Raw genomic sequence first — 57671 nt, forward strand, 5'->3', positions numbered from 1 at the left:
CAGCGCGTGAGTGCCGACGACGATATCGACCGTGCCCTCGGCGATGCCCCTCTTCGTTTCCGCCAGCTCCTTGGCGCCGACCAGCCGCGAAGCTTGGGCAACGCGGATCGGCAGGCCGGAGAAACGCTGCGAAAAGGTCTTGAAGTGCTGGCGCGACAAGAGCGTCGTCGGTACCACCACCGCGACCTGGAACCCTTCCATCGCCGCGATGAAGGCGGCGCGAAGGGCGACCTCCGTCTTGCCGAAGCCGACATCTCCGCAGATCAGCCGATCCATCGGCTTTCCAGCGCCCAGATCGTCCATGACCGAATCGATCGCCGTCTGCTGGTCGTCGGTTTCCTCATAAGGAAAGCGCGCGGCGAACTCGCCATAGAGGCCATCCGCCGGCACTAGCGAAGGAGCAGCGCGCATCTGCCGCTCTGCGGCGATGCGGATCAGCTGCCCGGCCATGTCGAGCAGCCGCCGCTTCAGCCGCGCCTTGCGCGACTGCCAGGCGCCGCCGCCAAGCTTGTCCAATGTCGCTTCGGCTGTGTCAGAGCCATAGCGCGACAGAAGTTCGATGTTCTCGACCGGCAGGAACAGCCGGTCGTCCCCGGCATAATGGATTTCGAGGCAATCATGCGGCGCACCGACCGCCTCGATGGTGCGCAGCCCGATGAAGCGGCCAATGCCATGGTCGGTATGGACGACGATGTCGCCGGAGGACAACGCCGAGGCCTCGGCGATGAAGTCGGAAGGACGCTTCTTGCGCTTCGAGCGGCGGATAAGCCGGTCGCCCAGAATGTCCTGCTCGGCAACGACGATCAGTTTCTCGGTCTCGAAGCCGGATTCGAGCGGCAGCACGGCAAGTGCCGCCTGCCCCGGTTCGAGCTTTTCCGCCTCGGCCAGCGTGGCGACCGGCTTGAGATTGCCGAGATGATGTTCCGCCAGGATTTGGCCGAGCCGGTCGAGCGAACCTTCGGTCCAGCCGGCGATGATGACGCGGCGGCGGGCGGCGCGCTCATCGGCAATGTGTTTTACGACGACATCGAAGACGTTGATGTTGGGGTCGGCGCGCTCCTCGACAAAGCTGCGGCCATGCCGCGCGCCGGCATGGAAGACTTTTTTCGCTCCGGTGTCGGGCGCGTCGAACGGCGTGAAGTCGATCGCTTCGCGCGGCCCAAGTGAGGCGGTGAGGTTTTCGGGCGACAGATAAAGCAGGTCCGGCGGCACCGGCTTGTAGGGCACGGCGTCCTTCAGCGCGCCGTCCGCTTGCTTCCTGCGCGCCTCATAATGATCGAGGATCAGCGTATGGCGCTCGGTCAGCGCCTCATGCGCCAGATGGTCGAACACGACAGGCGTATCCGGCAGATAGTCGAACACCGTCTCCAGCCGCTCGTAGAAGAACGGCAGCCAATGCTCCATGCCGGCGAAACGCCGTCCCTCGCTGACCGCCGCATAGAGCCCGTCGTCGCGCGAGGGCGCGCCAAAGGCTTCGATGTAGCTGCGGCGGAAACGGCTGATGGTTTCCGGCGTCAGTGCCACTTCACTCATCGCCTGCAGCGCCATCGACTTGCGCTGGCCGGTGGTGCGCTGCGTGGCGGCGTCGAAGACGCGGATCGATTCCAGCGTGTCGCCGAAGAAATCGAGCCGCAGCGCTTCGCTCCAGCCGGGTGCGAACAAGTCGAGAATGCCGCCGCGCACCGCGAATTCGCCGACGCCGCGTACCGTCGGCACCCGTTCGAAGCCTGATATCTCCAGCCGCGATACCAGTGCGTTCATGTCGATCTGGTTGCCGGGTTTGGCGTGAAAGGTCTGCGCCTCGACGAGGCTTGCCGGCGGAATGCGCTGCAGCAGCGCATTGGCGGTGGTCAGAACGACGGCGCGGTGCGGTTTTTTCGCCAGCGCAATCATCGCGGTGAGCGCGTCGAGCCGCCGTGCAGCGGCATCCGAGCCGGGCGAGACACGGTCGTAGGGCAGACAATCCCAAGCCGGCAGTTCGAGCACCGGCAGGCCGGGTGCTGCGAATGAAAGCGCCTCGACGATCGAGGGCAGTCGCTGGCCGTCGCGCGCCACGAACAGCACCGGCCGGTCGGGCGCGATCTCATGCGCAGCCTGCACCAGCGCAAAGGCTTCATAGCCGTCGGCGACGCCGTCGACGATGAACTGGCCAGCACGGCCCTCGGGCAGACCGATAGTGGGAATCAGGCTCATGGAATCACGCGTTCAGAATGTCATCGCCTGGCGCGACGCCAGGATTTTTTGCAGGACGGCACAGTCGATATCGGGCGGGACGGGGCGTTCGCCTGTGACCACGGCCAGGAATTCGGTATCGGGAATGTCGAGGAGCCTCTCATATTGGTCGAGTTCGTCGCCGGTCAAGGCGCCGATCTCGACGTCGGCGAAACTTCCGAGAATGAGGTCCATTTCACGCATGCCGCGATGCCAGGATCGAAACAGAAGCTTGCGGCGGCGGACGTCGAGCCCCTCGCTGGATCGTCTTGTTCCTGTCATTGTCCCGCATCCTTGCCTGAAGCGGCGCATATAGCGTGGATAGACGGCGGTGTCAGCCTTTGCGCTGCGGCCGTCGCGACATAAGCTGACATCATGCGCCCTTCCCTCCTCGATCCGCTGTTTGTCCCGATCATCTCGCTTGCCGGCGTTGGGCCGAAGGTCGGTGCACTGATCGAGAAGGTGGTGCCGGCCGATCTTGGCGATCGAGCTGCGCGCGCCGGCGACCTTCTGTTCGTGCTGCCCCACACTGTGATCGATCGCCGCAACCGGCCGGGTATCGCCGGTTCGGCCGAAGGCGCGATCGTCACTCTCGATGTGCGCATCGACCGCCACCAGCCGCCGCCGCGCGGCAACAGATCGGTGCCGTACCGGGTCTACGCCCATGACGACACCGGAGAGATCGCGCTGACCTTCTTCCATGCGCACGCCGCCTATCTCGAGAAGGCGATGCCCGAAGGTGAGCATGTCGTCGTCTCCGGGCGCATGGAATGGTTCAACGGCAGACCGACCATGGTTCATCCCGACCACATCGCGCTGGCCAGCGACGCGGAAAACCTGCCGCTGGTCGAACCGGTTTATCCGCTCACTGCCGGGCTTTCGGGAAAAGTGCTGCGCCGGGCGATCGGCCAGGCACTCGCCCGTTTGCCGGTGCTGCCGGAATGGCAAGACGACGCATTTATGCGCCGCCAGAGCTTTCCTGCTTTCGGCGACGCGCTCGCCCGCATCCACAATCCCGCCGACCCGATCGACGTATCCGTCGACGGCGCAGCCTGGCGGCGTCTCGCCTATGACGAGTTTCTGGCAGGCCAGGTGTCGCTGGCGCTGGTACGGGCAAAAGTCCGCCGCCTGTCCGGCAGGCCGCTCATTGGCGACGGCCGCATCGTCGAAAAGCTGCGCAAAGCCCTGCCCTATTCACTGACTACCAGCCAGGAATTCCCCCTGGCCGAAATCAACGCCGATCTCGGTGACCCCGAACGCATGCTGCGCCTACTGCAGGGAGATGTCGGCTCGGGGAAGACGGTTGTCGCGCTGCTCGCCATGGGGCGCGCCGTCGAGGCGGGCGGCCAGGCGGCATTGATGGCGCCGACCGAAATCCTGGCGCGCCAGCATCTTGCGACGATTGCACCTTTGGCGGAACAAGCGGGCTTGCGCATTGCCATCCTCACCGGTCGCGAAAAGGGCCGCGAGCGCACCGAGACGCTGGCAGGCCTGGCCAGTGGCGAAATCGACATCGTCGTCGGCACCCACGCCCTGTTCCAGGAAACGGTGATATTCCACGACCTCGTCTTCGCCGTCATCGACGAACAGCACCGTTTTGGCGTCCACCAGCGGCTTGCCATCACCGCGAAGGGCGATGCGCCCGATATGCTGGTGATGACGGCGACGCCGATCCCGCGCACGCTGGTGCTGACCGCTTTCGGCGATATGGATGTTTCGAAGCTGACCGAAAAACCGGCCGGGCGCCAGCCGATCCGCACCGTCACCCTGCCGCTAGAACGGCTCGACGAACTGGTCGGGCGCATGCGCGACGCCGTCGCCGACGGCCAGAAGATCTACTGGATCTGTCCACTGGTCGAGGAGTCCGAAGAGATCAAGCTGATGTCGGCAGAGGATCGTTTTGCTTCGCTGAAGCCTTTGTTCGGCGAACAGATCGGCCTGGTGCACGGGCGCATGAAGGGCGCCGACAAGGACGAGGCGATGCGCGCCTTCAAGGCCGGGGAGACACGCATCCTGATCGCCACCACGGTCATCGAGGTCGGCGTCGATGTGCCGGATGCGACGATCATGGTCATCGAGCATGCCGAGCGTTTCGGCCTCTCCCAGCTGCACCAGTTGCGCGGCCGGGTCGGGCGCGGCGAAAAACCGTCCTCCTGCGTGCTGCTCTACAAGGACCCACTCGGCGAGACGGCAACGCGCCGGTTGTCGGTGATGCGCGAGACCGAGGACGGCTTCCGCATCGCCGAGGAGGATCTGAAGCTGCGCGGCGAAGGCGAGCTGCTGGGCACCCGCCAGTCCGGCACGCCGGGCTTCCAGGTGGCGCGCATCGAGGCGCATGCCGACCTGCTCGAAGCCGCCCGCGACGACGCACGGCTGATCCTGTCGCGCGATCCCGAGCTGCAATCCGAACGCGGCGCAGCCCTTCGCATGCTGCTTTATTTGTTCGGCCGCGACGAAGCGGTGCGGCTCTTGCGCGCCGGCTGAGGCCCGACACCCACCGGCGGATTGGCGATCTGAACGCCGATCTGCTTGCCGTTCAACGTCACCATTTTCGTCTTGACCTCCGGTGCGACCAGCCCGGCCGAGACGATCAGTTTGGCACCATCTTCGATGGTCATATCGAGCAGCACGACATCGGATTTCGGCACATACATCAGGAAACCGGTGGTCGGGTTGGGCGTGCACGGCATGAACACCGCTATCAGCGGGTTGCCTTCCTGGTCGAGCTTCTGGTTGATCTCGGTTTCCTTCTCGCTGGCGACGAAGACCAGCGACCAGACGCCTTTGCGCGGGTATTCGACCAGCCCGACCTGGCGGAACATGTCGCCCTTGTTCGACAGCACGGTTTCGAAGATCTGCTTCAGCGAGCCGTAGATGCCACGCACCAGCGGCATGCGGCCGAGCAGCCGCTCGCCGAAGTTGACGATGGCGCGGCCGACGATGTTGGCGGTCAGGAAACCGATCAGGGTGATCAGGACCAAAGCGACGATCAGTCCGAATCCCGGAACCGGCGCCGGCAGATAGCTATCGGGGTTGTAGCGCGCCGGAATATAGGGTTTCACCCAGGAATCGACCCAGCCGATGAATGACCAGGCGATGTAGGCGGTGATCGCCAGCGGCGCGCAGACGACAAAGCCTGTCAGGAAATAATTCCGCAGCCGGGTCATGCCTGAAGTTCTGGGAGCATCCGACATGGTTCACCGCAGCGCTGATTGCGGCGCACATTAGTTAACCGCGTTCGGCTTTGGAACTGCGAATTTTTTAAACCACGCTTACTCCACAGTCACTGATTTCGCCAGGTTGCGCGGCTGGTCGACGTCGGTACCCATGAATACCGCGGTGAAATAGGCAAGCATCTGGATCGGCAGCGCGTAGATGATCGGTGAGATGATTTCCGGCACATCCGGCAGCACGATCGTTTCCATCGTCTTCACCGTGGCGTGCGCGGCGCCCTTGCTGTCGGTGATCAGGATGATCTTGCCGCCGCGCGCCGCCACTTCCTGCATGTTCGATACGGTTTTTTCGAAGATGCGGTCATGCGGGGCAATGACGATGACAGGCATGTTCTCGTCGATCAGCGCGATCGGCCCATGCTTCAATTCGCCGGCGGCATAGCCCTCGGCGTGAATGTAGGAGATTTCCTTGAGCTTCAGCGCGCCTTCCATGGCCAGCGGGAAATTGGTATCGCGGCCGAGATAAAGCACGTTCTTGTAGTGGGCGAGGTCGCGCGCGACCTTTTCGATCTGCTCGTCGAGCTTCAGGACCTGATTGGCATAGCGCGGCGCTTCAGACAGCGCGCGCACCAGGGCCTTCTCCTGTTCATGCGAAATCGTTCCGCGCGCCACGCCGGCCCGCACGGCAAGCGAAGCCAGCACCGAAAGCTGACAGGTGAAGGCCTTGGTCGAGGCGACGCCGATCTCCGGCCCGGCTAGAGTCGGCAGGATGACGTCGGATTCGCGCGCCATCGTCGATTCGCGGACATTGACGACCGCGCCGATTTTCATGCCCGCTTTGCGGCAATAGCGCAGGGACGCCAGCGTGTCGGCGGTCTCGCCCGATTGCGAGATGAAGAACGCAGCGTCGGTCTTCGACAGCGGCATTTCACGGTAGCGGAATTCGGAAGCGACATCGATGTCGACCGGCAACCGCGCATAGCGTTCGAACCAGTATTTGGAGATCAGGCCGGCCAGATAGGCGGTGCCGCAGGCCGAAATCGCCAGCCGGTCGATTTTGGCGAAATCGAACGGCAGGTCGAGCGGCTTCGAGACACCGCTGACAAAATCCACGTAATGCGCCAGCGTGTGCGAAATCACTTCGGGCTGTTCATGGATTTCCTTCTCCATGAAATGGCGCCGATTGCCCTTGTCGACCATGAAACTGGTGCTGAGCGACTGCTGGCGCTTGCGGTCGACCTTGTTGCCGTCCATGTCGAAGATGGCGACCTCGTTGCGGCGCACAACCGCCCAGTCGCCGTCCTCCAGGTAGGTGATCGAATTGGTGAACGGGGCAAGCGCGATGGCGTCGGAGCCCAGAAACATCTCGCCCTCACCATGACCGACGGCCAGCGGCGGGCCGTTGCGCGCGCCGACGATCAAATCCTCGTCGCCCTTAAACATGATGGCCAGCGCAAAGGCGCCTTCCAGCCGCTTCAGTGCCTGGTGGGCGGCCTCGACCGGCTTCAGGCCCCTGGCCAGTTCGCGCGCCACCAGATGAGCGACGACCTCGGTGTCGGTCTGCGATGAAAACTTGTAGCCGTCGCGCATCAGCTCGTCGCGCAATTCGGCGAAATTCTCGATGATGCCGTTGTGGACGATGGCGACGCCGTCGGAAAAATGCGGATGCGCGTTGGTTTCGTTCGGCACGCCATGCGTTGCCCAGCGCGTGTGGCCGATGCCGATCGTGCCGTCGAGTGGTTCGTCCTTCAGCCGGCGCTCGAGATTGACCAGCTTGCCCTCGGCGCGGCGGCGCCCAAGCTTGCCATGCTCGATTGTGGCGACACCGGCGGAATCGTAGCCGCGATATTCGAGCCTTTTCAGCGCATCGACGATGAGTGGCGCGACCGGCGAGTGACCGACAATTCCGACAATACCGCACATAGACGTTTGCCCCCGATTCCGGCATGAAACCCAGCGCCATTAGAGACGGCCGGGCTGCCGCGAAAATCACATTGCGTTTCGTCCCGTATCAGCCGGAACTGCTCTTGCACACATGCACCATGCCAGAGCGCCCTTGCAATCCGGTTACCGCAATCGCTCGGTTTTTCCGTACGCGCATCCTACCGCGCGCAGCGGTTCCCGAAATCCGTCAAAGACATGATGCAGTCGTCGCGGCTAGGCTTTTTTCCGGGCCGCCGCGGCCGAAGCAAAACGCTCGCGCAATTCCTTGCCCTTACCGGCCAGCGTCCTCTGGCGGGCGCGGCCGAAGGCCAGCGCGTCGTCGGGGACGCTTTCGGTGATCACGCTTCCCGAAGCGATGTAGCCGCCCTTGCCGATTGCAACAGGCGCCACCAGCGAGGAGTTCGAGCCGATGAAAGCGCCCTCGCCGATGTCGGTGAAGAACTTCGAATAGCCGTCATAATTGCAGGTGATGGTTCCAGCGCCGATGTTGGCGCCGGCGCCAACACGGGCATCGCCTATATAGGTCAGGTGGTTGACCTTGGCGCCTTCCTCGATCGTCGCCCCTTTGACCTCGCAGAAATTGCCGACCTTGGCCTTCTGCTTGAGATCGGCACCCGGCCGCAGTCGCGCATACGGGCCGACATCGCAGTTCGAGGCGATGGTGGCGCCTTCAATATGGCTGAAAGCATGGATCTTGGCGCCCGTGGCGATCTTCACACCTGGTCCGAACCAGACATTGGGTTCGACGATAGTGTCGGCGCCGATCTCAGTGTCGTGGGAAAAGAACACGGTTTCGGGCGCGATCAGCGTGACGCCGGAGAGCATGGCCTCACGCCGCCGGCGCTGCTGCCAGATGCCTTCAGCTTCGGCGAGTTCGGCGCGGTTGTTGATGCCGAGCACGTTCTCGAAGCTGGCTTCCGTGGCAACCACATCAAAACCCAGCCCGCCGGCGATCTCGACGATGTCGGTGAGGTAATATTCGCCCTTGGCGTTGTTGCTGCCGACTTGATCAAGCAGCTGCAGCGCATGCTTGCCCGCAACCGCCATCAGCCCGCCATTGCAGAAGGTGATTTTCTTCTCCTCGTCGGTGCAGTCCTTCTCCTCGCGGATGGCGACGAGCTTGCCGCCTTTTTCGATCAGCCGGCCATAGCCGGAAGGATTTGACGTGCGGAAGCCGACCACAACGACGGCAGCACCTTCGGCCAGCTTCAAGCGCGCAGCAGTCAGCACCTCCGGTTCGATCAACGGCGTATCGCCGAACATCACCAGGATGTCGTCGTAACCCTTTGATATCGCGTCACGAGCAGCCAGAACGGCATGTCCGGTGCCGAGGCGTTTTTCCTGGACGAAGGTCTCCGCCTTCGGCGCGAACTTTTGCGTGGCCTTGCGCATCTCTTCCGCGCCATGGCCGATCACCAGTGCCTGATCGCCCGCTCCGGCGGCCTCGGCAGCTCTCACGACATGGGCGACCATCGGCAGGCCGGCGATTGTGTGCAGCACTTTCGGCACGGCGCTCTTCATGCGCGTGCCTTCGCCGGCGGCGAGGATGACGGACAGGCAGGTTCTCTGGCTCATGGAATGGCAACCATATGAAAAGGGTTGGGAATCAACGCATGTCTAGCATTGGCGCCATGCTGCACCAATGCGGTTAAATTCCGGTGAGACGGCAGAGCAGCTGACTCTTAATCAGCGGGTCCACGGCTCAGGAGCTCTACCCCAACTGCCCCAGCACAGGGAAATTTTCCAGCAGCCAATAGGACGCGGCCTGGACGCCGCCGGTCAGGAAAAAGACGCCGGCGACGACCAGCAGCGCGCCCATTGCCTTTTCGACACGGCCGAGATGGACGCGGAATTTGGAGAGGAAGCGCATGAAAGCGCCGGAAAACAGCGCCGCGATCAGGAACGGAATGCCGAGGCCGAGCGAATAGGCGGCAAGCAGAGCCGCGCCCTCGCCCACCGTCTCGCGGCCGCCGGCCAGCGTCAGGATCGGTCCCAGAACCGGTCCGATGCAGGGTGTCCAGCCGAAGGCGAAAGCCAGTCCCATGACGTAGGCGGCAACGATACTGGCCGGCTTGCCCTGCGACTGGAAACGCGCCTCGCGCGACAGCAGCGGGATGCGCAATATGCCGAGGAAATTCAACCCCATTAGGATGATCAGCACGCCCGCAGCCATCGCCAGCGGTTCCTGCCAGACGCGCAGCAACCGGCCGATGGTCGAGGCGCCGGCGCCCAACGCCACGAAGACGGTGGAGAAGCCGAGAACGAAGGCGATCGAGGCATAAAGCAGCGCTCTGCGCGCGTCGGCCTTGGCCGTTACGCCGGCATTGCCACGGAAATCATCGACCGACACACCGGCCATATAGCAGAGATAGGGCGGCACCAGCGGCAGCACGCAAGGCGACAGGAACGAGATCGCCCCCGCCCCGACCGCGCTGACATAGCCGATATCCAATGCCATTTCCCGAAACTCCAACCGTAGCGGCGCCGATATAGCGGCGCACGAGCTTGTCCGCCAATCACCATTGCGTGGCAAGTTGCCGCCCTGCATCGAGGAAGAAACGGCACACCAGGCGCGTTGATGCAACGAGGCCGCGACTTTCCGCGCGCTTCTCGATCATATCAGGGAGAACCTCATGAAATCGATCACAGTCGGGCTGACGCTGCTTTTGCTTGGCACCGCCGCCTCTTATGCCGCGGAAGCGTGGAAGGAAGCCGATATCGGCGGCACCAAGATCTACACCGATGCCAACGGCATGACCCTTTATACCTACGACAAGGACGAGACGGGCAAGTCGAACTGCTACGACAAATGCGCCACCAATTGGCCGCCGCTGAAAGCCGAGGCCGATGCCAAGGCCGAGGGCGAATGGACGATCGTCGACCGCACCGACGGCATCAAGATGTGGGCCTATGAGGGCAAGCCGCTCTACACGTTCATCAAGGACAAGAAGGCCGGCGATGTGACCGGCGATGGCGTCGGCGGCGTCTGGCACATAGCCAAGGCCGACTAAGCCCCGAACCTGCATCCCCGCCTGACCGGCGGGAAATCGCTGGCTGCGTGTATCCCCGCAGGCTTCCGGCGGCCAGCTTCTTGCACTGTCCTGCTGAGCATTCTAGCCCACTCGCGGCGCCAGTATCGCCCACCCGACCGAGCATCATGCCGGATGTCTCTCCGGCTGGGGCTGGCGCATGATCGATGTTTCTCTTATATCCGCGGAGGAATTTGTCCCGTACTCCCGGATTCATTGCCGGCTGTCCAACGATAGGCAGCCCGCTCCCTTATCCGAGATTGCGGATATCACATGACTCGCACTTGGGTTGTGCACTCAATGCAGGACTGCATTTTGGGCGCTTCCCCTTGACCGGATGCAAAAGCCCGGCCATGTGAGCGACAATTGTACGAGATTTCGTCGCGCGCAGCGGAATTCTTCTGCCGCACCACAGCTGATATGAGACCTCATGGACGTCGTCGTCGTCGAATCGCCGGCCAAAGCGAAGACAATCAACAAGTACCTCGGAAAGAACTATAAGGTCCTGGCCTCGTTCGGTCACGTCCGCGATCTGCCGGCCAAGGATGGCTCGGTGCGTCCGGACGAGGATTTTGCCATGTCCTGGGCTGTCGACACTGCCTCGGGCAAACGTCTTGCCGACATCGCCAAGGCGGTCAAGGATGCCGACGGGCTGATCCTCGCCACCGACCCGGATCGCGAGGGTGAAGCCATTTCCTGGCATGTTCTGGAAGTGTTGAAGCAGAAGCGCGCGCTGAAGGACAAGCCGGTCAGCCGCGTCGTCTTCAACGCCATCACCAAATCATCGGTGCTGGAAGCGATGGCCAATCCGCGCCAGATCGATGCGCCGCTGGTCGATGCCTATCTCGCCCGCCGTGCGCTCGACTATCTCGTCGGCTTCACCCTGTCGCCCGTCCTGTGGCGCAAGCTGCCGGGCGCCCGTTCCGCCGGCCGCGTCCAGTCGGTGGCATTGCGCCTCGTCTGCGACCGCGAATTGGAGATCGAGCGCTTCATTCGCGAGGAATACTGGCAGATATCAGCTCTCCTCGGCACGCCGCGCAAGGAAAATTTCGAGGCGCGGCTGACCGCCTTCGACCGCAAGAAGCTGCAAAAGCTCGACATTTCCAACAAGGCGCAGGCCGACGACATCAAGGCGATGCTGGAAGGCGCGACCTTCAAGGCGCTCTCGGTCGAAGCCAAGCCGACCAAGCGCAATCCGGGCCCGCCCTTCACCACCTCGACGCTGCAGCAGGCGGCCTCCTCGCGTCTCGGCTTTTCGGCCACCCGCACAATGCAGGTGGCGCAGCGGCTCTATGAAGGCATGGACATCGGCGGCGAGACCACCGGCCTGATCACCTATATGCGAACCGACGGCGTACAGATGGCGCCCGAGGCGATATCGGCCGCGCGCGATGCGATCGCCAAGGAGTTCGGCCCAAAATATCTGCCCGAGAAGCCGCGCCAATACACGACCAAGGCCAAGAACGCCCAGGAGGCGCACGAAGCAATCCGCCCGACCGATTTCATGCGCACGCCCGCTTCGGTCAGGCAATATCTCGATGCCGATCAGGCACGGCTCTACGAGATCGTGTGGAAACGCGCCATCGCCAGCCAGATGCAGCCGGCCGAGATCGAGCGCACTACGGCCGAGATCGAGGCGGTCAACGGCGCCCGCACCGCGGAGTTGCGCGCCATCGGTTCAGTCATTCGCTTCGACGGCTTCATTGCCGCCTACACTGACCAGAAGGACGAGGATTCGGAAGACGAGGAAGACCGCCGTCTGCCTGAGATCCGCGCCGGCGAACAGCTCGCCCGCGAGGCGATCAACGCCACCCAGCACACCACCGAGCCGCCACCGCGCTATTCGGAAGCCTCGCTGATCAAGAAGCTGGAAGAGCTCGGCATCGGCCGTCCCTCGACCTACACGGCGATCCTGAAGACGCTCGAGGACCGCGACTACGTCAGCATGGACAAGCGCAAGCTGTTGCCCCAGGCCAAGGGCCGGCTGCTGTCGGCCTTTCTCGAAAGCTTTTTCGAGCGCTATGTCGAATATGATTTCACCGCTTCACTCGAGGAAAAACTCGACGAGATTTCCGACGGCAAGCTCGCCTGGAAGGACGTGCTGCGCGATTTCTGGAAGGATTTTTCGGGCGCCGTCGCCGACATCAAGGAATTGCGCGTCACCGACGTGCTCGACGCGCTCAACGAAGAACTGGCGCCGCTGGTGTTTCCCGCGCGGGAAGACGGTTCGAACCCTCGCATCTGTCCGAAATGCGGCTCCGGCAATTTGTCGCTGAAGCTCGGCAAGTTTGGCGCCTTTGTCGGCTGTTCCAACTACCCTGAATGCTCGTTCACCCGTCAGCTTGGAGACGCCGCCAACCCCAATGGCGAAAACGGCAATGGCGAGGACGGCATCAAGGTGTTGGGCAAGGACCCCTACACGGCGGAGGAAATCACGCTGCGCAGCGGTCGTTTCGGCCCCTATATCCAGCGCGGCGATGGCAAGGAAGCCAAGCGCTCCAGCCTGCCAAAGGGCTGGACCGCCGATTCGATCGACCACGAAAAGGCCCTCGCCCTGCTGTCGCTACCGCGCGACGTCGGCAAGCATCCGGAATCCGGCAAGATGATCTCGGCCGGACTGGGGCGCTACGGTCCGTTCGTGCTGCACGACGGCACCTATGCCAATCTCGACAGTATCGAGGATGTGTTCTCGATCGGTCTCAACCGCGCCGTTTCGGTCATCGCCGAGAAACAGTTGAAGGGTCCGGGCGGCCGCAATGGCGGCACGCCCGCCGCCTTGAAGGAACTTGGCGAGCATCCGGCGGGCGGCGGCAAGATCGTCGTGCGTGACGGCAAATACGGGCCCTATGTTAATTTCGGCAAAGTCAATGCGACGCTGCCGAAGGGCAAGGACCCGCAGTCGGTGACGATCGAGGACGCGGTGGCGCTGATTGCCGAGAAGGAAGCCAAGGGTGGCAATGGCGGCAGAAAGCCCTTCCGCAAGGCGGCCGCACCTGCCAAAAAGCCTGCGGCAGCCAAAAAACCGACGGCCAAGAAAGCGGCCAACAAAAAGGGATAGGACATCGTGGCGCGCAGGATCACCGGACGAAGCCGCGGCGACCCGCGCACCGCCGATACCCGCGCCAAGGTGAAAGACGACTACCGGCCGTCCCGTGACGAAATCCTGCGTTACATCGCCGAAAATCCGGATCGCTCCGGCAAACGCGACATCGCCAAGGCGTTCGCGCTGCGCGGCGAGGACCGTATCTGGCTGAAGGATATTTTGCGCGACCTGCAGGACGAGGGCCTGCTGACCAAGGAGCGCAAGCGGCTGGCCCGTGTCGGCGCCCTGCCCCATGTCGCCGTGCTCGACATTTTTGGCCGCGACGCCGACGGCGTGCTGCTGGCGCACCCGACCGAAGCCGTGGGCAATGGCGAGCCCCCTGTCATAGCGATCCGGATGTCGCGTGGCGGCGGCGGCCCGACACCGGGCATTGGCGACCGCGTGTTAGCCAAAACCTTTCCAACCGATGACGCGACGGGCCCTTCCTATACCGGGCGGGTGATGAAGATCTTCGAGAGGCGCGCCGAAGCCGTTCTCGGCGTCTTCCGCGTGCTGCAGGACGGTACCTTCCGCATCGAGCCTGTCGAAAGACGCCAGCCGGAGCTGGTCGTCGACAAGGAATTCCAGAACGGCGCCAAGAACGGCGATCTGGTCGAGGTTGAGCCGGCGCGGGCCTCCCGCTACGGCCTGCCCAGAGCCAAGGTGCTGGCGGTTCTGGGCTCATTGACCAGCGAAAAGGCGGTCTCGATGATCGCCATCCACGCCCATGACATTCCGCATATTTTCCCGGCAGACGTCATCGCCGAGGCCGAGGCAGTCAAACCGGCGTCGCTGGCCGGCCGGGACGACTGGCGCGACCTGCCGCTGGTCACCATCGATCCGGCCGACGCCAAGGACCATGACGATGCGGTGTTCGCCACGCCGGATACGGACGAGAAGAACCCCGGCGGTGTGATCGTTACCGTGGCGATTGCCGATGTCGCAGCCTATGTGCGTTATGGCACTGCGCTCGATCGCGAGGCGCTGAAGCGGGGCAATTCGGTCTATTTCCCGGATCGCGTCGTGCCGATGCTGCCGGAGCGCATCTCCAATGACCTTTGTTCGCTGCGCGAAGGCCAGGACCGCCCGGCGCTGGCGGTCCGCATGACCTTCTCGGCCGATGGCCGCAAGCTCAGGCATTCGTTCCACCGCGTCATGATGAAATCGGCGGCGAAACTCGCCTATCCACAGGCGCAAGCGGCGATCGACGGCGCGCCGGACGACAAGACCGGCCCGATCCTCGACACGGTGCTGAAGCCGCTGTGGGATGCCTACGGCGTCGTGAAGCGCGGCCGTGACACGCGCCAGCCGTTGGAGCTCGACCTGCCGGAGCGGAAAATCCTGCTCAAGGAGGACGGCACTGTCGATCGAGTGATCGTGCCGGAGCGGCTCGACGCGCACAAGCTGATCGAAGAGTTCATGATCCAGGCCAATGTCGCGGCTGCCGAGACGCTGGAGGCGAAACGGCAGGCGCTGGTCTATCGCATTCATGACGCGCCTTCGCTCGCCAAGCAGGAATCGCTGCGCGAATTCCTGCAGACGCTGGGCCTGTCGCTGGCCCGCGGCGCGCAGATGCGGCCTAACCAGTTCAACGGCATCCTGGATCGCGTCCGCGGCGCCGACCATGAGGGGCTGGTCAACGAGGTGGTGCTGCGCTCGCAGATGCAGGCCGAGTACTCGCCCAGCAACATTGGCCATTTCGGTCTCAATCTGAAGCGCTACGCGCATTTCACCTCGCCGATCCGCAGATATGCCGACTTGATCGTGCATCGCGGGCTGATTGCCGCGCTCGGCTTCGGTGCGGGCGGACTGACGCAGGACGAGGCGGAGCGGCTGGAAGAAGTTTCCGCGCTGATCTCGGCCACCGAGCGCCGTGCCATGGCCGCAGAGCGCGACACGGTCGACCGGCTGATCGCCGCCTATTTGGCCGAGCGTGTCGACGAGCGTTTCGACGCGCGCATTTCGGGCGTCACCAAATCGGGACTATTTGTCCAATTGCCGCAGTATGGCGCAGATGGTTTCATCCCGGTGTCAAGTCTGGACGGCGATTACTATATATACGACGAAACTGCCCGATCGCTTTTCGGAGAACGCACCGGCAAGGGCTATCAGCTTGCCGACCGCGTCGAGGTTCGCCTGATCGAGGTGGCGCCTATGGCCGGCGCGATGCGTTTCGAGATGCTGACCGACCCAAAGCCGCTGCCCGGCTCTGTCAGGTCGTTTCACAAGGCCAAAGGTCGCGCCCGGGCGTCGCAATCGCGTCCAGGCTCGCGCGGCAGGAGACGGTAATGCCAAGCGAACTGAAAATGAACCAACAGGTTTTCGGCGGCGAACATCACTCGGGCCGGGTCGCCCGCCCGTTATGGACGGCGATGAAGCGTGGCGCGCTTGGCCGCTGCCCGCATTGCGGCGAAGGAAAGCTGTTTCGCGCTTTCGTCAAGACCGTCGACAAATGCGATCGCTGCGGCGAGGAGCTTCATCACCACCGCGCCGACGACCTGCCTGCCTATCTGGTGGTGGTCATCGTTGGCCACATCGTACTGGGCGCGTTTATGGGCGTCGAAGCGACCTCCACCTTATCCACCTGGCAGCACATCGCTATCTGGGTGCCGTTGACCATCCTCATGGCAGTCGTCTTGCTGCAGCCGGTCAAGGGCGCCGTCATAGGCCTGCAATGGGCGTTCTATATGCATGGCTTCGGCGGGGAAGAAGATCTGATCGAGTCGCATCCCGAGGCTTGAAACCGAGGCTGGCGCAATCGGCATGGCTGGACGCCACTTTCGCATCGGAGAAGATTCCGCTAGGTCGTGCGCATGGACGGTATGACCAAGGCGGAAGTCGACAAGGTCGAGCGGATCGCGCTCGACGCCAAGCCCATACGCCCGCGCGACGCCGCGACGCTGATCCTGCTTGACCGCAAGGGCGACGAGTTCCTGGTGTTGATGGGCCGGCGCCACGCCCGTCATGCCTTCATGCCGGGGAAATTCGTCTTTCCTGGTGGCCGCACCGATCCTGCCGACAGCCGAATCCCCGTCGCCACCGCGTTGCACCCCGAGGAACAAACGAGGCTGACCGCCGGCGTTGGCCGCATCAGTCCGGCCCGCGCCCGCGCCATCGCCCTGTCGGCGATCCGCGAGACCTATGAGGAGGCAGGCCTGTTGATCGGCCGGAAAGGCGCCTTCGCGACGAGCAGGCGCGATTGGCAAGGGTTTGCCGAACACAGCGTAAAACCTTCTCTGGAAGCGCTGCGCTTCATCGCGCGTGCCATCACGCCGCCGAACCGCGTGCGGCGCTTCGACACGCGCTTCTTCAGCGCCTGGCGCGAAGACGTCGCCGTGGAACTGCCGGACGGCGGCCCGACCAACGAGCTGGAGGAACTGGTCTGGCTGCCGCTCGCCAAGGCCAGGCAGGCCGATATCCCCGATATCACCAGGGCGATCCTCGAAGAGCTGGAGAAGCGGCTCGTCGACGATCCGCTGCTGCGCCCCGGCGGTTCCGTGCCGTTCTACCGGCTTGTCCGCAATCGCTTCGTCCGCGAAATTCTGTAAAGCATAGAGCATTCACATCCCATGACGGTCGATACCCAGCAAGAGGTCGAGGAACGCGTACACTGGCTGCCGATGATCGCCGCGATCTCGTCGATCAGCGTCGTTGGCATTGCCATCGGCCTCGGCATGCCGCTGCTCAGCGTCATCCTCGAAACGCGCGGCCATTCCGCGTCGATGATCGGCTTCAACACCGCTGTCGCCGGGTTCGCCTCGATCGCCGGCGCACCGCTCGCCACCCCGCTCGCCATGCGATTCGGCGTCGCCTGGACGATGCTGGCCATGATCGCCACGGGAGTGCTGGCCTTTGTCGGCTTCCATTTCGCGCCGGACTTCTGGATGTGGTTCCCGCTGCGCATCCTGCTGCACATCGCGCTGACGGTGCTGTTCATCCTGTCGGAATTCTGGATCAGCACCTCGGCGCCGCCGCACCGGCGCGGCCTGGTCCTCGGTATCTATGCCACCGTGCTGTCGCTCGGCTTTGCCGCCGGGCCATGGCTGTTCTCCCGTCTCGGAAGCACCGGCTTCCTGCCCTTCGGCGTCATCATGGCACTGGTGACGCTGGCCGCCATTCCGGTTCTGGCGGCACGCAACGAGAGCCCGACGATCGTCTCCAATGGCGAGACCAGCAATTTTCTGCGCTACATCTGGTTGGTGCCGACGGCGACCGCCGCGGTGCTGGTGTTCGGCGCGGTCGAGACCGGCGGCTTTGCGCTGTTCCCGATATATGGCAGCCGCATCGGTTACTCCGAGGCCGACGCCGCCCTCCTGCTCACCATGATCGGTCTCGGCAACGTGCTGTTGCAGATCCCGCTCGGCATGATCAGCGACCGTGTCAGCGACCGCCGTTATCTGCTTCTGGCTTGCGCAACCATCGGGCTTGCCGGCACCATCTTCATGCCCCACTTCGCGCAGAACTGGCACCTGATGGCGGCGCTTCTGTTCGTCTGGGGCGGCGTGGTCGCTGCGATGTACACGATCGGCCTCGCCCATCTCGGCTCGCAGCTTTCCGGCCACGAACTGGCCTCCGCCAACGCCGCCTTCGTGCTTTGCTACGGCGTCGGCATGGTGCTTGGCCCGCAAGCGATCGGCATCGGCATGGACCTTTTCGGCCCCTCGGGCTTCGGCTGGGCGCTCGGCGTGTTCTTCGCCTTCTATATCGCGCTGGTCGGCATCAGGCTCGTCCGAAAAATCCTTTAGAAAGGGCCGATCGATGCCTCGTGGCGAGAGGCTGCTGACATAACCGTGTCAGCAGCACTTGGATAGATTGTCAGCACCACCACCACTACGCTGAGGATGCCATCATGATCGACTCCGGGTTTGAAACGATATCGGTACGGATGGAATTGCTGCTGCTTGTGACCTTTCAAGCGCCGGCCTCCGATGTCGACCGCATCATGGAAGCGGTGGTCGCTATCGCGCCGCTCACCATGGGCAAATACGACAGCAATGCCTACCAGTCGGCGCACGGCATCGAGCGCTACCGGCCGCTCGAAGGCGCGGCCGCCGGCGCCGAGACGGAATTGCGCCGACGGCATGGCACGGTGGAAGTGTCGTTCGAGCTGCCCGACGACCAGGCATCGGCTGCCCGTATTGTCGAAGCGATATTCCAGGCCCACAGCTATCAGGAGCCGGTGATCCGCATTCAACCGATCCTTGCCAGCCGCTCCAAGGGATTGGACGACCGCTCGAACCCGAACCGCTGGTGGAACACCACGGGAGATTGGAAGAAGGTGGCTCCGCCGGTTAGGGAAGACGCATAGTCAGGAACGTTGCCGGCTGATATTCTGGTGCGGCACGTAAGAGACTGCGCCGAAGCCTCGCGGGGTTGACTTTCCGGGCGCGTACTTTATGTGTCGCGCCAAGTTTCCCGCGTCCGGGTGTTTTCCCGTGCTCCAGCGGCCAAAACTCCACGAACATAACGGACGAACAACATGGCCAAAGCCGCAAACATCAAGATCAAGCTTCTGTCGACCGCCGACACCGGTTTCTTCTACGTGACCAGCAAAAACAGCCGCACCAAGACGGACAAGCTGTCGTTCCGCAAATACGATCCGGTCGCCAAGAAGCATGTCGAGTTCAAGGAAACCAAGATCAAGTAATCTGGTTTCTTGCTCTCAAGCCAAAACGCCGCCCCCTGTGGGCGGCGTTTTTGTTTCAAGGCTTCGAAAAGTCCGATATTTCCAAGGCTTAGCGCAGAGTCTCGATGTCTTTTCGGAAAGAGGGGGCCGGTCGGCGTTTGGCAGCGGTACGAGGAGGCCACTATGTGCCAGCGCCGGCCGGCCGACCCCACGGACCCAGGAGATGCGGCGGACCTGAATCATGGGGTATTCTTCGGATCGACCCGGCGATCTACCCTCGCGCCGGTTCCGTCATTGGTCTGCACATTTGCGCAACAGCCTGTGAAAATCAACAATTTCTTAACCAAGCCCGCGAATCGCTTGCGTTAAGGTAAATTCGTAACCCTGTCGCACCGACTGGATAATCGGCGCTAAGCCGCCTTGGCGACGACGCGATTGCGACCGGCGCTCTTGGCTTCGTAAAGCGCGAGATCTGCGCGTTTCATCAGCCCGGCAACCGAGTCCAAGCCCTTCAGCACCGAAGAGACGCCGACGCTGACGGTAACCTCGATTGTCTTGCCATCGTGACCGACTGCAAACGGCATCTGGGCGATTTCAGCGCGAATGCGCTCCGCTACCTTTTCGGCGACTGCGCCGTCCGTGTCCGGCATCACCACCACGAACTCCTCGCCACCGAAGCGGCAGGCGAGATCGATGCCGCGCACATTCTTGCGCAGCCGTCGCGCGAATTCGCGCAGCACCTCGTCCCCGCCGTCGTGACCATGCGCGTCGTTGATGGTCTTGAAGCGGTCGAGATCGGTGATCATCACCGACAGCGGCCGCCGCCGCGCCACGGCGCGGTCGAACAACGTCTGCAGATGGCTGTCCAGGTAACGGCGATTGTGCAATCCCGTCAGGGCATCGGTCACCGCCATCTCGATGGTCTGGGTAACGCTGGCGCGCAGCTGGTCGTTGTAGCGCTTGCGGCGCACCTGAGTGCGCAGCCGAGCCGTCAGCTCCTGCTGGTCGATCGGCCGCATCAGATAGTCGTTGATGCCGAGTTCGAGGCCGCGGATGATACGCCCCTCCTCACCCTCCTGCGCCAGAAGGATGATCGGCAGGAAACGAGTACGATCGAGCGAACGCAGCTGCGAGCAGAGCCTGAGCGGATCGAAGTCCGCAAAGGCCGTCGAGATCATCACGCATTCATAGGACGTCTCGGCCGCCTGGAAGAAGCCGGCATGTGGATCTGTGGCAATGTCCAGATCGGCGCTGCCGCGCAGCATTTTCTGGATGCGCTCGATGGAGGGCTTGCGCTCGTCGATCAGCAGAACCTTCGGCGTGGTGTCTGCCGATGCGAAGTTGCGGCTCAACAGCTCCTCGATACCGATATTGCGCGTGGTCGAAGCGCGCAGGCGCAGCTCGTCGGTCAACGTCTTCAGCCTGACCAGGCTTTTGACGCGGGTCATCAATTGCAGATCATTGACCGGCTTGGTCAGAAAATCGTCGGCACCGGCCTCGAGGCCGCGCACCCGGTCCGAAACCTGGTCAAGCGCCGTGATCATCACGACGGGGATGTGCGACGTCGCCGGATCGCTCTTCAGCCGCCGGCAGACCTCGAACCCGTCTATGTCGGGCATCATCACGTCGAGCAGTACGACATCAACCTTGCCGTTTTCGCAGGTCTCGATCGCGTCCAGCCCGTTGGTGGCGGTCAGCACCTCGAAATATTCGGCAAGCAGCCGGACCTCGAGCAGCCTCACATTGGCAGGGATATCGTCGACGACGAGGATCCGCGCAGTCATCTCATGAAGCTCCGGCTCGGCTGGAAGGACGCATCAGGCATCGCCCAGGTAAGATTTGATGGTTTCGATGAAACGCGGCACCGAGATCGGCTTGGAAATATAGGCTTCGCAGCCACCCTGGCGGATGCGTTCCTCATCGCCCTTCATTGCGAATGCCGTGACGGCAATGACCGGTATGACATGGAGGTCGTCGTCCTCCTTCAGCCATTTGGTCACCTCCAGCCCCGACACTTCGGGCAGCTGGATGTCCATCAAAATGAGGTCCGGCCTGTGCAGTCGCGCCAAATCCAGCGCTTCCAGGCCGTTGCGCGTGCGCACCGTCTCGTAACCGCTCGCTTCGATGAGGTCCCGGAAGAGCTTCATGTTGAGCTCATTGTCCTCGACGATCATGACCTTCTTAGGCATCGATTTCCCGTCCCGGCCCGCCTTCCGCTCGAAGGTTGCCGTCATGCGCCCTCGCCGGCACGCATCAAACTCTGCTCGACTCTACGGCAATATAATTGACGAAACGGAAACCGCTGCCGGAAAAGCTCCGGATTTCGCCTCGAGCACCGCATTGCAGAGGCAGATGGCTTGCCGCAGGCGACGCTTGCGATTACTGCCAAAAGAGACTCATTCCACCGCACAAGAAGGTAGTGATGGCAAACGCAGCGTCAATGCGCGAGGAAGCGGAAACCATTGCCGTGAAGGCCTTGGGCTTCGTCGCCGCCGATCCGGAACTTCTGCCCCGTTTCCTGGCGATCACCGGCATCGAGGCGCATTCCATCCGCCAGGCAGCCGGCGAGCCGGGATTCCTGGCCGGCGTGCTGCAGTTCATCCTCGCTCATGAGCCGACGCTCATGCGGTTCGCCGAGGAAACCGGCACGCCGCCGGCTTCCGTCGGCAAGGCGTTGCGGGCGCTGCCGCTTGGCGACGATAATCATGAGCATTCCATATGAGCGACGATCCCGAAACTGCGCGTCAAATCGAGGAATTGGCCGCCGACGACCGGCCGCTGCTGGTGCTTGATGTCGACGATGTCGTGCTCGAATTCATCCGGCCGTTTCCGCATTTTCTTCAAGCACGCGGCTTCGGCTTGACCTTTGCCTCCTTCCGCCTGACCGGCAACATCGCCGAACAGGCGAGCGGCCGGTTGGTCGAGCAGGCGGAGGTGACCGCACTTCTGGACGAGTTCTTCCATGCGCAGGCCGATTGGCAAAGCATAACCGACGGCGCCGCCGAGGCGCTCACGACACTCGGCGATCGCGCCGAGATCGTCATGCTGACGGCCATGCCACACAAGCATCGCGCGGTTCGCCGCGCCCATCTCGACACCCTCGGGCTAACCTATCCGCTCTTGACCACCGAAATGGCAAAGGGTCCAGCGGTGGCCAAGCTGCGTGGCAACAAGGACCGGCCGGTCGCCTTCGTCGACGACCAGCCGAACAATCTGGTATCGGCACGCAATTCGGTCGCCGATGCCCATCTCTTCCATCTGATGGCCGACAATTCGATGCGCACCTTCCTGCCACCGATGCCCGACGACATCGTTGTCGTCGAGGACTGGCGCGAAGCCGCGCCGAAGATCGCAGCAGCGCTCGGATTTTGATCGAGCGCTCAGGGCTGGAGCTTCACTCCGCCGTTGTCGCCCGGGGAGCATCGCTTGGGTCAGTAGGGAGAGCGCCCAGGGCGGCATCGGCCGGCTTCAACATCGCGCCGTTGACTGTGATCGAGCCGTCAGCCTTGCCGTTGATGACCCATTCAAGCCGGCCATCGGGCAGCTTCTTGGCAAGCCCTTGGGCGGCGAGCGCGAAGGGGAAAGCTTGTGCCGCTTCGGATTCCGATTTTGCTGCCACCTTCAAGCTTTCGATGATCTTGTCGTAACCGGCCACGTCCACGGTTAAATTGGCGTCAGGCTTGCTGCCGGGAAACGTCATCTCGCCCTCCAGCGCAATTTCCGTGTTGCCATTCTTGAATATGCTGTGGTCGACGATGAATTTTGGCGCCTTGGCCATGAAATCGGCCTTGATCCGTTCGCCGAACTCCGCCGGCAGCGGCGGGTTCCTGTTGAGATCGAATGTCTCGATCGCCTTTCTAGCCATGCTGTCGAGATCGATGTTGGCGCCGCCGAATTTCAGATCGAGTTCGGTTGGAAGCAGTTTGGCGACCCAGCCCGGTACGACATAGGGGAAGCTTAACCCAGAGGCCTTGATTGCATAATCGAACCTGCCGTTCTGGGCGATGCCATCAGCCCCGAACGCGGTGCTCAATTGCGCTGCGCCAAAATTGCCGGCGTACGTTTCAACGGTAAAGTTCTTGAACGTGTAAGCTCCGTCGATCCGTTCCCACAACGGCAATGCGGCGAGCAGAAGAGTCTTGAGCTCTGCCTGATCGGCTTTCAGTTGAGCCTCGTCTTCGTGGGCCACCCCAAACGCCAAGAGGTCCAGAAACGGCTTTGTCCGCACGGCTTTGGCAGTTACATCCACCACGAGCTCCGATGTCTTCACACCTCCAATAGCCCGGTTATCAATTTTGACGGTTTCACCGAAGTCGGCCATCGCCTGCGTCAAACTGAGATCGACACCGCCATTCATCGACTTGCTGGCGACAAACTTCGAAGAGCTCGAGCCGGCGCTCAAATCCGTTACTTGCCTGGGCATGATCGACGTCATCGTCATGCCCGTCATCGAACTGGCCCCACTGGTAAACGCCGCCAGTTCGGGATCATAGACGCCCGTGAACTTGCCATCCGTGATAGTGATTTGCGCCTTTGCCGGGCCATCCGGATTGTTCACCTCGAATGACCCGTTGGTCGAAAAATCCGAGGAGACATCCCAGCCGCCATCGCCACGCGGTTTGACCAGCAGCGTGTAAGGCGGGAAATCGAAGGTCGGTAGATCCTGCTTCGGCAGCTTCGCCACAAGCGCCTTCAAATCGAAGGTGATCTTATAGGCGTCGCCATCGGCCGAAACCGTCAGGATGCCTTTGTCGATCGCCTGCTTGCCGACGTAGCGAGACAGGTCTTCGGACAATTGCTTCGCACCTTGACTGTCGACGGTCTGGCCTGAAGCTGGCGCACTCAATGCGAGAAGGAAAACCAATGGCAGGGCACGATTCACGCGAATTCTCCGTTTGACCCAGAAAGGACGCTTCGCCCGGCTGGTATGAAGTTACGAATGCAACGATAGGATGAGATTACAAAACCGCCAAATCGGTGCACCTCGATCAAAGCACCAGCCGCATCAGCGGCCTGCCGGCCTTGCGCTCGACCAACCTCTCGAAACCGGCTTTTTCGAAGACCCGCGACGAGCCGACGAACAGCCCGATCGAACGCGAATCCTTCGACAGGTCGATCGGACACGCCTCGACCAGCCGCGCGCCGTTCTGGCGCGCAAATGCGATACCGCCTTCGACCAGGCGATGACTGACGCCCCTGCCGCGCGCCTTGACGCGGATGAAGAAGCAGGAAATCGCCCAGACGCACGGATCCGTAGCGTCAGCGGGATCGACCGGTGCCGATCCCCTGCCCTTGTTGTTCCATTCGGGCACGTCAGCGCGCGGGCCGATCTGCATCCAGCCGACTGCCTTGCCATCTTCGAACGCCAGCAGGCCGGGCGGCGGCCCGGCCTCGATGCGCGCCTTGATGTGATCCTTGTTGCGCTCCCGGTCGCTGGCGCGGCGCGCTGCTGGCGACAGCCGGAAATGTGTGCACCAGCAGCCGTAGCAGGCACCTTGCTTACCGAAAAGATCTTCGAAATCCGCCCAAAGCTCGGGCACCAGTGGCGCTATGGTCGTATTCATGAGCTCTCTCCCGGCCTGCCGCTTGTCGTGGCGTCCGTCCTGACGTACCATTGCATTTGTTCTCTTTATGTTCGCAGCGATGGCGGCCTCTGTCAACAATCCCGATCACGGTTTTTGCCGCGACTGCCTGAGCTTCCAGCGCAGCGAGGCACGGCGCTGCGAACGCTGCGGCAGCCCACGGCTAGCCCGCCATCCGGAGCTCTACCGGCTGCATCTTGCCCATATCGATTGCGACGCGTTTTACGCGGCGGTCGAGAAGCGCGACAACCCGGCCCTGAAAGACCGGCCGTTGATCATCGGCGGCGGCAAGCGCGGCGTCGTATCCACCGCTTGCTACATCGCCCGCATCCACGGGGTGCGCTCGGCAATGCCGATGTTCAAAGCGCTCGAAGCCTGTCCGGAGGCGGTCGTCATCCCGCCGAACATGGAAAAATATGCGCGCGTCGGCCGCGAGGTGCGCGCCATGATGCAGGCGCTGACGCCGTTGGTCGAACCGATATCCATCGATGAGGCATTCCTCGACCTTGCCGGCACTGAGCGCCTGCACGGCTTGCCACCTGCGGTGGTGCTGGCACGCTTCGCGCTCGGAGTGGAGAAGGAGATCGGCATCACCGTTTCAGCAGGGCTTTCCTACTGCAAGTTCCTGGCCAAGGTGGCGTCGGATTTCCGCAAGCCGCGCGGCTTTTCGGTAATCGGCGAGGCCGAGGCATCTGGCTTTCTGGCCGAGCAGCCGGTGACGCTGATCTGGGGTGTGGGAAAAGCCTTTGCCGCCACGCTTGAACGGGACGGCATCCGGATGATTGGCCAGTTGCAGCGCATGGAGCGCAGTGACCTGATGCGCCGCTACGGCGTGATGGGCGACCGGCTCTATCATCTTTCACGCGGCGAGGACGAACGCCGCGTCCATCCCGACCAGGACGCAAAAAGCGTCTCGGCGGAGACCACCTTCGACACCGACATCGCTTCCCTGGATGAATTGGTTTCGGTGCTGAGAGCGCTGTCGGAAAAGGTTTCGGGACGGCTGAAGAAATCCGGCATTGCCGGGGGCACCGTCGTGCTGAAGCTGAAGACCCAGGATTTCAAGACCCGTACGCGCAACCGCCAGCTTGCCGACCCGACACGGCTGGCCGACCGCATTTTTTCGGCCGGGCTCGAGCTGCTGCGCAAGGAGGCGAACGGCACAAGATACCGGCTGCTCGGTATCGGTGTCGCCGACCTCTCGAATGACGAAAAGGCCGATCCGCCTGACCTCGTCGACATCCAGTCACGCAAGCGCGCCATGGCCGAAGGCGCCATCGACACGCTGCGCGACAAATTCGGCCGCAGCGCGGTCGAGACCGGCTACACCTTCGGCAAGGGCCGCAACGCCCACCCGCCCGAGCCGATCGAGGAGTGAGCATGATCCCGAAAAGTGGAATCCGGTTTTCGGAAAAGATCATGCTCAAACAAGAAAGATAGACCCTACCCGTCAGGTGCGCGTCAAATCGATCCGGCTGGTCATCACGCGCTCGCCGGTTTTCGGGTCGACGTCGATAACGGTCAGCCGCATGCCGTCCTCGCCGTTCTTTTCGACGGTCATCTGCGCCGTGCGATCGCCATTGACCTCCTTCGCCCAGCGGATGCCGAGATTGATGGCATTGCCCGAGCGCCTGCCGCTGAGTTGTGCTGGCCCGGTGCGGGATCCGACATAGGTTCCGGTGTACTTCGTCCCGCTGGACTTCAGGTCGGCACTGATGGCGCGCGCCACCACGACGAGACCGCGGCAGGTGCCGTCCAGCGACAATGAGTTCGATGTCGCGTCGGAATTGAAGCGGCAGGAGACGTTCACCGTCGGTGCCTCGGTGGTTACCTTGACAGTCCCCTTCCCGGTGAAATTGCCCTGGAATGAGCGGAGAAAATCGGCTTCGTCGGCGTGAGCCGCGCCGGCTGCAGCCGTCAGGCAGCCGGCAAGTGCGAATGGTGCAAGTGATTTCATCGAATCTCTCCTCGTTGAGATCGGAAACAAGGCACTTCCTTCTGGAATCAATACTGAGAATCAACGCCTGCCGCCATGGCAGGTTCCGCCTTCAACATGACTGTTTTGCAACGCGCAGCATCTGGCCCAGCCGAATGCATCGCCTTAGCGGTTGCAGTGAGAGTCCAGGCTTGCGACATAGCGCGCATGGCACCCTCACCCTCGATCCCGAAGGCCGCGTTCTGGATGGCGCTGTCGGTCGCCTCGTTTCTGGCGATGTCGGTCGCCGGCCGCGCCACGACCGCCGAGCTGAACGTTTTCCAGGTGGTGGAGCTACGCTCGGTGATCGGCTTTTTTATCCTGCTGCCGCTGGTGATGATGTCAGGCGGCTTTGCTGCGATGCGCACGAAACGACCCATCGCCCATATCGCCCGCAACGTTATTCACTATACAGGCCAGGCAGCCTGGCTTTACGCCCTGACGCTGATCCCGCTGGCCGTACTCATCTCGATCGAATTCACGACGCCGATCTGGACGGCCATTCTGGCGGTCGGCTTTCTTGGTGAAAGACTAAACCGGCCAAGACTTGCGGCGATCGTGCTCGGATTGATCGGCGTGATGATCATCGTCCGTCCGGGCGTTGGCCCGGTCGATCCGGGACATGTCATCGTGCTCGGCGCCGCGGTCTGCTTCGGTATATCAGTGGTTCTGGTCAAATCGCTGACGCGGACGGACAGCGTCGTGTGCATCATCTTCTGGATGCTGGTCATCCAGTCTGTGCTCGGTCTTGCCCCGGCGCTTTACCAATGGCGCAATCCACCGCTCGAACTATGGCCGTGGATCCTGCTGATCGGCTTCACCGGCATGTCTTCGCATTTCTGCATGGCCCGCGCGCTTGCTTATGCCGACGCGACCGTCATCTCGCCGATGGATTTTTTACGCGTGCCACTGTCGGCGCTGATCGGCTGGCTGCTCTATCAGGAGCAGATCGACGCCTTCACCGCGGGCGGCGCCTTGCTGATCCTGATGGGCAATCTGCTCAACCTGCAGAAGAAAGCCACCAAACCTGCGGAAGTGGCAGCGTCTTAGCGTTTGCTGCCAAACGTCTTTGTTTGGCGCCGGACAAAACGCGTCAAAGCAAAGAGCCAGAGGGCTGTTTTGTCTCACAAAAACCGCGCTCTAGCCTCGCGTTTCAGTCGCCTTCGTCGGGTATCTTGAGGAGATGCCCGCAGGCCTTGCAGTGGATGGCGTCGGGCTCGTGTCGTTGAAGGCCGCATTGCGGGCACGGGAAGAAGACCTTGGCGGGCCGGAAAAGCGCCTGCGCCAGCCTGACGAACAGCGATATGCCGATGATCATGGTGACGATGGCGGTGAGCTTGCCTGATATGCCCGGCAGGACGATGTCGCCGAAACCGGTCGTGGTCACGGTGGCGACGGTGAAATACAGCGCGTCGACATAGCCTTCGAGACCGGCCCCGGTGCGGAAGAAGAAGGTGTAGACGAAACCGGTGACGACAAACAGGAATGTCAGGAGATTGATGACTGCGTGGCTCGCCTCGCGCCATTTTTTGAGGCCGCGCATCTCGAAATGCCGCCACAGGGAGCCGCTGCGCGACAGCGACCACAGCCGCAATATGCGCAGGAACCCCAGATTGGCCAGCGCCGAAGGCATCAGCAGCGTCAGCAGGATGAAGGCGTCGACCCACGACGTCGGCTGTTTCATTAGGCGCAGCATGTCGTTTGAGGCAAGCAGCCGTGCGATCATGTCGGCGGCGACAAGTGCCGCGACCGAATAGTCGAGCCAGAGGAACGAAGACGACTCCTGGATCACCGGTGTGGCGATGAAGAAGGCGATGATGGCAAGGTCGATGATGATCGCCGCCAGTTGGAACCGGAAAGCGGCGGGCGTGCGCCCGTGATAAAGCTTGCGCAACGTATCGCGCAGCCGTGCCAAGGCTGAAAACTCCTGCGCTCCGTCCTTGTCTGCCGCCTTCATGACAACTGCGATAACGTTCGCTGTGACAGCCGTCCAGTGGGCAGAGCAGCGGAAGCCGCCGTTGATGGAGGACATCCGGAGAAAGAATTTTGTCTTCAATTGCAGCATCGGCCTGCGCTCGCATCGCTGTTAGCAGCGCCTCAGCGGACCCGGCAAAGCTGCCTGCTCAACAACTCCGCGTGGTGGGCGAAAAAACTTAGCGACTTGACGAAGTTTTCGCTTGCGTCAACAGCTGGTCAGGCGATAGTTAGCGACATGGCTAAGCATGACCCTGATCTATCGCTACTCTTCCATGCGCTGGCTGATCCGACCCGCCGGTCGATCCTGACCCGGCTCGCCGAAACACCTGCGCGGGTAACAGATCTGGCTGGTCCCACGGGACTGCGTCTGCCCACGGTGATGCGGCACCTTTCTGTGCTGGAGGAAGCAGGGTTGATCTCCACCTCCAAAGACGGGCGAATACGCACCTGCGCCATCGTACCCGAGGCTCTGGATCCGGTGCGGACATGGCTCGATGAACAGCGGGCCATCTGGGAAGCTCGGCTCGACCGGTTGGACGCGTTTGTAATGAATGTGATGAAGGAGCGCGCAGAATGACACAGAACCTCCCGACAAACAGTGCGACCCGCGCGGTGCCTGACGATAGGAAAGACCGCTTTGCGACGCTGACCTTCGAGCGGGACGTGGCCGCGCCGTTGGCGGCGCTGTGGGAGGCATGGACGGCCCCGGCCGCGCGGGCGATCTGGTCTGCGCCATCGCCCTCGGTCACCGTGGAGTTCTTGGAGGCCGATACCAGGGTGGGTGGGCGCGAAGTCTCGCTCTGCAAGGTAGAGGGCCATCCGGACATCCGCTGCGAGTGCGGCTGGCTGGCGTTGCAGCCGGCGCTGTGCACCGTGAACTACGAGGTAATCTCATCCGAAGGCGTGACGCAATCGGCCGCGCTGGTGACAGCCGATTTCGAAGGTGCGGACGACCGCAGCCGATTGGTCGTGACGGTGCAGCTTTCCTCGCTGGCGCAGGACATGGAGGCAGGCTATCGGGAAGGCTTCGGCGCGGGACTAGACAACCTCGCGGGCGCGGCGGAACGAACCATGGTGCTGCAGCGGGTAATTCGGGCGCCACGATCCATCGTCTGGGGGGCGTGGATGAACGCTGAAACGCTGCCGCAATGGTGGGGGCCGGAAGGCTTCTCCTGTCGAACAAAGAGGATCGACTTGCGAGCGGGCGGCGAATGGGTATTCGACATGATCGCGCCTGACGGCACGGTCTTCCCGAACCACCATCTCTATAACGAGGTCCGGCCCGAGGAGAGGATCGGCTACACGCTGCATTGGGGCGAGAACGGGCCGAAACATGCCGACGCCTGGGCCTCGTTCGAGGATCAGGACGGGGCAACGAAGGTAACGCTGGGCATGGTATTCAGCACGGCTGCCGAGTTCCAGGAGGCGAAGGGCTTCGGTGCCGTGGAACTTGGACTGCAAACTCTGGGCAAACTGGAACGCTTCGTCGGATCCCGCTGAGATATTGCGACTTCCCGTCAGCTCGAATTAGGGCCTGCGGACGAGGTCCTCATCCATGTCGCGCCTGTCCTCATCGGCAACAGCATCCCCCTCTTCGGTCAGGAGGGCATGGAGCCGATCGGGCTGGGCAAGACCGAGATCTCGAAAGCGGGGCAGATCGCCAACATGCGCTTCCGCTTCGGCGGGATAGGGCCGAAATTCACAAAGGGATAGGCCAAGAGGAGGATTCTATGAGAAAATTGATCATATGGGACATGGTGACCGTCGACGGCTTCTTCGAAGGTCCGGACAGGGACATCAGCTGGTTCGTTTTCGAAGAAGAACTCGAGAACTACATTCATGCGACCCAGGAAAAGGCCGACACGCTGATCTTCGGCCGCGTGACCTACGAGCTCATGGCAGCCTATTGGCCCTCCGAGCAGGGCTGGATCGCGGACTTCATGAACCAGATCGAGAAGGTGGTCTTCTCGCGCACGCTGAAAAGCGCCGACTGGAACAAAACGAAGCTCTTCAACGGCAATGTCGCGGAAGAAGTCTCCAAGCTGAAGACCAGGGACGGCGGAGACATCTTCGTGTTCGGCAGCGCCGACCTCACGGCGACCCTGATGGAGCACGGCCTAATCGACGAGTATCACCTCGGGATCAACCCCGTCATTCTCGGGAGAGGCACGCCGCTCTTCAAGGGCGGCCCGAACCGAATACCCTTGAAGCATCTGGAGACGAGGACGCTCAAGTCAGGTGTTGTCATCCTCCATTACGCGCCGGAGAGGAGACAATGACGATCGATCCGCTCTTGGAGCGCGGATTTGATTCCACCAAAACGCAAAGCGCTCTAGCTCACACCAGTTCCACTTCCACCACGCCTGGCACCGCGCGCATGGCCGACGCGATCTGCGGCGAGACGCGGTAACGAGTGGGCAGTTCGATCTCGACCTCGCCCTGCGCCTCATCCTTGATGACGATAATGCTCACCTGACTGTCGCCGCGTTGGGTAAGCTGCGATTGAATCGCCGACGCCGGTCGGTCATTCCTGACAAAGATGCGCAGGGCCTTCTGGATGCGGCTTGCCTCGTCTTCCAGAGATTGCACGGTCTGGATGCGCAGATTGACGCCTTCGGGTCTGTCCTCGGCCGAAACGGTGATCACCACTGAACGGCCGGGCTCGAGCAGGTCGCGATACTGAGCCAGACCTTCGGAAAACAGCACTGCTTCATACTGGCCTGACGTGTCGGAAAACTGCACGACGCCCATCTTGTTGCCGGTGCGCGTTTTGCGCTCCTGTTTGGTGGTGACGGTGCCGGCAAGCCGGCCGGCGGCAGCACCGCGTTTGACGGCCGCGGAGAACTCGGCCCAGGTCTGCACCCGCATCTTCTGCAGCGCCGCTTTGTATTCGTCCAGCGGATGCGCCGAGAGGTAGAAGCCGACCACCTGGAATTCACGGTGCAGGCGGTCGGCGGCAAGCCACGGGTCGGTCGCCGGCAGGTTGAGCGCCTGCGACTGCGCGCCGAGCGAGGCACCGAAAATGTCGTGCTGACCCGATAGTGCATTCTGCTGCGCCAGCGACGCCAGCCCCATCATCCGCTCGACGCCCGCCATCATCGCGGCGCGGTCGTGGCCGAAGCAATCGAGCGCACCGGCCATGATCAGGCTTTCGAACACCCGCTTGCCGACGATTTTCGGATCGACCCTTTCGCAGAAATCGGCGAGGTTCTTGAACGGTTTTTCACCGCGCTTGGCGACGATGTGCTCGACCGCCGCGTCGCCGACGCCCTTGAGCGCGGCCAGCGAATAGAAGATCCTGTTCTCGCCGACTTCGAAGGGGCGGAAGCTCGTCATCACCGAGGGCGCCACGACATCGATGCCGAGGCGCAGGGCATCCTGGCGGAAATCGGCGAGCTTGTCGGTGTTGCCCATGTCGAGCGTCATCGACGCGGCCAGGAACTCGACCGGATAGTGCGCCTTCAGATAGGCCGTCTGATAAGAGACGACCGCATAGGCGGCGGCATGCGACTTGTTGAAACCGTAGTCGGCGAACTTTGCCAGCAGATCGAAGATGAAGTCGGCCTGCGGCTTGCTAACGCCCCGCTCGACGGCGCCCGAGACGAAGCGCTCGCGCTGCTTGTCCATCTCGGCGCGGATCTTCTTGCCCATGGCCCGACGCAGCAAATCGGCTTCGCCCAGCGAATAGCCGGAGAGCTCCTGCGCGATCTGCATCACCTGTTCCTGGTAGACGATGACGCCTTGCGTCTCCTTCACCAGATGGTCGATCTTCGGGTGGATCGACGCCATCTCCTCTTCGCCATGCTTTCTGGCGTTGTAGGTCGGGATGTTCTCCATCGGTCCCGGCCGGTAGAGCGCGACCAGCGCGATAATGTCCTCGATGCAGTCGGGGCGCATGCCGATCAGCGCCTTGCGCATGCCTGCACTTTCCACCTGGAACACACCGACCACTTCGCCCCGCGACAGCATGGCGTAGGTATCGGGGTCGTCGAGCGGGATGTGGGCGAGATCGATCTCGATGCCGCGGCGGCGGATCAGCTTGACCGCGGTCTCCAGCACAGTCAGGGTCTTCAGGCCGAGGAAGTCGAACTTAACCAGTCCGGCCTGCTCGACATATTTCATGTTGAACTGGGTGACCGGCATGTCGGAGCGCGGATCGCGGTACATTGGCACCAGTTCCGACAAAGGTCTATCGCCGATGACGATGCCGGCGGCATGCGTCGAGGCGTGGCGGTAGAGCCCTTCCAGCTTCTGCGCCATGTCGAGGAGCGTCTGCACGATCGGCTCCCGCTCGGCCTCTTCGGCAAAGCGCGGCTCGTTGGCGATGGCGTCGGCGAGCTTGACTGGATTGGCCGGGTTCGACGGCACCATCTTGGATAGTTTGTCGACCTGGCCATAGGGCATCTGCAGCACGCGGCCGACATCGCGCAGCACCGCGCGGGCCTGCAGCGTACCGAAGGTGATGATCTGGCCGACCTGGTCGCGGCCGTATTTCTGCTGGACGTAGCGGATCACCTCCTCGCGCCGGTCCTGGCAGAAATCGATGTCGAAGTCTGGCATCGACACGCGGTCGGGGTTGAGGAAGCGCTCGAACAGCAGCGAGAAACGCAGCGGATCGATATCGGTGATGGTCGTCGAATACGCGACCAGCGAGCCGGCGCCCGAACCGCGGCCCGGCCCGACCGGAATGCCTTGCGCCTTGGCCCATTTGATGAAGTCCGCAACGATCAGGAAATAGCCGGGAAACTTCATCTTCGTGATGATGCCGAGCTCGAAATTGAGCCGTTCGCGATATTGCTCCACCGTATAGCCCGGCGTGGGGCCGTACGCGGCGAGCCGCGCTTCCAGCCCCTCATGCGCCTGGCGGCGCAGTTCGTCGGCCTCTGCCTTCAGCGCGGCGTCGTTGTCGGCGACATCGCTGCCTGTGAAACGCGGCAGAATCGGATTGCGCGTCTTCGGATAGTAGGAGCAGCGCAGCGCGATCTCGACGGTGTTGTCGATCGCCTCCGGCAGATCGGCGAACAACCTCGCCATGTCGGCCTGGCTTCTCAGAAAATTGTCGGGCGAAAGGCGCCGGCGATTGTCGACGGCGACCACCGAACCTTCGGCGATGGCGATCAGCGCGTCATGCGCCTCATAGTCGTCGCGCGACGAGAAAAACGCCTCGTTGGTGGCGACCAGCGGCAGGTCATGGCTGTATGCGAGATCGATGGACGATTGCTCGATGGCGCGATCATAACCTGAAACCCGTTCCAGCTCGACATAGAGCCGGTCGCCGAACAGCGTCTTGAGCGCCAAAAGCCGTGTCTCGGCGAGATCGCGGCGATCCTCTTTCAAGGCGTTGCCAATCGGACCACGCGGCCCGCCGCTGAGACAGATCAGGCCGTCGCAATGGCCTTGCAACATCTCGGTCGTCAGATGCACAGCCTCGCCGGGTGGCGTTTCGAGATAGACCCGGCTGACCAACCTGACCAGATTGCTGTAACCGGCCTCGGTCGCCGCGATCAAAACCACCGGCCGCATCTCCGGGCCCTGCCGCCTGCGGTCGCGCTGGCTGTCGCTGGCTTCGCCGGAAAAAGCGAGAGCGGTCTGGCAACCGATGATCGGCTGAATGCCCTCCTTCACCGCTTTTTGCGCGAATTCAAGCGCGCCAAACAGATTGTTGGTGTCGGTGACGGCGATGGCCGGCGCCTCGTCCTTGACGGCATGGGCGACGACGGTGCCGAGCTGCAAGGCGCCTTCGAGCAGGGAATACGCCGAATGCACGCGCAGATGGATGAACGGCCGCGCCGGCACTTCCGGCCTCGACGCCTTCACAAAGGCTTCGCGCTGCAACGGGTCGCGTGGAAGTGTCTCATTCGCCATGCTTTTTTAGCGCCGCTTGAAAGGACTCAGTCGATGAAGATGTATTGTCCAGCACCGGGCAATGCGAGTCCAGCTTTGCGATTCGAGGCTGCACGCTCGCGATCCATTGCTTTGTGACGGCAGTTATGCTAGGAATATATGCATGGTGCTGATTTGCGCCAACGGCCCGCCGCCGAGGCGGGTTTTGTTTACAGCCTCACGCAAATTCCATGATCACCGCATCGACAGCTAGACTGTCGCCCGGCTTCGCATTGAGTTTCGACACGGTGAGATCGCGCTCGGCGCGCAGGACGTTTTCCATCTTCATCGCCTCGACCACGGCCAGCGTCTCGCCGGCCTTGACCTCCTGCCCCTCGGCAACGGCGATCGAGACAACGAGTCCGGGCATGGGGCAGAGCAGCATCTTCGACGTGTCCGGCGCCACTTTTTCCGGCATCAGCTTTTCGAGCTCGGCGGTGCGCGGCAGCATGGCGCGTGCCGTGACCGACATGCCTTTCCAGGCGATGCCAAACCCGTTCAGGACCGGCCGGATTTGCGCCGCGATTCTTCGGTCGCCGACCGTGCCGCGCCAGACGAGATCGCCCGGCCGCCAGTCCGACACCACCGTCAGCGCCTTGCCACCATCGATCGACAGATCGAGCTCCATCGGAATGGAGATCATGCCTTCGAGAATGGAAGCCGAAAGGTACTCCTCGCCGATCTTGACCACCCAGTCGCGTTTCAGCGCACCCGAATGCGGCGCCAACCGCCCGCCAAGCCGGTCGAGCCGATCGCGGCGCAGCAATTCGACCGCGGTGGCGATCGATGCCAGAACGGCCTTTTCCTCGCTGTCAGGCACTATCGGCGCGAACCCGTCAGGATATTCCTCTGATATGAAGGCGGTCGACAGTCGGCCGTCCCGCCAGCGCGGATGCTGCATCAGCGCCGCCAGGAACGGTATGTTGTGCGCGATGCCGTCGACAACGAAGCTGTCCAGCGCCTCGGACATGGCGTCTATTGCCGCGAGCCGCGTCGGCGCCCAGGTGCACAGCTTGGCGACCATCGGGTCATAGAACATCGAAATTTCAGATCCTTCGGTGACGCCGGTATCGTTGCGGGTGATAACGTTGCCGAACTGTCCCTCTTCCGGTGGCCGGTATCTCGTCAGCCGCCCGATCGACGGCAGGAAATTGCGATACGGATCCTCGGCGTAGAGCCGGCTTTCGACCGCCCAGCCGTTCAGCTTGACGTCGCTCTGCTTGATAGCGAGCTTTTCGCCGGCAGCTATACGGATCATCTGCTCGACCAGATCGATGCCGGTGACAAGCTCGGTCACCGGGTGCTCGACCTGCAATCGCGTATTCATTTCAAGGAAATAGAAGTTCTTTTCGCTATCGACGATGAACTCCACCGTGCCGGCGCTCTGGTAGTCGACCGCCCTGGCCAGCGCCACCGACTGCTCGCCCATGGCTTTGCGGCTCTTGGCGTCGAGGAAAGGCGAAGGCGCCTCTTCGACGACCTTCTGGTTGCGGCGCTGGATCGAACATTCGCGCTCGCCGAGGTAAAGCGCGTTGCCATGCGCATCGGCCAGCACCTGGATCTCGATGTGGCGCGGATCGACCACGAACTTCTCGATGAAGACGCGGTCGTCGCCGAACGAGCTTTTGGCCTCCGACCGCGCCCGGTCGAACCCGCCGCGGACCTCGGCCTTGCTCCAGGCGATGCGCATGCCCTTGCCGCCGCCGCCGGCCGAGGCCTTGATCATCACGGGATAGCCGATCTCGCCGGCGATCTTTTCCGCATGATCGGCATTCTCGATGACGCCAAGCCAGCCGGGCACTGTGCTGACCTTGGCTGCATTGGCGAACTTCTTCGATTCGATCTTGTCGCCCATCGCCTTGATCGCTCTGGGTTTGGGGCCGATGAAGATGATGCCTTCTTTCTCCAGCGCCTCACAGAACGACGCGCGTTCGGACAGAAACCCGTAACCGGGATGGACGGCTTCAGCACCGGTCGCCTTGCAGGCGGCGATGATCTTCTCCGGCACCAGATAGCTCTGCGTGGCCGGTGAAGGCCCGATATGCAGCGCTTCGTCGGCCATCTCGACATGCACGGCGTCGCGATCGGCGTCCGAGTAGACCGCCACGGTGGCGATGCCCATTTTGCGCGCCGTCTTGATGACGCGGCAGGCGATCTCGCCGCGATTGGCGATCAGGATCTTTGTGAACATGCGGTTTTGTTCCCTCGGCTGCCTTTCTTTTATGGGCTTCGCCCGGCCGGTCAAGGCAAGTTGACGGCTATGCGGATGCAAGTCGGCCACCGCCGACCAAAAACCTGGCTACCAACTGTCAATTCGTCCCATAGTCCAGCACCTGCAGATACGCTAATGCTCGGCCCCGATTGCAGATTTGCCCTGAGAGGAGATTCCCGATGAAAACCCGTGCCGCTGTCGCTGTCGCCGCCGGAAAGCCGCTGGAGATCCTGGAGGTCGACCTCGACGGCCCGCGCGCCGGTGAGGTGCTGGTCGAGATCAAGGCGACCGGCATATGCCACACCGACGAATTCACGCTGTCTGGCGCCGATCCCGAAGGCATCTTTCCGGCGATCCTCGGCCATGAGGGGGCCGGTATCGTCGTCGATATCGGCAAGGGCGTCACCTCGGTCAAGAAGGGCGACCACGTCATCCCGCTCTACACGCCGGAATGCCGGCAGTGCCCGTCCTGCCTGTCCAGGAAGACCAATCTGTGCACCGCCATCCGTGCCACGCAGGGGCAAGGCCTGATGCCGGACGGCTCGTCGCGCTTCTCGATCGGCAAGGACAAGATCTTCCACTATATGGGCTGCTCGACCTTCTCCAACTTCACTGTGCTGCCCGAGATCGCGGTGGCCAAGGTCAATCCAGACGCGCCCTTCGACAAGATCTGCTACATCGGCTGCGGCGTCACTACGGGCATCGGCGCGGTGATCAACACGGCCAAGGTCGAGATCGGCGCCACGGCCGCCGTCTTCGGCCTCGGCGGCATCGGCCTCAACGTCATCCAGGGGCTGCGCCTTGCCGGCGCCGACATGATCATCGGCGTCGACCTCAACAACGACAAGAAGGAATGGGGCGAGAAATTCGGCATGACGCATTTCGTCAATCCGAAGGAGATCGATGGCGATATCGTGCCCTATCTCGTCAACATGACCAAGCGCGGTGCCGACCAGATCGGCGGCGCCGACTATACGTTCGACTGCACCGGCAGCACCAAGGTGATGCGCCAGGCGCTTGAGGCATCGCATCGCGGCTGGGGCAAGTCGGTGGTCATTGGCGTGGCCGGTGCCGGCCAGGAGATCTCGACGCGGCCGTTCCAGCTCGTCACCGGCCGCACCTGGATGGGTACCGCCTTCGGCGGCGCGCGCGGCCGTACCGACGTTCCGAAGATCGTCGACTGGTACATGGACCGCAAGATCGAGATCGACCCGATGATCACCCACACGCTGAAGCTCGAAGACATCAACAAGGGTTTTGATCTGATGCACGAGGGTAAGTCGATCAGGAGCGTGGTGGTTTACTGACGAGAACCACAAGCCGCTGGCATCGCGACTTGGACCGTGAGATAGCGACCGCCCACACGCGTTGGAACGAACCATGCCCGCACCCGCAATTTACGTCGACGCCGATGCCTGTCCGGTGAAGGCCGAGGTGGAGAAAGTCGCCGAACGCCATGGCGTCGTCGTCACCTTCGTCTCCAATGGCGGCCTGCGCCCGTCGCGCGATCCGATGATCCGCAACGTCGTCGTGTCCAAGGGCGCCGATGCGGCTGACGACTGGATCGTCGACAATGCCAAGCCCAACGACATCGTTGTGACATCAGATATCCCGCTTGCCGCCCGCACGGTGGCGCTCGGCGCCCATGTGCTCGGACCGACCGGGCGCCCGTTCACGCCGGAAACGATCGGCATGGCGGTGGCGATGCGCGACCTCAAGCAGCATCTGCGCGAGACCGGCGAAAGCAAGGGCTACAACGCCAGTTTCGCGCCGCAGGACCGCTCGCGCTTTCTCGGCGAGCTCGACCGCATCTTGCGGCGTGCGCTGAAATCCGCTGCGCAGAGCTAGCGCTTCGACCCCAACGGAGATCAGCGCAGCAAAACCGGGAATCGGTCTTCGGCATCACGCGCACAGTCAAAGTGCTATAATGTCCGAGTCTCAACAGACGAGCGGCGGTAAGACGGGCCGCCACCAGAGGCTGGGCCATGACGACCGAGATGTCCCTGAAGAAACCACTGCACCGCCACATGCAGTTCGCGGTATCGGCCTGCATCGGTGTGGTGGCGCTGGCGATCGCGCTGGTCTTGCGCACTCCGCTCGCCTTTTCGATCGGCGCCAACGCGTTTTTCGCCGCCTACACCATCATCGTCGTCGCTCAGATGCCGCAGCTCACCGACCGCTATCTGAGCAAGAATGCCCGCGCCACCGACCAGCCGGTGCTGGTCATCTTTGCCGTGACGCTGATCGTCGTCGCTGTCGCCATCATCTCGTTGTTTCAATTGATCAATCGCGAGGGCAGCGCGCATCCTGTCGAACTCACCTTCGCACTGCTGTCGATCCCGCTCGGCTGGTTCACCATCCACGCCATGACGGCGCTGCACTACGCCCATGTTTACTGGCTGAACGACGAAGAGACCGACCCCGGCGGCAAAGCGAAGCAGAAAAAGCCCGTCGGCGGCGTCGTGTTTGCCGGTAAGGAGCGGCCGGACGGCTGGGATTTCCTCTATTTCTCGACCACCGTCGGCATGACTTCACAAACCTCCGATACCGCGGTTTCGACCACCCAAATGCGTCGCATCGTGCTCTTGCATTCGATCGTGTCGTTCTTTTTCAATACAGTGATCGTCGCCGCCGCGGTCAACCTCGCCGTCAGTCTCGGGAGCCGGTAATGTCGGCAGGCCGTAATAATTCCGTGATCGGATGAAACATCGCTTTGGCTGGCAACGTATTGGGAGGAGAACGATCGCAAAGGCCGACTGAGCGGCCGGAAGGACGCGAAAAAATGGAATCGGTTGCCAGGAGCCAATCCACCGCCGTGCCAGATACTTCCGCGCCGCAGGAGGCGACGCTAATCTACCGGCAGTCGCGCTGGACCCGGCTAACGCACTGGCTCTGGGCCATCTCGTTGTTTTTCATGTTGCTTTCCGGCCTGCAGATCTTCAACGCCCGCCCCCAGCTCTATATCGGCAAGGAGTCGGGATTCGCCTATGACAACACCATCTTCGCCATCGGCGCCGAGAACACCGCAAACGGTCCGCGCGGCTACACCGAAATCTTCGGCAAGCGCTTCGATACGACCGGCGTGCTCGGCTGGTCGGGGCCGGCGGGTCGGGAGACGTCCCGCGCCTTCCCGTCCTGGGCGACGATCCCCTCCTATTACGACCTCGGCACCGCCCGCGTCGTCCATTTCTTCTTCGCCTGGATACTGACCACGACGCTGGTCGTCTGGTTGGTCGCCAGCCTGATCAACGGTCATCTGCGCCGCGATCTTGCTCCGCGTATCGACGATCTCAAGCGCTTGCCGCGAGACATCGTCGATCATGCCAGATTCAAGTTCCACCACAGGCGCGAGTACAACACGCTGCAGAAGATGGCCTATGGCGGCGTCATGTTCGTGCTGCTGCCGCTGATGATCATCACCGGCCTTGCCATGTCGCCGAGCATGAACGCGGTGCTGCCGTTCCTCAACGATCTGCTCGGCGGCCGGCAGACGGCGCGGACGATTCATTTCATCGTGATGCTGCTGCTCGTCGCCTTCTTCATCATCCATATGCTGATGATCTTCGCCGCCGGGCCGATCAACGAGCTGCGTTCCATCATCACCGGCTGGTACCGAACCGATCCGCCGGCGCAAGGCAGCAAGACGCCCCAGAGGAGCGCGTGAGATGGCGAAATTTGTGATCAGCCGCAGAAAATTCCTGACCTCGGCCGGCCTCGGTGTCTCCGGTATGATGCTGTCGGGTTGCGATGCCTTCGACAGCCAGCTTGGCGTCGGCGACGGGCTGCGCAGTTTCCTCGAAGGCGCCAACGGCCTGACCTGGCGCGCGCAACGCCTGCTTGCCGGCGAATCGCTGGCGCCGGAATTCACCGAAGCCGACATTCACCAGCCGCAGCGGCCGAATGGCGTCACCGCGCCGGGCGACGATGTCTACAAGGGCCTGCTCGCCAACAATTTCGCCGACTGGCGGCTCGAGGTTTCCGGCCTCGTCGAAAAGCCGCTGTCGCTGAGCCGCGAGCAATTGATGAACATGCCAAGCCGCACCCAGATCACCCGCCACGACTGCGTCGAAGGCTGGAGCTGCATCGCCAAATGGACCGGCACGCCGCTGTCGCTGGTGCTGGACCAGGCGGTGGTCAAGCCGCAGGCGCGCTACGTGATGTTCCATTGCCTCGACACGATCGACCGCAGCCTGTCCGGAGAAATCAAATATTACGGCTCGATCGACCTGATCGATGCCCGTCACCCGCAGACGATCCTGGCCTACGGCTTGAACGGCAAGCCGCTGCCCGTCGAGAACGGCGCGCCGTTGCGTGTCCGCGTCGAGCGCCAGATCGGCTACAAGATGCCGAAATACCTGCGTAAGATCGAACTGGTCGACAGTTTCGCCGCTATCGGCGGCGGCAGGGGCGGCTACTGGGAGGACAATGGCTACGACTGGTACGGCGGCATTTGACTGCAGAGCATGAACCCGAACCCGAAGGTCAGTGCAGCAAAAAGTGGGAACCGGTTTTCGGAAAGATCATGCTCAACGAAAATAGGCACGACGCTCAATAACTATCGCGAAGACTTGTCGGTAAGGTGTCGCTGGCAGGTGACAAGGTGTCGCCCACAGGCTATGGATAACGAGTCGAGGGCTCACATTGAGTCCTACCTGTTTGCGGGAGAGAGCAGCGAGAGCTGCCGCCGAAGGGGAAATCGCCCGAAATCTCTCAGGCAAAAGAACCGTAGACGGGAAAGACACTCTGGAAAGTCGGGGCTTGCCCCCGCGCCGAAGGTGTAAGCGCTGCCGACAGAGTTACGGGGCGCGAGTCTCTCAGGCTTCAGACAGAGGGGCACGGACTGGTCGCCATTCGCGGCCGATTGCGTGCGACTCTGGAGACGACATGACGGGCGACGACACCAAACACCTTCCCCTCGAAGATCTGCACGTGGCAGCCAATGCGCGCTTTGGCGCGTTCGCCGGCTGGTCGATGCCGCTGACCTATCCGGCAGGCGTGATGAAGGAGCACCTTCACACCCGCGAACATGCGGGCCTGTTCGACATCTCGCACATGAAGCTGTTCGAGATCAGTGGGCCGGGCGCCGAGTCGCTGCTCAATCGCACATGCCCGCTCGACGCCGGCGCGCTTGAGATTTCCCAGTCCAAATACACGTTCTTTCTCAATGAAGCCGCCGGCATCATCGACGATTTGATCGTTACCAGGCTCGGACAGCAACGCTTCATGGTCGTCGCCAATGCCGGCAATGCCGAAGCCGACGAAAAGCACCTGCGCGCCTTTGCCGTGGATTCTGACACAAAGGGTGGTTTTGACGTCAAAGTGGACGCACTCGATCGCGTTTTCCTGGCCATTCAGGGCCCCGAAGCCTGGGCCGCCCTGTCCCGCGTCGGCATCGAGACCGGATCGCTGTTGTTCATGCATGGCTTTGAGCCCCGCGAAAACTGGTTCATGAGCCGGTCGGGCTATACCGGCGAAGACGGTTTCGAGATCGGCCTGCCGGAAGCGGACGCGCGAAATCTCGTCGCCAGGCTGCACGAGGACGAGCGCGTGATGTGGGTTGGGCTGGCCGCCCGTGACAGCCTGCGGCTCGAAGCAGGCCTGTGCCTGCACGGACTGGACATCACGCCGGAGATCGACCCGGCCAGCGCCGGACTGATGTGGGCGATCCCAAAAGACGTTCGCGCCTCTGGCGCTTTCATCGGTGCCGATGCATTGCGTGCGATCCTGGAGCGCGGCCCGACGCAGAAACGCGTCGGCCTGAAGCCGGAAGGCCGCCAGCCGGTACGCGCCGGCGCTGCCCTTTTCGACGCCGACGACAATCCCGCCGGCCACGTCACCTCAGGCGGCTTCGGCCCTTCGGCCGGCCATCCGGTCGCCATGGGTTACGTCCAGACAGCGCTGGCCAAACCTGGAGCAAAACTCTTCGCCGACGTTCGCGGGACGAAAATCCCCATCGATATCAATCCCCTGCCCTTCACGCCGCATCGCTATCGCAAAGGATGAACCTTCTCATGGCAAAAACCTATTTTACCGAAGATCACGAATGGCTCCGCGTCGAAGGCGGTGTCGCTACCGTTGGCATCACCAACTATGCGCAGGAACAGCTCGGCGATCTCGTCTTTGTCGAATTGCCGGAGCTTGGGAAAAAGCTGGCCAAGGGCGATACCGCCGTCGTGGTCGAATCCGTCAAGGCTGCATCGGACGTCTATGCACCGGTCGACGGCGAGATCACCGAGGCAAACACCTCGCTATCGTCTGATCCGTCCCTGGTCAATTCGGCGGCGACCGGCGACGGCTGGCTGTGGAAGATGAAACTGGCCGACGAGAGCCAGCTCGAAGGTCTCCTGGATGAGGCCGCCTACAAAGCCCATATTGGTTGATAGCAGGACCAGAAGATGACTGTAGCACCCTACCCCTTCTCGGCCCGCCATATTGGCCCTGGCCTCAACGATATCAGAGCCATGCTGGCGACGATCGGCGTTCCCTCAGTCGAGACGCTGATCAGCCAGGCAGTGCCGAAATCGATCCGGCTCGACCGGCCGCTGGCCTTGCCGGCACCGGCGAGCGAAGCCGAGGCGCTGGCCGAGCTTTCGGCGACAATGGCGAGCAATACAGTTCTGAAGAGCTTCATCGGCGCCGGCTACCACGGCGTCCACGTGCCGCCGGTCATCCAGCGCAATCTGTTCGAGAACCCCGCCTGGTATACGGCTTACACGCCCTACCAGGCCGAGATCAGCCAGGGCCGGCTCGAAATGCTGTTCAATTTCCAGACGCTGGTCACCGAACTGACCGGCCTGCCGGTGGCGTCGGCCTCACTGCTCGACGAGGCGACGGCGGTAGCCGAGGCGGTTGGCATTGCGTTGCGCCATCATCGCGACAAGCGAACTAAAGTCGCGCTGGCCGGCACCCCGCATCCGCAGACGCTCGACGTCGTGCGCACCCGCGCCGAGCCGCTCGGCATCGAGGTCGACGGTGACATGATCGACGACAACACCGCCGCGTTGCTCGTCTCATGGCCTGATACGTTTGGCGTCTATGGCGACCACAGGGCGGCAATCGAGAAGGCCCGCGCCACCGGCGCGCTGGTCGTCTTCATTGCCGATCCGCTCGGCCTGACGCTGACCGAGGCACCGGGTAGGCTTGGCGCCGACATCGCTGTCGGCCCGATGCAGCGCTTTGGCGTGCCGATGGGCTTTGGTGGCCCGCACGCCGCCTATTGCGCCGTTTCCGACAGGCTGACGCGGCTGATGCCCGGCCGCCTTGTCGGCCAGTCGACCGACAGCAAAGGCCGCCCCGGCTATCGTCTCGCTTTGCAGACGCGCGAGCAGCATATCCGCCGCGACAAGGCGACCTCCAACATCTGCACCGCGCAGGCGCTGCTCGCCAACATGGCGACGGCCTATGCGATCTGGCATGGTCCCGCCGGACTGCAGGCGATTGCGGAGCGCATTCACACACTGGCCAGCCGCCTGGCAGCCGGCCTCAAGGTAGCAGGCGTTTCGGTGCTTGGCGCACGCCGCTTCGACACGGTGACGGTGGAAGTGAAGGGCAGAGCCGACGCGATCGCCGCCGCCGCCGAAAAGACCGGCCGATTGCTGCGCGTCATCGACGCTGACCACATCGGCATCAGCTTCGATGAGACCTCGACCGATGCCGATCTGGACGCGATCGCGGCGCTGTTCGGCGCTAAGGCGGGCGCCGCTGCCGGGCGCACCATGCCAGGGCAGCCACGCGGCAAGGAGTTTCTCAGTCAGCCGGTGTTCCACGAAAACCACTCGGAAACCGAGATGATGCGCTTCCTGCGCCGGCTGGCCGACAAGGACCTGGCGCTTGACCGTGCCATGATCCCGCTCGGATCCTGCACCATGAAGCTCAACGCCGCCGCCGAGATGATGCCGGTAAGCTGGCCAAGCGTCGCCAATCTGCATCCCTTCGCACCGGCAAGCCACTCGGCCGGCTACCGCGCGATGATCGACGAACTGGAAGCCTGGCTGGCGGAGATCACCGGCTTCGACGCGGCGACCCTGCAGCCCAATGCCGGCAGCCAGGGCGAATATGCCGGGCTGCTCGCCATTCGCGGCTACCACCGCTCACGCGGCGAAAGCCACCGCACGGTCTGCCTGATTCCGTCATCGGCGCATGGCACCAACCCGGCGAGTGCAGCGATGGCCGGCATGAGCGTCATCGTCGTGCGCTGCACCGAAGACGGCAACATCGACGTTGACGATCTGAAGGCCAAGGCTGCCGAGCATGCGCAGAACCTCGCGGCATTGATGTTCACCTATCCCTCGACGCATGGCGTCTTCGAGGAAGGCGCGCGTGACCTCTGCGCGTTGATCCATGAGCATGGCGGCCAGGTCTATTTCGATGGCGCCAATCTCAACGCGCTGGTCGGCCTCGCCCGGCCGGGCGACATCGGTGCCGATGTCTGCCACATGAACCTGCACAAGACCTTCTGCATCCCGCATGGCGGCGGCGGCCCCGGCGTCGGCCCGATCGGCGTCAAGGCGCATCTCAAGCCATATCTGCCCGGCCACGTCACCGAAGGCTCCGGCCATGCCGTGTCGGCCGCACCGTTCGGCAGCGCTTCGATCCTGCCGATCACCTGGATGTATATCCGCATGATGGGCGCTTCGGGCCTGAAGCAGGCAACCGAGACGGCGATCATTTCCGCCAACTACATCGCGACGCGGCTCGAGGCGCATTTCCCGGTGCTCTACAAAGGCAGGCACGGACGCGTCGCGCATGAATGCATTCTCGACACCCGCGTGCTCAAGGACAGCGCCGGAATCAGCGTCGATGATATCGCCAAGCGGCTGATCGACTACGGCTTCCACGCGCCGACCATGTCGTTTCCGGTGGCCGGCACGCTGATGGTCGAGCCGACCGAGTCCGAGCCCAAGAGCGAGCTCGATCGCTTCTGCGATGCGATGATCGCGATATCGGGCGAGGCGGGCAAGGTGGCGAAAGGCGAATGGCCCCTGGCCGACAATCCGCTGGTCAATGCGCCGCATACCGCCGCCGAGGCGCTGGCCGGCCAGTGGACCCATCCCTATTCGCGCCTAGAGGCGGCCTATCCGGCCGGCGATGCCGACACATCAGCCAAATACTGGCCGCCGGTGTCGCGTATCGACAATGTCGCCGGCGACCGCAACCTCGTCTGCTCCTGCCCGCCGCTGTCGGAATATCTGGGTGCGGCGGAATAGACCATGAAAAGTGGAATCCTGTTTTCGGGCAAGATCATGGTCTAACAAGAAGATAGAAGCCTCAATCAGGCAGAACGTAAGGCCGGCGCGTCGGCCTTGCTCGCCTTGTTCTGGGCGACGACGCGATTTCGACCGGCGCGCTTTGCCGCATAGAGTGCCGCGTCGGCTTCGGCCAGCACATCGTCGAGACTGGTGCCGCCTGTCCCGCCAAAGCCGATGCCGCCACTGACCGTGCTGCGCAATGGACCAAGCTGGGTGGCGACGACCTCCGTGCCGAAGGCGACGCTGATCTTGCTCGCAATGTCATAAGCCTTGTCTTCCGTCATCCGTGACATGACCAGCACGAATTCCTCGCCGCCCAGCCGGAAGGCGTCGATTCCGGTCCTGGCGTATTTCCTGATGACAGCGGCGAAGCGGCGCAGAACCTGATCGCCAACGGGATGACCGAATACGTCATTCGTCCGCTTGAAATGATCGAGGTCGAATATGGCCACGGCCATGAACGGGCCGAAAACCCGCTCACCGTAGAATGCCGTCAACGCCCGCCGGTTCATCAGCCCGGTCAACGGGTCGGTCATGGTCTCGGCCTTCAATTCGATCTGCGCCCGCAAATGGTGGAGCGAGAGCGTCAAAGCACCGAGCCCGGTCATGCAGGCGACCGCCACGACGGAATTCAACCGTTCGGCCCAGTTGTCGGGCGCAACGCCGAGCACCCATTGGCCCTTGACCAGAAGGACCGCGCCGCAGAGTCCGAAGGACAACGCACAGACGCCGCTCAGGGACGAAACGACCAGCAATATCCGGCTGTCATGACCACCTTTGATCCAGAACATCACCCCCATAGACAAGAGCAGCGCCGTTACCGTCGCGTAGGTGACCATGAAGCCGACGCCGTCAAACTCGAGGAACGTCGCGCCTGCGCAAACCGCCATGGCAGCCAGTGTCGGCAGAACCGCGAGCCTATAGTCGCGCATGCCGAGATATTGCATGGCCGACAGGCACAGGATGAGGAAGCCCAGGGTGAGAAGCGCCAGCATAATCTGGCAAAGCCAGGGGCTGGGATCCCTGGCATAGTGCCAAAACAAGACCACATGCACGACGAGCACAAGAATGCCGCACGCCACCGTCAGCACAAAGCGTGCGTGTGGCGTGGCGAACCAGATCGCAAACATGGTGATGCTGAGGCACGTGCCCGACAGCGCCGCCGCGAGCAGGAGCGAACTGTAATCCAACATGCGTAAGCGGCAGCCTCTTGAGGTTCCGCTGCATTCTAGGTCAGCGGCAGTGCGCTGATACCGTTTTTCGGCCAACCTTCCGGCGCAACCTTCGGACAAGGTTTACAAAGCGTCGATGCGCCAAGCTGCCGCTTGGTTGTGGAATGGTTTTGCAGTAAGAGGCTCTATCCTCGAACGTAACAGGAACCTCCGTCGCCTGCCCGCAAAAAGCGTGGCAGTATCGGGTGGTGATTCGCAGCATCGGAATCCAGGATCAGCATGGACGATAACAACGATCTTTTCGGCACTATGGGCAAGCAGCCGCAACCGGTTCGCCCAACCGCGCGCCCGGCCGACCCGCTGGTGCAGGCGGCGAAGCGCCCGGCATCCCGCGACGGCAGTGAAAGCTATAGCGCCGCCGACATCGAGGTTCTCGAAGGGCTGGAGCCGGTGCGGCGCCGGCCTGGCATGTATATTGGCGGCACCGATGACAAGGCGATGCATCATTTGTTCGCCGAAGTCATCGACAATTCGATGGACGAGGCGGTGGCAGGCCATGCGACCTTCATCGATGTCGAGCTTTCCGCCGACGGATATCTGGCCGTCACCGACAATGGTCGCGGCATTCCAGTCGATCCGCACCCGAAATTTAAGAAGCCGGCGCTCGAAGTCATCATGACGACGCTGCATTCCGGCGGCAAGTTCGACAGCAAGGTCTACGAGACTTCGGGCGGCCTGCACGGCGTCGGCGTCTCCGTCGTCAACGCGCTGTCGGACCATCTCGAGGTCGAGGTCGCACGCGGCCGCCAGCTCTACCGCCAGCGTTTTTCGCGCGGCGTTCCGGTGACCGGACTTGAGCAGCTCGGCGAGGTGCATAACCGCCGCGGCACCAAGATTCGCTTCCATCCCGACGAGCAGATCTTCGGCAAGGGCGCCGCTTTCGAGCCAGCGCGGCTCTACCGCATGACGCGCTCGAAAGCCTATCTGTTCGGCGGCGTTGAGATTCGCTGGACCTGCGACCCCTCGCTGATCAAGGAGAAGGACACGACGCCGGCCAAGGCCGAGTTCCATTTTCCAGGTGGCCTCAAGGATTATCTGAAAGCCTCACTCGGCGACGAATTCCAGGTCACTCGCGAAATCTTCGCCGGCAAGAGCGACAGGCAAGGCGGCCATGGCTCGCTCGAATGGGCGGTGACCTGGTTCGGCGGCGACGGATTTCTCAATTCCTACTGCAACACCATTCCGACCGGCGAAGGCGGCACGCACGAGGCCGGCTTCCGCAACGTCTTGACGCGAGGCTTGCGCGCCTATGCCGATCTGGTCGGCAACAAGCGTGCTTCGATCGTTACCTCGGAAGACGTCATGATCTCGGCGGCCGGCATGCTGTCGGTATTCATCCGCGAGCCGGAATTCGTCGGCCAGACCAAGGACAGGCTGGCGACGATCGAGGCGATCAGGATCGTTGAGACCGCCATCCGCGATCCCTTCGATCACTGGCTGGCCGACAACCCGCAGGAAGCCTCGAAGCTGCTCGAATGGGTGATCGCGCGTGCCGACGAACGGGTGCGCCGCCGCCAGGAAAAGGAAGTGTCGCGCAAGAGCGCTGTGCGCAAATTGCGCCTGCCCGGCAAGCTCGCCGACTGCACGCAGAATGCCGCGGCCGGCGCTGAGCTCTTCATCGTCGAGGGCGATTCCGCCGGCGGCTCGGCAAAACAGGCGCGCGACCGCGCCAGCCAGGCAGTTCTGCCGTTGCGCGGCAAGATCCTGAACGTCGCCAGCGCCGGCAACGACAAGCTTGCCGGCAACCAGCAGATCTCCGACCTGATCCAGGCGCTTGGCTGCGGCACACGCTCAAAGTACCGCGACGAGGATCTGCGCTATGACCGGGTCATCATCATGACCGACGCCGACGTCGACGGCGCCCACATCGCCTCGTTGCTGATCACCTTCTTCTATCAGGAGATGCCGAACCTGGTCCGCGGTGGCCATCTCTATCTGGCGGTGCCGCCGCTCTATTCGATCCGGCAAGGCGGCAAGGTCGCTTACGCCCGCGACGATGCGCATAAAGACGAGCTTCTGCGCACCGAATTCAACGGGCGCGGCAAGGTAGAAATCGGCCGCTTCAAGGGGCTCGGCGAAATGATGGCTGCCCAGCTCAAGGAAACCACCATGGACAAGAGGAAGCGCACGCTGCTCAGGGTCGATGTGATCGACGCCGAGACCGCGACCAAGGACGCGGTCGACGCGCTGATGGGCACCAAGCCGGAAGCCCGCTTCCGCTTCATCCAGGAACGCGCGGAATTCGCCGAGACGGAAGTGCTGGATATCTGAGCATCTTCTGCTCGGCGAGCCGCAAATGGCGACCATCACTGGGCAAGGCAATATGCCGTTGGCATCACTGAGCGAAACGAGGCGGCCGACATGCTGTAGATAGCGGCCTCATTGCGCATCATCGCCGCCGCGATCAAAGATTTTCCGGATTTCTTCGCGAAGGATAGGGCCTAAGCCGCCGCTATCGCCAGCGCGTGGCTGCGCGCGTTTTCGCGCAGTGCATCGAGATGGATCGACTTGACCAGCCCGGCCAGATCGCCTTCGGCTGACTGGCCGCCCAGTTCCTTCAGCATCAGCCAGCTGACTTCCTGAACGCCGGCCAGGCGCTTGCCATTGGCAACCTCGCGCCAGATCTTCAGCGCGCGCAGGATGATCGCATGCGTGGCCGCGGCAAGGCCGGCACTGCGGAACAGCGCCTGCAGCGCCACATCGTGCCCGCCGGCCAGCAGCGCCCTCACCCGTTGTTCGGATTGCTGGCTGAGCGCGACCAGCGCCGAGCCGAAGAAGTCGACCTTGCCATGCGCGATGGTGCGAATGATGAAGCTTGCGGTCAGGGCACCCCGCAGGCGCAGATGTTCGACGAGCGCCGCGTGCTCTTCCCGGCGCGTGCCTTCGATCAGCGTCACGGAAGCCTTGACGCAGGCGTCGCGCATGACGCGCTCGGCTCTGGCATGTCCCATCAGCGCCACCACCAGCGGCGAGCCTTTAAGGGTTTCACCAAGTTTTATCAGCAGCATATGCCGGCAGTCGGCAGGCAAACGCGCGTCAGCGATCAGCGCTTCGCGCACCAGGGACAGATGGCCATGGCGTTCGGCGATACGGCGAAAGCTGAGCGAAGCGATGTCGGCGCCGCTGTTGGCGAGCAGCGTGGCGCAGGCTTCCGGCTCGCCGATTTCGGCAATCGCCGCGGCGACCGCCATGGAGACGCGCGGACGATCCGCGATCAGTTTCTGCGTCGCCTTCTGACCGCGTGCAACGCGGTCGATCAGATCAGCATCGGTGAGCATCGGCGAACGTGCCAGCACCAGGCTTGCGACTTCCGGCTGGTCGGACGCCAGCGCGCTGATGATCTGCAGCGGCGCGTGATGGCTCATCGACAGCGCCTCCGCCATCGCTAGCCGCACCTTCGACGAGGCATCGTCGAGCAGCAGGGTCAGCGCCGCTTCAGCCCCGCAGCGGTCCTCGAAAGGCAGATCGGCATTGATGTAGGCGCGGGCCAGCGCGCTTGCCGCCGCGGCGCGCTCCGAGACCCTTGCCGTGTAAATCCATTTCAGGAAATGCGAAACAACCATGCCGTCCGCTACGCCCCTAGTCCAAGTCCGTTCTGTCCCCATGAAGACCGTAGACAGAAATGGTTTACGAACGGTTCACCATGTTTGTTAACTGGCTTGATTTGTTAACTGGCTTGCGAGCGCGCTATGCAGCGCCTATCAACCCTTAGAGCGACGTGCGTCCCTTCGGAAAGTACGCTCTGATACTTTGAATCTTCGCATCGGAGGACGATCGACCATGGCCGGGCTTTATCTGGAAGAGTTCGTCGTCGGCCATGTCTTCCGGCACACGCTGCGCAAAACCGTTACCGAAAGCGACAACATGCTGTTTTCGGTGATGACGCTGAACCCGCAGCCGCTGCACATCGATTTCGACTTCGCCGCAAAGAGCGAGTGGGGCAAGCCGCTGGTCAATTCGCTGTTCACGCTGGGCCTGATGATCGGGATTTCGGTGAACGACATCACCGTCGGCACCACCGTTGCCAATCTCGGCATGAGTGAGACAGTGTTCCCGCATCCGGTTTTCCACGGCGACACCATCCGCGTCGAGACGACGGTGGTGTCGGTGCGTGGCTCGAAATCGAAGCCGGACCGCGGCATCGTCGAGTTCGAGCACCGCGCCTACAACCAGAACGATGTGCTGGTCGCCAAATGCACGAGACAGGCAATGATGATGAAGAAAGCAGCCTGACCGATGCGCTCGCTGCTGTTCGTTCCGGGCGATTCGGAAAACAAACTGGAAAAGGCGTTTGGCGCCGGCGCAGACGTGGTCATCGTCGATCTAGAGGACTCGGTTGCGCCACAAAAAAAGGTCTTGGCGCGCGACACCGCAACACGCTTCATCACCGAACGCCGTCGTCAAATCAAGTCCGCGATTTATATACGCATCAACGATCTCTCGACCGGCCTGACCGATGACGATCTGGCTGCAGTCGTGCCGGTGAAACCCGACGGCATCATGCTGCCGAAGTCGAACAGCGGACAGGAAGTGCAGCATTTGTCGGCCAAGCTCAGGGTGCACGAGGCCGAGAACGGCGTGCCGGACGGCGGCATCAAAATTCTGCCGATCATCACCGAAACAGCCGCCGGCGTGCTGGCTGCTGCGACCTACGCAAAGGTAAGCGCGCGGCTGGCGGGCGTCACCTGGGGTGCGGAAGATCTCTCGGCCGCGATCGGTGCGCGCACGGCCCGCGACGAAAATGGCCGCTACACAGACGTGTTCCGTTTCGCCCGCACCATGACCATCCTCGCCGCAAGTGCCGCGGAAGTCGCTGCTATCGACACGGTTTTTCCCGGTTTTCGCGACATGGCTGGCTTCGAAGCCGAGTGCGCAGAAGCGGAGCGCGACGGCTTCACCGGCAAGATGGCGATCCATCCGGCGCAAGTCCCGGTCATCAACGCCGTCTTCACGCCGTCGACCGAGGCGGTGAAACACTCCATGGCGGTCGTCCAGGCATTCGAGGCGGCTGGAAATCCCGGCGTCGTCGGCATCGACGGCAAGATGTACGACCGGCCGCATCTCCGGCTCGCAGAACGGCTTCTGGCACGCGCCAGGGCGTCCGGAGTTTGGCCTGATTTAGTCTGATCGCGCGACGCCGGGCTCTTCCGACGATGGCTGCTCGCGTTCCTGCCGGGAGGCGGCTCATCCGTTCCGCGAAATTGACGGGGCGATCCAGATACCCGGAACAGCCCGATAGGCCTGCCGCTCACCATGTGCGCAGCACTGATCATGGCATTGCCCGCCGCAACGAGCCAACTGTGCCGACAGACTAGTCGGTTGGTTCTGGAGAGAGGCGGGAAAGTAGACCGCGGACCGAGAAACGCAGACCATCCGGCGCGAAGATAAGATCAGGAGGCTCTCCAAACAGACTGGTCAAAGCGGCGCGCATGTACCGTGTTCCGTATCCTACGCGCGAGGGGTCGATGACCAACGGCCCCCCCGATTCGATCCACCTCAGCGTCAACGCAGGTTCCGAGCTCGAGGTGATCTTCCATTCCAAACGAATCCGGCCTTCGGGCTGGGATAGGCCACCATACTTGATGGCGTTTGTCGCGAGTTCATGAAGGCAGAGGGCGAGGGTTGTGCCGGCCTCGCGCGAAAGCAGCACCTCAGGTCCCTCGATGATGACGCCGCTTTGCCGGTCCGAACTGTAGGGCGCAAGGATAGAATTGGCGACATCCATCAAAGGCACCGTCTCACCTCCTGCAGCAAAGACCGCAGAATGAACATTCGACAAAGCTCTCAATCGTCCTTTGAAATCTTCTGCGAGGCCGTCTGCCGAGGTTGCACCGCGCCGCGTCATCTCGAAGATGGATACGACGGTTGCCAGGATGTTTTTCACCCGATGGTTTAGCTCGTGGCGCAGCTCCGTCTCCCGCTCAAGGTAATCGCGCACGTCGCGCTGGCGGGCTCTGGTGAGGAGTGCGGACTGGATGCCGCTTATCAGTTCCAGCGCCGCCACGGGACGTTGATAGAATATCTGCCGTGAACGTGGCCAGGCGGCATTCAAGGCCGCTTGGATGCGCACCTGAGACGCCGCACGGTCGAGCAGGACTATAATGGGAATTTCCGACCAGTTCGGCTGGTGTTGAAGGAAGCTGGCGATTGTAGCGATTGCCGCTGGATCTAGGGCTTCATGCGTAACGACAAGCACTCCCGGCGATTCTGCAAGCAGATTTCCCAAGTCTGCCGTGCTGGCTGCTTTGGCCCGGACGCCGCGTTCCTGCAGCAGGGAGGCCGTGTAGGAGGCGTCCTTGCGGTAGGGCGCCAATATGAGTACCCAATCGAGTGTTCCCACACCGTTATGCTCGGTGTCGCTCACGTCTCAGGCAAAGGATTGTAAGCAACGACCGAAACACCGGAACTCGCGATGAAGAGTTCCCGGACATCGAGGTCGTGCGGGCCGTGGCGCTTCTTGACGACCGTAATATTGCGCCTTAGCCGGCCCTCATGCTCGGCCATGCGAAGAAGAAGCACCGTGTCACCGAGAAAGCTGACATCCACGTCGATCCCGACATTTTGTCCAAGCAATCCATGCTGAGCGACAATGAGCATGGTCAGCACGTCCGCACGCGCGAGATGTTTGAGAAGAGACTGGATATCGAGCACCGCTTTTTCGCGATGTGGGAGCGAATTCAGATAGCCGGTGAAGCTGTCGATCACCACAACGCGCGTATTGTTGCGGCTGACCACTTGCTGCACGATCTGGCCGAACTCGCCCGGCGAGATCTCGTTCGGGCTGAAATCGTAGATGACGAGTTGACCGTCCTTGTGGAACTGCCGCAGATCCATCCCCAAGCCCTCCGACCGGCGAAAGAATGTCTCCAGCCGCTCCTCGAACAGAAAAAGGGCAACACTCTCGCCGCGCTGAAGAGCCGCGGTGGCGTAAAGCGACGACATCGTCGACTTGCCGGTTCCGGACTGGCCAATCACGAGCGTGATCGTTCCTGACTCCTGACCTCCGCCGAACATCTCGTCGAGGGCATCCACCCCGGATTTGATCAGTTGCGGCTTGGCAACGTCGGTGGCCGAACCGGGCACAATCCTCGGGAACACGACGACGCCTTCGCCCTCGCGAATGGCCATGTCGTGATAACCGTCGGCATAGGGCACACCGCGCATCTTACTTACTTCGATGCGACGGCGTACGGCACCATAATCCTCAAGGGATTTGTCAAGCCGGATCACGCCGTGAGCGATGCCCTCTATCTCCTCGCCGTTATGATCGCCGCCGCTGGTTTGTGTGTCGAGAAGCATCGCAATAATGCCTCGTTTGGCGAGGAAAGCCTTGAAGCCAATCAGTTCGCGGCGAAACCTCGGCGTGTCGCCGGTGATCAGCCGGATTTCAAGCAGGGAGTCGTAAACCAGCCTATGTGGTTTGTGTTCTTCGATCGCGCGTTCGATCGCCTTGCGTGTCTCATCCAGCCGAAGGTCGGCGGTCTGAAAAATGGTCTGATCGGCTGCGCCACTCACGGTCTCAGAAGCTGAAAGTTCTTCGACCCGGATTCCGTCGAGCGTCCAGCCGTGTGAAGACGCAATCGCTTCGAGCTCGGAGGCGGTTTGCGAAAGACTGACATAGATGCAGCGCTCACCGGCCGCCACCCCCGCGCGCAGAAATTGCAAGGCAGTGGTTGTCTTGCCTGCGCCTGGATCGCCTTGCACGATGTAAAAATTCGAAGCTGGCAGTCCACCGCGGAGAATTTCGTCCAAGCCGGCGATACCGGAACTTACAACGGGCTGTTTCTTTCGCTCTGCCATGTTTGCCTCGTGTCCAACAGGTTGGGAACCGCAAGCCCATCGTCGGGTATCAAATGCGTTCGAAAGATGACAGCGGGCAAACCTGTCGGCCGCTTGTTGAGGCGCCTCAATTCTCTGAACTCGTTTTTCTGTAATCGGCGCGCCCGTGCAAGGCAAGTTGTCAGCTCGAATAACCTGAAAATGCGGTGTGGGCCGTCGCATCGCCGGCAGGATCCGTAACGAGCACCCTGTCGCAGTCGTTTTGCGCATTGCTCTTGAACGTCGCCGGGAACCAATGCTGCGCGATGGCATTTTGTATGGTTAAGCCAAGAAGATGGATGGGGGAATGATCCAACGGACAACCAATGTCGGCGACGAGGATCGTTATCGCACTCTCGTCCAGGCCGTCACCGACTATGCAATCCATATGCTGGATCCCTCCGGGATCGTGAACAGCTGGAACGCAGGCGCCGAGCGGTTCAAAGGCTATTTCTCCGGCGAGATCATTGGTCAGCATTTCTCACTTTTTTATACAGCTGAGGATCGGGAAAGCCGTCTGCCCGCGCAGGCACTGGAAATAGCAGCCCGCGAGGGCAAGTTCGAGAGCGAAGGCTGGCGGGTCCGCCGCGACGGGACTCGTTTCTGGGCTCATGTCGTAATTGATCCGATCCGCGACCCTAGCGGCCAATTGACCGGCTTCGCCAAAGTCACCCGCGATCTTACCGAGCGAAAGAAAGCCGAGGAGGAACTGCGCAAAAGCCAGGAGCAGTTTCAACGTCTGATTCAGGGCGTGACGGACTATGCGATCTATATGCTCGACCCTGAAGGAATAATCACGAGCTGGAACTCGGGCGCAGAGCGCATCAAAGGCTATTCGGCAGATGAAATAATCGGCAAGCACTTTTCGCAGTTCTATACGCCGGAAGATCGTGAGCGAGGCAGTCCGCAGCGTGCGCTGGAGACCGCTGCTCGTGATGGACGCGTTGAACGGGAAGGCTGGCGGGTACGCAAGGACGGCACCAGGTTCTGGTCACACGTGGTCATCGATGCAATTCGGGACGAGGACGGCAAGATCCTGGGATTTGCGAAGATCACGCGCGACATCACCGAACGCAAGAAGGCGCAGGAGTCATTGGACCAGGCGCGTGAGGCTCTCTTCCATTCACAAAAGATGGATGCGATCGGCAAGCTGACAGGCGGCGTCGCTCACGACTTCAACAATCTGCTGATGGCGGTTTTGGGTAGCCTCGCGTTGCTTCGCAAACGGCTGCCCGACGATCCACAGTTATTGCGTCTCCTCGACAATGCCGTGCTCGGCGCACAGCGGGGCGCGTCGTTGACGCAGCGCATGCTGGCTTTTGCCCGGCGGCAGCAGCTCGACCCAAAGCCTGTCGAAATCATTGGGCTGATACAGGGAATGAAGGAGTTGTTGGAGCGGTCGCTAGGCTCCAGGGCTATTATAGAGACCAAATTTCCGCTTTCGCTCAACCAGGTCATGGTTGATGAAAGCCAAATCGAACTCGCACTGCTTAATCTCTGCGTCAACGCCAGGGACGCCATGCCCGACGGTGGGACGATCTTGATCTCCGCCCGGCAGGAAAGCGCCGGCCAAAGCCAGGATGCTGGTTTGGCACCAGGGCAATACGTCTGCCTCTCAATAACTGACACCGGCGAAGGAATGGACGAGGAGACGCTTGCCCGCGCGACGGAACCGTTCTTCACCACAAAAGGCGTTGGCAAGGGAACCGGCCTGGGTCTCTCGATGGTGCATGGGATGATGGAACAGATGGGCGGGCGCCTGCTTCTCCGGAGCCGCAAGGGAGCAGGCACGACCGCGGAAATGTGGCTGCCGGTGGCTGCCACGACCTCAGATCTCGCGCGCGAGCAGGACGTCCTCAGCCAGCAAACCACCGAGGTGGCCCCTCTGCGAATCCTGGCAGTGGATGACGATGCCCTGGTGCTGTTGAATACCGCTGCCATGCTTGAGGACCTTGGGCATACGGTTGCGGAGGCGCATTCGGCAACGGCAGCGCTTCGACTGTTGGAGGAGCAGTCGTTCGATCTCGTCATAACGGACCACGCGATGCCGAAGATGACTGGCCTACAGCTGTTCGATGCAATCAAGGATAAGTGGCCGAATGTTCCCGTAATCATAGCGACAGGCTACGCTGAGCTGCCGGGTGCTCGGGAGATGAAGATTCTCAGCAAGCCGTTCACAGAGCACGAATTAGCGAGCGCGATAGCCAGCACTGCCGTTTAGCCACCAGATAACCAACTGCTGGAAGGTGAGCGAGCCGGCCTTCAAGAACCAAGTGCTTAATTCTATCCCAGCCCTAATCTCTTCCCCAGCCCTAATCTCTTCCCCAATGAGGCCGGCGCATCGAAAAGATCTCGCTGACACTGGCATAATCCATATAGCCGAGACGGCCGACATTGCCCGCCTTGACGATATCGAACAGGCCGTCGTTCAGGAACGCATCGTCGATATGCACGCCGACAACCTCGCCGGCAACGACGACAGCGCTGGTCGGCGTTCCATCCAGCGCCTTTGGCCGCAGGATTTCCGTCACCCGGCATTCGAGCGCCGCCGGCGCCGCCGCCACGCGGGGCGGCGCAACGAGGCGCGAAGGCGCCATGACGAGATCGGCATAGTCGAATTCGCTGACGCCGCGCGGCGCATCGACCGCCGTGCGGGCCATTTTTTCAGCGAGATCGCGG

47 protein-coding genes and 1 riboswitch (2 of these 48 cut by a window edge) are annotated in these 57671 nt (G+C 62.2%); of the genes, 28 read left to right on the forward strand and 19 right to left on the reverse strand.

Annotation, left to right across the window (positions count from 1 at the left end; genetic code table 11):
* Together mfd and AC0L26_RS25900 are read right to left on the reverse strand one after the other, a co-directional pair.
* On the reverse strand, positions 1–2193 hold the 5' portion of the coding sequence (gene mfd / locus AC0L26_RS25895) for a transcription-repair coupling factor (RefSeq protein WP_473635119.1). Its footprint begins 1305 nt before the window's first position; only the first 2193 of its 3498 coding nucleotides appear in the window; its start codon is at positions 2191–2193; the stop codon falls past the left edge of the window.
* Positions 2194–2205: 12 nt separating this feature from the next.
* Positions 2206–2493: an FAD assembly factor SdhE gene (locus AC0L26_RS25900; RefSeq protein ID WP_354492512.1), complete on the reverse strand. Its 288-nt coding sequence runs from the start codon at positions 2491–2493 to the stop codon at positions 2206–2208.
* A gap of 93 nt (positions 2494–2586) precedes the next feature.
* Between AC0L26_RS25900 and recG the strand changes: the two genes are divergently transcribed.
* A complete protein-coding gene (gene recG / locus AC0L26_RS25905; RefSeq protein WP_473635120.1) occupies positions 2587–4695 on the forward strand; it encodes an ATP-dependent DNA helicase RecG in 2109 nt (702 codons plus the stop codon).
* On the opposite strand, the gene AC0L26_RS25910 is transcribed toward recG, so the two are convergent.
* From AC0L26_RS25910 to AC0L26_RS25925, 4 genes are all read right to left on the reverse strand, one after another.
* Positions 4647–5405 carry a DUF502 domain-containing protein gene (locus AC0L26_RS25910; RefSeq protein WP_473635121.1) on the reverse strand — a complete coding sequence of 253 codons (759 nt, stop codon included), beginning with the start codon at positions 5403–5405 and terminating at the stop codon, positions 4647–4649. The genes recG and AC0L26_RS25910 overlap by 49 nt on opposite strands.
* Before the next feature lie 78 nt (positions 5406–5483).
* A complete protein-coding gene (glmS, locus tag AC0L26_RS25915) occupies positions 5484–7307 on the reverse strand; it encodes a glutamine--fructose-6-phosphate transaminase (isomerizing) (protein WP_352930647.1) in 1824 nt (607 codons plus the stop codon).
* Positions 7308–7541: 234 nt separating this feature from the next.
* Positions 7542–8903, reverse strand: coding sequence for a bifunctional UDP-N-acetylglucosamine diphosphorylase/glucosamine-1-phosphate N-acetyltransferase GlmU (glmU, locus tag AC0L26_RS25920; protein ID WP_473635122.1), 1362 nt, complete (start codon positions 8901–8903; stop codon positions 7542–7544).
* A 136-nt stretch (positions 8904–9039) separates the two neighbouring features.
* Positions 9040–9786 carry a cytochrome c biogenesis CcdA family protein gene (locus AC0L26_RS25925; RefSeq protein WP_473635123.1) on the reverse strand — a complete coding sequence of 249 codons (747 nt, stop codon included), beginning with the start codon at positions 9784–9786 and terminating at the stop codon, positions 9040–9042.
* A gap of 175 nt (positions 9787–9961) precedes the next feature.
* On the opposite strand from AC0L26_RS25925, the gene AC0L26_RS25930 reads away from it, so the two are divergent.
* The 8 genes from AC0L26_RS25930 (at position 9962) to rpmG (ending at position 19086) form a co-directional block, all read left to right on the forward strand.
* Entirely contained in the window at positions 9962–10339 is a 378-nt protein-coding gene (locus tag AC0L26_RS25930; RefSeq protein ID WP_473635124.1) for a COG4315 family predicted lipoprotein, read from the forward strand.
* A 448-nt stretch (positions 10340–10787) separates the two neighbouring features.
* Positions 10788–13415, forward strand: coding sequence for a type I DNA topoisomerase (topA, locus tag AC0L26_RS25935; protein ID WP_473635125.1), 2628 nt, complete (start codon positions 10788–10790; stop codon positions 13413–13415).
* Positions 13416–13421: 6 nt separating this feature from the next.
* Positions 13422–15728, forward strand: a complete 2307-nt coding sequence (gene rnr, locus AC0L26_RS25940) for a ribonuclease R (RefSeq protein ID WP_473635126.1) — start codon at positions 13422–13424, stop codon at positions 15726–15728.
* On the forward strand, positions 15728–16180 hold the full coding sequence (locus AC0L26_RS25945) for a DUF983 domain-containing protein (RefSeq protein ID WP_354492521.1): 453 nt from the start codon (positions 15728–15730) through the stop codon (positions 16178–16180). The genes rnr and AC0L26_RS25945 overlap by 1 nt, the downstream gene beginning before the upstream one ends.
* A gap of 72 nt (positions 16181–16252) precedes the next feature.
* A complete protein-coding gene (locus tag AC0L26_RS25950; RefSeq protein WP_473635127.1) occupies positions 16253–16987 on the forward strand; it encodes an NUDIX hydrolase in 735 nt (244 codons plus the stop codon).
* Between the two features lie 21 nt (positions 16988–17008).
* Complete coding sequence (locus AC0L26_RS25955) at positions 17009–18184, forward strand: MFS transporter (RefSeq protein WP_473635128.1); 1176 nt, start codon at positions 17009–17011, stop codon at positions 18182–18184.
* Between the two features lie 104 nt (positions 18185–18288).
* Complete coding sequence (locus tag AC0L26_RS25960) at positions 18289–18747, forward strand: YqfO family protein (RefSeq protein WP_473635129.1); 459 nt, start codon at positions 18289–18291, stop codon at positions 18745–18747.
* A 171-nt stretch (positions 18748–18918) separates the two neighbouring features.
* Complete coding sequence (gene rpmG / locus AC0L26_RS25965; protein ID WP_006201775.1) at positions 18919–19086, forward strand: 50S ribosomal protein L33; 168 nt, start codon at positions 18919–18921, stop codon at positions 19084–19086.
* Positions 19087–19475: 389 nt separating this feature from the next.
* Here rpmG and AC0L26_RS25970 read toward each other — a convergent pair whose 3' ends face one another.
* Positions 19476–20849 carry a PleD family two-component system response regulator gene (locus AC0L26_RS25970; RefSeq protein WP_473635130.1) on the reverse strand — a complete coding sequence of 458 codons (1374 nt, stop codon included), beginning with the start codon at positions 20847–20849 and terminating at the stop codon, positions 19476–19478.
* A gap of 33 nt (positions 20850–20882) precedes the next feature.
* Positions 20883–21239 carry a response regulator gene (locus AC0L26_RS25975; protein ID WP_281035461.1) on the reverse strand — a complete coding sequence of 119 codons (357 nt, stop codon included), beginning with the start codon at positions 21237–21239 and terminating at the stop codon, positions 20883–20885.
* 248 nt (positions 21240–21487) lie between these two features.
* On the opposite strand from AC0L26_RS25975, the gene AC0L26_RS25980 reads away from it, so the two are divergent.
* The gene (locus AC0L26_RS25980) at positions 21488–21787 is read left to right on the forward strand and encodes a DUF3572 domain-containing protein (protein WP_128242743.1); all 300 of its coding nucleotides are present in this window, start codon (positions 21488–21490) and stop codon (positions 21785–21787) included.
* Positions 21784–22437, forward strand: a complete 654-nt coding sequence (locus tag AC0L26_RS25985; protein ID WP_473635131.1) for a hypothetical protein — start codon at positions 21784–21786, stop codon at positions 22435–22437. Before AC0L26_RS25980 ends, AC0L26_RS25985 begins: the two co-directional genes overlap by 4 nt.
* Before the next feature lie 22 nt (positions 22438–22459).
* Here AC0L26_RS25985 and AC0L26_RS25990 read toward each other — a convergent pair whose 3' ends face one another.
* Together AC0L26_RS25990 and AC0L26_RS25995 are read right to left on the reverse strand one after the other, a co-directional pair.
* A complete protein-coding gene (locus AC0L26_RS25990; protein ID WP_473635132.1) occupies positions 22460–23947 on the reverse strand; it encodes a hypothetical protein in 1488 nt (495 codons plus the stop codon).
* A gap of 106 nt (positions 23948–24053) precedes the next feature.
* Complete coding sequence (locus tag AC0L26_RS25995; RefSeq protein ID WP_473635134.1) at positions 24054–24629, reverse strand: GNAT family N-acetyltransferase; 576 nt, start codon at positions 24627–24629, stop codon at positions 24054–24056.
* A 67-nt stretch (positions 24630–24696) separates the two neighbouring features.
* On the opposite strand from AC0L26_RS25995, the gene AC0L26_RS26000 reads away from it, so the two are divergent.
* The gene (locus tag AC0L26_RS26000) at positions 24697–26025 is read left to right on the forward strand and encodes a DNA polymerase IV (RefSeq protein WP_473635135.1); all 1329 of its coding nucleotides are present in this window, start codon (positions 24697–24699) and stop codon (positions 26023–26025) included.
* 72 nt (positions 26026–26097) lie between these two features.
* Here the strand turns inward: AC0L26_RS26000 and AC0L26_RS26005 are convergent, their stop codons facing one another.
* Positions 26098–26604 (reverse strand): hypothetical protein, encoded by a 507-nt coding sequence (locus tag AC0L26_RS26005; protein WP_473635136.1) that lies wholly within the window; start codon positions 26602–26604, stop codon positions 26098–26100.
* A gap of 186 nt (positions 26605–26790) precedes the next feature.
* Between AC0L26_RS26005 and AC0L26_RS26010 the strand changes: the two genes are divergently transcribed.
* The gene (locus AC0L26_RS26010) at positions 26791–27672 is read left to right on the forward strand and encodes a DMT family transporter (RefSeq protein ID WP_473635137.1); all 882 of its coding nucleotides are present in this window, start codon (positions 26791–26793) and stop codon (positions 27670–27672) included.
* Between the two features lie 103 nt (positions 27673–27775).
* Here the strand turns inward: AC0L26_RS26010 and AC0L26_RS26015 are convergent, their stop codons facing one another.
* On the reverse strand, positions 27776–28579 hold the full coding sequence (locus AC0L26_RS26015; protein ID WP_473635138.1) for an ion channel: 804 nt from the start codon (positions 28577–28579) through the stop codon (positions 27776–27778).
* A gap of 255 nt (positions 28580–28834) precedes the next feature.
* Here AC0L26_RS26015 and AC0L26_RS26020 point away from each other — a divergent pair, with 255 nt between their 5' ends.
* The 3 genes from AC0L26_RS26020 to AC0L26_RS26030 all read left to right on the forward strand — a co-directional run bounded on the left by AC0L26_RS26020 (position 28835) and on the right by AC0L26_RS26030 (position 30878).
* The gene (locus AC0L26_RS26020) at positions 28835–29176 is read left to right on the forward strand and encodes an ArsR/SmtB family transcription factor (protein WP_352930691.1); all 342 of its coding nucleotides are present in this window, start codon (positions 28835–28837) and stop codon (positions 29174–29176) included.
* On the forward strand, positions 29173–30099 hold the full coding sequence (locus AC0L26_RS26025) for an SRPBCC family protein (protein ID WP_473635139.1): 927 nt from the start codon (positions 29173–29175) through the stop codon (positions 30097–30099). Before AC0L26_RS26020 ends, AC0L26_RS26025 begins: the two co-directional genes overlap by 4 nt.
* A gap of 230 nt (positions 30100–30329) precedes the next feature.
* Positions 30330–30878 (forward strand): dihydrofolate reductase family protein, encoded by a 549-nt coding sequence (locus AC0L26_RS26030; RefSeq protein WP_473635140.1) that lies wholly within the window; start codon positions 30330–30332, stop codon positions 30876–30878.
* 58 nt (positions 30879–30936) lie between these two features.
* Here the strand turns inward: AC0L26_RS26030 and dnaE are convergent, their stop codons facing one another.
* Positions 30937–34464, reverse strand: a complete 3528-nt coding sequence (gene dnaE / locus AC0L26_RS26035) for a DNA polymerase III subunit alpha (protein ID WP_473635141.1) — start codon at positions 34462–34464, stop codon at positions 30937–30939.
* Between the two features lie 196 nt (positions 34465–34660).
* Positions 34661–36673 (reverse strand): acetyl-CoA carboxylase biotin carboxylase subunit, encoded by a 2013-nt coding sequence (locus AC0L26_RS26040; RefSeq protein WP_473635142.1) that lies wholly within the window; start codon positions 36671–36673, stop codon positions 34661–34663.
* A gap of 200 nt (positions 36674–36873) precedes the next feature.
* On the opposite strand from AC0L26_RS26040, the gene AC0L26_RS26045 reads away from it, so the two are divergent.
* The 8 genes from AC0L26_RS26045 (at position 36874) to gcvP (ending at position 45900) form a co-directional block, all read left to right on the forward strand.
* Positions 36874–38001 carry an S-(hydroxymethyl)glutathione dehydrogenase/class III alcohol dehydrogenase gene (locus AC0L26_RS26045; protein ID WP_473635143.1) on the forward strand — a complete coding sequence of 376 codons (1128 nt, stop codon included), beginning with the start codon at positions 36874–36876 and terminating at the stop codon, positions 37999–38001.
* Positions 38002–38074: 73 nt separating this feature from the next.
* The gene (locus AC0L26_RS26050; protein ID WP_473635144.1) at positions 38075–38542 is read left to right on the forward strand and encodes a YaiI/YqxD family protein; all 468 of its coding nucleotides are present in this window, start codon (positions 38075–38077) and stop codon (positions 38540–38542) included.
* Between the two features lie 137 nt (positions 38543–38679).
* On the forward strand, positions 38680–39363 hold the full coding sequence (locus AC0L26_RS26055; RefSeq protein WP_473635145.1) for a DUF1345 domain-containing protein: 684 nt from the start codon (positions 38680–38682) through the stop codon (positions 39361–39363).
* A 113-nt stretch (positions 39364–39476) separates the two neighbouring features.
* Positions 39477–40358, forward strand: coding sequence for a cytochrome b/b6 domain-containing protein (locus tag AC0L26_RS26060; RefSeq protein WP_473635146.1), 882 nt, complete (start codon positions 39477–39479; stop codon positions 40356–40358).
* Between the two features lies 1 nt (position 40359).
* Positions 40360–41148 carry a molybdopterin-binding protein gene (locus AC0L26_RS26065; RefSeq protein ID WP_473635147.1) on the forward strand — a complete coding sequence of 263 codons (789 nt, stop codon included), beginning with the start codon at positions 40360–40362 and terminating at the stop codon, positions 41146–41148.
* Between the two features lie 195 nt (positions 41149–41343).
* A riboswitch (glycine riboswitch) is annotated at positions 41344–41430 on the forward strand.
* Positions 41431–41578: 148 nt separating this feature from the next.
* Complete coding sequence (gene gcvT, locus AC0L26_RS26070; RefSeq protein ID WP_473635148.1) at positions 41579–42697, forward strand: glycine cleavage system aminomethyltransferase GcvT; 1119 nt, start codon at positions 41579–41581, stop codon at positions 42695–42697.
* 8 nt (positions 42698–42705) lie between these two features.
* Complete coding sequence (gcvH, locus tag AC0L26_RS26075) at positions 42706–43074, forward strand: glycine cleavage system protein GcvH (RefSeq protein WP_352930708.1); 369 nt, start codon at positions 42706–42708, stop codon at positions 43072–43074.
* A 15-nt stretch (positions 43075–43089) separates the two neighbouring features.
* Positions 43090–45900, forward strand: coding sequence for an aminomethyl-transferring glycine dehydrogenase (gcvP, locus tag AC0L26_RS26080; RefSeq protein ID WP_473635149.1), 2811 nt, complete (start codon positions 43090–43092; stop codon positions 45898–45900).
* Positions 45901–45965: 65 nt separating this feature from the next.
* Here the strand turns inward: gcvP and AC0L26_RS26085 are convergent, their stop codons facing one another.
* A complete protein-coding gene (locus AC0L26_RS26085) occupies positions 45966–47135 on the reverse strand; it encodes a GGDEF domain-containing protein (protein WP_473635150.1) in 1170 nt (389 codons plus the stop codon).
* 258 nt (positions 47136–47393) lie between these two features.
* Here AC0L26_RS26085 and parE point away from each other — a divergent pair, with 258 nt between their 5' ends.
* The gene (gene parE / locus AC0L26_RS26090; protein WP_473635151.1) at positions 47394–49445 is read left to right on the forward strand and encodes a DNA topoisomerase IV subunit B; all 2052 of its coding nucleotides are present in this window, start codon (positions 47394–47396) and stop codon (positions 49443–49445) included.
* Between the two features lie 170 nt (positions 49446–49615).
* On the opposite strand, the gene AC0L26_RS26095 is transcribed toward parE, so the two are convergent.
* Positions 49616–50737, reverse strand: coding sequence for a DUF2336 domain-containing protein (locus AC0L26_RS26095; RefSeq protein WP_473635152.1), 1122 nt, complete (start codon positions 50735–50737; stop codon positions 49616–49618).
* Between the two features lie 217 nt (positions 50738–50954).
* On the opposite strand from AC0L26_RS26095, the gene AC0L26_RS26100 reads away from it, so the two are divergent.
* Together AC0L26_RS26100 and AC0L26_RS26105 are read left to right on the forward strand one after the other, a co-directional pair.
* Positions 50955–51407, forward strand: coding sequence for a MaoC family dehydratase (locus AC0L26_RS26100; RefSeq protein WP_473635153.1), 453 nt, complete (start codon positions 50955–50957; stop codon positions 51405–51407).
* 3 nt (positions 51408–51410) lie between these two features.
* Complete coding sequence (locus tag AC0L26_RS26105) at positions 51411–52301, forward strand: HpcH/HpaI aldolase/citrate lyase family protein (protein ID WP_473635154.1); 891 nt, start codon at positions 51411–51413, stop codon at positions 52299–52301.
* Between the two features lie 184 nt (positions 52302–52485).
* Here the strand turns inward: AC0L26_RS26105 and AC0L26_RS26110 are convergent, their stop codons facing one another.
* Both AC0L26_RS26110 and AC0L26_RS26115 read right to left on the reverse strand, forming a co-directional pair.
* Entirely contained in the window at positions 52486–53538 is a 1053-nt protein-coding gene (locus AC0L26_RS26110) for a sensor histidine kinase (protein ID WP_473635155.1), read from the reverse strand.
* The gene (locus AC0L26_RS26115; protein ID WP_352930723.1) at positions 53535–54974 is read right to left on the reverse strand and encodes a DUF7125 family protein; all 1440 of its coding nucleotides are present in this window, start codon (positions 54972–54974) and stop codon (positions 53535–53537) included. Before AC0L26_RS26115 ends, AC0L26_RS26110 begins: the two co-directional genes overlap by 4 nt.
* Before the next feature lie 325 nt (positions 54975–55299).
* Here AC0L26_RS26115 and AC0L26_RS26120 point away from each other — a divergent pair, with 325 nt between their 5' ends.
* Complete coding sequence (locus AC0L26_RS26120) at positions 55300–57213, forward strand: hybrid sensor histidine kinase/response regulator (protein WP_473635156.1); 1914 nt, start codon at positions 55300–55302, stop codon at positions 57211–57213.
* A gap of 91 nt (positions 57214–57304) precedes the next feature.
* Here AC0L26_RS26120 and AC0L26_RS26125 read toward each other — a convergent pair whose 3' ends face one another.
* A protein-coding gene (locus tag AC0L26_RS26125) for a flavin reductase family protein (RefSeq protein WP_473635157.1) crosses the window boundary here: on the reverse strand, positions 57305–57671 show its 3' portion. 242 nt of this gene lie beyond the right edge of the window; only the last 367 of its 609 coding nucleotides appear in the window; its start codon lies off the right edge, out of view — the gene reads right to left on this strand; it ends in the stop codon at positions 57305–57307.

This window comes from Mesorhizobium sp. WSM4823 (genome assembly GCF_055811195.1).

Bases quoted from the DNA above. Each gene is read 5' to 3' on its own strand.
- AC0L26_RS25900 (WP_354492512.1), bottom strand. From the start codon at position 2,493: ATGACAGGAACAAGACGATCCAGCGAGGGGCTCGACGTCCGCCGCCGC.
- recG (WP_473635120.1), top strand. From the start codon at position 2,587: ATGCGCCCTTCCCTCCTCGATCCGCTGTTTGTCCCGATCATCTCGCTT.
- AC0L26_RS25910 (WP_473635121.1), bottom strand. From the start codon at position 5,405: ATGTCGGATGCTCCCAGAACTTCAGGCATGACCCGGCTGCGGAATTAT.
- glmS (WP_352930647.1), bottom strand. From the start codon at position 7,307: ATGTGCGGTATTGTCGGAATTGTCGGTCACTCGCCGGTCGCGCCACTC.
- glmU (WP_473635122.1), bottom strand. From the start codon at position 8,903: ATGAGCCAGAGAACCTGCCTGTCCGTCATCCTCGCCGCCGGCGAAGGC.
- AC0L26_RS25925 (WP_473635123.1), bottom strand. From the start codon at position 9,786: ATGGCATTGGATATCGGCTATGTCAGCGCGGTCGGGGCGGGGGCGATC.
- AC0L26_RS25930 (WP_473635124.1), top strand. From the start codon at position 9,962: ATGAAATCGATCACAGTCGGGCTGACGCTGCTTTTGCTTGGCACCGCC.
- topA (WP_473635125.1), top strand. From the start codon at position 10,788: ATGGACGTCGTCGTCGTCGAATCGCCGGCCAAAGCGAAGACAATCAAC.
- AC0L26_RS25945 (WP_354492521.1), top strand. From the start codon at position 15,728: ATGCCAAGCGAACTGAAAATGAACCAACAGGTTTTCGGCGGCGAACAT.
- AC0L26_RS25950 (WP_473635127.1), top strand. From the start codon at position 16,253: ATGGACGGTATGACCAAGGCGGAAGTCGACAAGGTCGAGCGGATCGCG.
- AC0L26_RS25955 (WP_473635128.1), top strand. From the start codon at position 17,009: ATGACGGTCGATACCCAGCAAGAGGTCGAGGAACGCGTACACTGGCTG.
- AC0L26_RS25960 (WP_473635129.1), top strand. From the start codon at position 18,289: ATGATCGACTCCGGGTTTGAAACGATATCGGTACGGATGGAATTGCTG.
- rpmG (WP_006201775.1), top strand. From the start codon at position 18,919: ATGGCCAAAGCCGCAAACATCAAGATCAAGCTTCTGTCGACCGCCGAC.
- AC0L26_RS25970 (WP_473635130.1), bottom strand. From the start codon at position 20,849: ATGACTGCGCGGATCCTCGTCGTCGACGATATCCCTGCCAATGTGAGG.
- AC0L26_RS25975 (WP_281035461.1), bottom strand. From the start codon at position 21,239: ATGATCGTCGAGGACAATGAGCTCAACATGAAGCTCTTCCGGGACCTC.
- AC0L26_RS25980 (WP_128242743.1), top strand. From the start codon at position 21,488: ATGGCAAACGCAGCGTCAATGCGCGAGGAAGCGGAAACCATTGCCGTG.
- AC0L26_RS25985 (WP_473635131.1), top strand. From the start codon at position 21,784: ATGAGCGACGATCCCGAAACTGCGCGTCAAATCGAGGAATTGGCCGCC.
- AC0L26_RS25995 (WP_473635134.1), bottom strand. From the start codon at position 24,629: ATGAATACGACCATAGCGCCACTGGTGCCCGAGCTTTGGGCGGATTTC.
- AC0L26_RS26000 (WP_473635135.1), top strand. From the start codon at position 24,697: ATGTTCGCAGCGATGGCGGCCTCTGTCAACAATCCCGATCACGGTTTT.
- AC0L26_RS26005 (WP_473635136.1), bottom strand. From the start codon at position 26,604: ATGAAATCACTTGCACCATTCGCACTTGCCGGCTGCCTGACGGCTGCA.
- AC0L26_RS26010 (WP_473635137.1), top strand. From the start codon at position 26,791: ATGGCACCCTCACCCTCGATCCCGAAGGCCGCGTTCTGGATGGCGCTG.
- AC0L26_RS26015 (WP_473635138.1), bottom strand. From the start codon at position 28,579: ATGAAGGCGGCAGACAAGGACGGAGCGCAGGAGTTTTCAGCCTTGGCA.
- AC0L26_RS26020 (WP_352930691.1), top strand. From the start codon at position 28,835: ATGGCTAAGCATGACCCTGATCTATCGCTACTCTTCCATGCGCTGGCT.
- AC0L26_RS26025 (WP_473635139.1), top strand. From the start codon at position 29,173: ATGACACAGAACCTCCCGACAAACAGTGCGACCCGCGCGGTGCCTGAC.
- AC0L26_RS26030 (WP_473635140.1), top strand. From the start codon at position 30,330: ATGAGAAAATTGATCATATGGGACATGGTGACCGTCGACGGCTTCTTC.
- dnaE (WP_473635141.1), bottom strand. From the start codon at position 34,464: ATGGCGAATGAGACACTTCCACGCGACCCGTTGCAGCGCGAAGCCTTT.
- AC0L26_RS26040 (WP_473635142.1), bottom strand. From the start codon at position 36,673: ATGTTCACAAAGATCCTGATCGCCAATCGCGGCGAGATCGCCTGCCGC.
- AC0L26_RS26045 (WP_473635143.1), top strand. From the start codon at position 36,874: ATGAAAACCCGTGCCGCTGTCGCTGTCGCCGCCGGAAAGCCGCTGGAG.
- AC0L26_RS26050 (WP_473635144.1), top strand. From the start codon at position 38,075: ATGCCCGCACCCGCAATTTACGTCGACGCCGATGCCTGTCCGGTGAAG.
- AC0L26_RS26055 (WP_473635145.1), top strand. From the start codon at position 38,680: ATGACGACCGAGATGTCCCTGAAGAAACCACTGCACCGCCACATGCAG.
- AC0L26_RS26060 (WP_473635146.1), top strand. From the start codon at position 39,477: ATGGAATCGGTTGCCAGGAGCCAATCCACCGCCGTGCCAGATACTTCC.
- AC0L26_RS26065 (WP_473635147.1), top strand. From the start codon at position 40,360: ATGGCGAAATTTGTGATCAGCCGCAGAAAATTCCTGACCTCGGCCGGC.
- gcvT (WP_473635148.1), top strand. From the start codon at position 41,579: ATGACGGGCGACGACACCAAACACCTTCCCCTCGAAGATCTGCACGTG.
- gcvH (WP_352930708.1), top strand. From the start codon at position 42,706: ATGGCAAAAACCTATTTTACCGAAGATCACGAATGGCTCCGCGTCGAA.
- gcvP (WP_473635149.1), top strand. From the start codon at position 43,090: ATGACTGTAGCACCCTACCCCTTCTCGGCCCGCCATATTGGCCCTGGC.
- AC0L26_RS26085 (WP_473635150.1), bottom strand. From the start codon at position 47,135: ATGTTGGATTACAGTTCGCTCCTGCTCGCGGCGGCGCTGTCGGGCACG.
- parE (WP_473635151.1), top strand. From the start codon at position 47,394: ATGGACGATAACAACGATCTTTTCGGCACTATGGGCAAGCAGCCGCAA.
- AC0L26_RS26095 (WP_473635152.1), bottom strand. From the start codon at position 50,737: ATGGTTGTTTCGCATTTCCTGAAATGGATTTACACGGCAAGGGTCTCG.
- AC0L26_RS26100 (WP_473635153.1), top strand. From the start codon at position 50,955: ATGGCCGGGCTTTATCTGGAAGAGTTCGTCGTCGGCCATGTCTTCCGG.
- AC0L26_RS26105 (WP_473635154.1), top strand. From the start codon at position 51,411: ATGCGCTCGCTGCTGTTCGTTCCGGGCGATTCGGAAAACAAACTGGAA.
- AC0L26_RS26115 (WP_352930723.1), bottom strand. From the start codon at position 54,974: ATGGCAGAGCGAAAGAAACAGCCCGTTGTAAGTTCCGGTATCGCCGGC.
- AC0L26_RS26120 (WP_473635156.1), top strand. From the start codon at position 55,300: ATGATCCAACGGACAACCAATGTCGGCGACGAGGATCGTTATCGCACT.